The organism is Amycolatopsis sp. 3B14 (genome assembly GCF_050958625.1).
In the GTDB taxonomy this organism is placed as follows: Bacteria; Actinomycetota; Actinomycetes; order Mycobacteriales; family Pseudonocardiaceae; genus Amycolatopsis_E; species Amycolatopsis_E thermoflava.
The window spans coordinates 1-55,374 of record NZ_JBHZEN010000024.1; the positions used below are offsets into that span (position 1 = coordinate 1).

The 55,374-nt window shown below is 72.3% G+C and carries 58 protein-coding genes and 4 tRNA genes (1 of these 62 only partly in view); 14 read left to right on the forward strand and 48 right to left on the reverse strand.

The genetic code is table 11. The features are described from left to right. A partial coding sequence (locus ACCP09_RS14970; RefSeq protein ID WP_433747078.1) for a YibE/F family protein occupies positions 1-1,394 on the forward strand: 1,394 nt, incomplete at its 5' end. Positions 1,395-1,479: 85 nt separating this feature from the next. After that, the gene (locus ACCP09_RS14975; RefSeq protein ID WP_027930463.1) at positions 1,480-1,752 is read left to right on the forward strand and encodes a hypothetical protein; all 273 of its coding nucleotides are present in this window, start codon (positions 1,480-1,482) and stop codon (positions 1,750-1,752) included. On the opposite strand, the gene ACCP09_RS14980 is transcribed toward ACCP09_RS14975, so the two are convergent. After that, a complete protein-coding gene (locus ACCP09_RS14980) occupies positions 1,709-2,362 on the reverse strand; it encodes a hypothetical protein (RefSeq protein WP_027930464.1) in 654 nt (217 codons plus the stop codon). The genes ACCP09_RS14975 and ACCP09_RS14980 overlap by 44 nt on opposite strands. 10 nt (positions 2,363-2,372) lie before the next feature. Beyond that, positions 2,373-2,981: an MBL fold metallo-hydrolase gene (locus tag ACCP09_RS14985; RefSeq protein ID WP_027930465.1), complete on the reverse strand. Its 609-nt coding sequence runs from the start codon at positions 2,979-2,981 to the stop codon at positions 2,373-2,375. 145 nt (positions 2,982-3,126) lie between these two features. On the opposite strand from ACCP09_RS14985, the gene ACCP09_RS14990 reads away from it, so the two are divergent. After that, positions 3,127-3,978 carry a peptidylprolyl isomerase gene (locus ACCP09_RS14990; RefSeq protein ID WP_433747082.1) on the forward strand — a complete coding sequence of 284 codons (852 nt, stop codon included), beginning with the start codon at positions 3,127-3,129 and terminating at the stop codon, positions 3,976-3,978. A 52-nt stretch (positions 3,979-4,030) separates the two neighbouring features. Here ACCP09_RS14990 and ACCP09_RS14995 read toward each other — a convergent pair whose 3' ends face one another. The 13 genes from ACCP09_RS14995 to pdxS form a co-directional block, all read right to left on the reverse strand. Continuing rightward, positions 4,031-4,804, reverse strand: coding sequence for an enoyl-CoA hydratase-related protein (locus ACCP09_RS14995; protein ID WP_433747085.1), 774 nt, complete (start codon positions 4,802-4,804; stop codon positions 4,031-4,033). A gap of 127 nt (positions 4,805-4,931) precedes the next feature. Then, positions 4,932-7,262, reverse strand: coding sequence for a RelA/SpoT family protein (locus tag ACCP09_RS15000; RefSeq protein ID WP_020420701.1), 2,331 nt, complete (start codon positions 7,260-7,262; stop codon positions 4,932-4,934). A 106-nt stretch (positions 7,263-7,368) separates the two neighbouring features. Beyond that, positions 7,369-7,887: an adenine phosphoribosyltransferase gene (locus tag ACCP09_RS15005; protein ID WP_433747089.1), complete on the reverse strand. Its 519-nt coding sequence runs from the start codon at positions 7,885-7,887 to the stop codon at positions 7,369-7,371. Position 7,888: 1 nt separating this feature from the next. Continuing rightward, entirely contained in the window at positions 7,889-9,118 is a 1,230-nt protein-coding gene (gene secF / locus ACCP09_RS15010; protein WP_027930469.1) for a protein translocase subunit SecF, read from the reverse strand. Position 9,119: 1 nt separating this feature from the next. After that, a complete protein-coding gene (gene secD / locus ACCP09_RS15015; RefSeq protein ID WP_027930470.1) occupies positions 9,120-10,694 on the reverse strand; it encodes a protein translocase subunit SecD in 1,575 nt (524 codons plus the stop codon). 138 nt (positions 10,695-10,832) lie between these two features. Beyond that, complete coding sequence (yajC, locus tag ACCP09_RS15020) at positions 10,833-11,225, reverse strand: preprotein translocase subunit YajC (RefSeq protein ID WP_027930471.1); 393 nt, start codon at positions 11,223-11,225, stop codon at positions 10,833-10,835. A gap of 97 nt (positions 11,226-11,322) precedes the next feature. Continuing rightward, the gene (ruvB, locus tag ACCP09_RS15025) at positions 11,323-12,381 is read right to left on the reverse strand and encodes a Holliday junction branch migration DNA helicase RuvB (RefSeq protein WP_369794346.1); all 1,059 of its coding nucleotides are present in this window, start codon (positions 12,379-12,381) and stop codon (positions 11,323-11,325) included. A 12-nt stretch (positions 12,382-12,393) separates the two neighbouring features. Beyond that, positions 12,394-12,987 carry a Holliday junction branch migration protein RuvA gene (gene ruvA, locus ACCP09_RS15030; protein ID WP_433747095.1) on the reverse strand — a complete coding sequence of 198 codons (594 nt, stop codon included), beginning with the start codon at positions 12,985-12,987 and terminating at the stop codon, positions 12,394-12,396. Then, positions 12,984-13,613, reverse strand: a complete 630-nt coding sequence (gene ruvC / locus ACCP09_RS15035; protein WP_084022571.1) for a crossover junction endodeoxyribonuclease RuvC — start codon at positions 13,611-13,613, stop codon at positions 12,984-12,986. The genes ruvA and ruvC overlap by 4 nt, the downstream gene beginning before the upstream one ends. A 96-nt stretch (positions 13,614-13,709) precedes the next feature. Beyond that, a complete protein-coding gene (locus tag ACCP09_RS15040) occupies positions 13,710-14,228 on the reverse strand; it encodes a DUF4262 domain-containing protein (protein ID WP_027930474.1) in 519 nt (172 codons plus the stop codon). A 176-nt stretch (positions 14,229-14,404) separates the two neighbouring features. Then, a complete protein-coding gene (locus ACCP09_RS15045) occupies positions 14,405-15,157 on the reverse strand; it encodes a YebC/PmpR family DNA-binding transcriptional regulator (protein WP_020420710.1) in 753 nt (250 codons plus the stop codon). Then, positions 15,154-15,789, reverse strand: coding sequence for a pyridoxal 5'-phosphate synthase glutaminase subunit PdxT (gene pdxT, locus ACCP09_RS15050; RefSeq protein WP_017987958.1), 636 nt, complete (start codon positions 15,787-15,789; stop codon positions 15,154-15,156). The genes ACCP09_RS15045 and pdxT overlap by 4 nt, the downstream gene beginning before the upstream one ends. An 87-nt stretch (positions 15,790-15,876) precedes the next feature. Then, on the reverse strand, positions 15,877-16,791 hold the full coding sequence (gene pdxS / locus ACCP09_RS15055; RefSeq protein ID WP_027930475.1) for a pyridoxal 5'-phosphate synthase lyase subunit PdxS: 915 nt from the start codon (positions 16,789-16,791) through the stop codon (positions 15,877-15,879). Between the two features lie 208 nt (positions 16,792-16,999). On the opposite strand from pdxS, the gene ACCP09_RS15060 reads away from it, so the two are divergent. Beyond that, the gene (locus ACCP09_RS15060; RefSeq protein ID WP_378363810.1) at positions 17,000-19,123 is read left to right on the forward strand and encodes an elongation factor G-like protein EF-G2; all 2,124 of its coding nucleotides are present in this window, start codon (positions 17,000-17,002) and stop codon (positions 19,121-19,123) included. 43 nt (positions 19,124-19,166) lie between these two features. Next, positions 19,167-19,475 (forward strand): hypothetical protein, encoded by a 309-nt coding sequence (locus tag ACCP09_RS15065; RefSeq protein ID WP_433747102.1) that lies wholly within the window; start codon positions 19,167-19,169, stop codon positions 19,473-19,475. A gap of 60 nt (positions 19,476-19,535) precedes the next feature. On the opposite strand, the gene ACCP09_RS15070 is transcribed toward ACCP09_RS15065, so the two are convergent. From ACCP09_RS15070 to ACCP09_RS15095, 6 genes are all read right to left on the reverse strand, one after another. Continuing rightward, a complete protein-coding gene (locus ACCP09_RS15070; RefSeq protein ID WP_433747105.1) occupies positions 19,536-20,042 on the reverse strand; it encodes an XdhC family protein in 507 nt (168 codons plus the stop codon). Between the two features lie 9 nt (positions 20,043-20,051). After that, the gene (locus tag ACCP09_RS15075) at positions 20,052-20,546 is read right to left on the reverse strand and encodes a hypothetical protein (RefSeq protein ID WP_017987953.1); all 495 of its coding nucleotides are present in this window, start codon (positions 20,544-20,546) and stop codon (positions 20,052-20,054) included. Beyond that, a complete protein-coding gene (locus ACCP09_RS15080; protein ID WP_027930479.1) occupies positions 20,543-21,682 on the reverse strand; it encodes a glycosyltransferase family 4 protein in 1,140 nt (379 codons plus the stop codon). The genes ACCP09_RS15075 and ACCP09_RS15080 overlap by 4 nt, the downstream gene beginning before the upstream one ends. After that, on the reverse strand, positions 21,679-22,593 hold the full coding sequence (locus ACCP09_RS15085; protein WP_027930480.1) for a phosphatidylinositol mannoside acyltransferase: 915 nt from the start codon (positions 22,591-22,593) through the stop codon (positions 21,679-21,681). The genes ACCP09_RS15080 and ACCP09_RS15085 overlap by 4 nt, the downstream gene beginning before the upstream one ends. Then, positions 22,593-23,201: a phosphatidylinositol phosphate synthase gene (pgsA, locus tag ACCP09_RS15090; protein ID WP_433747110.1), complete on the reverse strand. Its 609-nt coding sequence runs from the start codon at positions 23,199-23,201 to the stop codon at positions 22,593-22,595. Before pgsA ends, ACCP09_RS15085 begins: the two co-directional genes overlap by 1 nt. A gap of 144 nt (positions 23,202-23,345) precedes the next feature. After that, positions 23,346-23,852 (reverse strand): MarR family winged helix-turn-helix transcriptional regulator, encoded by a 507-nt coding sequence (locus ACCP09_RS15095; protein WP_027930482.1) that lies wholly within the window; start codon positions 23,850-23,852, stop codon positions 23,346-23,348. A 94-nt stretch (positions 23,853-23,946) separates the two neighbouring features. On the opposite strand from ACCP09_RS15095, the gene ACCP09_RS15100 reads away from it, so the two are divergent. Next, positions 23,947-24,495, forward strand: coding sequence for a YceI family protein (locus ACCP09_RS15100; RefSeq protein ID WP_123682484.1), 549 nt, complete (start codon positions 23,947-23,949; stop codon positions 24,493-24,495). Between the two features lie 52 nt (positions 24,496-24,547). Here ACCP09_RS15100 and ACCP09_RS15105 read toward each other — a convergent pair whose 3' ends face one another. From ACCP09_RS15105 to ACCP09_RS15125, 5 genes are all read right to left on the reverse strand, one after another. Then, positions 24,548-25,099 carry an HIT family protein gene (locus ACCP09_RS15105; protein ID WP_433747114.1) on the reverse strand — a complete coding sequence of 184 codons (552 nt, stop codon included), beginning with the start codon at positions 25,097-25,099 and terminating at the stop codon, positions 24,548-24,550. Then, positions 25,096-27,123: a threonine--tRNA ligase gene (thrS, locus tag ACCP09_RS15110; protein ID WP_433747117.1), complete on the reverse strand. Its 2,028-nt coding sequence runs from the start codon at positions 27,121-27,123 to the stop codon at positions 25,096-25,098. The genes ACCP09_RS15105 and thrS overlap by 4 nt, the downstream gene beginning before the upstream one ends. Positions 27,124-27,197: 74 nt before the next feature. Continuing rightward, the gene (locus tag ACCP09_RS15115) at positions 27,198-27,812 is read right to left on the reverse strand and encodes a malonic semialdehyde reductase (protein WP_017987945.1); all 615 of its coding nucleotides are present in this window, start codon (positions 27,810-27,812) and stop codon (positions 27,198-27,200) included. Between the two features lie 82 nt (positions 27,813-27,894). Next, a complete protein-coding gene (locus ACCP09_RS15120; RefSeq protein WP_433747120.1) occupies positions 27,895-28,701 on the reverse strand; it encodes a glycoside hydrolase family 16 protein in 807 nt (268 codons plus the stop codon). A 36-nt stretch (positions 28,702-28,737) separates the two neighbouring features. After that, positions 28,738-29,574, reverse strand: a complete 837-nt coding sequence (locus ACCP09_RS15125; RefSeq protein WP_027930487.1) for a glycosyltransferase family 2 protein — start codon at positions 29,572-29,574, stop codon at positions 28,738-28,740. Between the two features lie 68 nt (positions 29,575-29,642). On the opposite strand from ACCP09_RS15125, the gene ACCP09_RS15130 reads away from it, so the two are divergent. After that, on the forward strand, positions 29,643-30,980 hold the full coding sequence (locus tag ACCP09_RS15130) for a hypothetical protein (protein ID WP_231960545.1): 1,338 nt from the start codon (positions 29,643-29,645) through the stop codon (positions 30,978-30,980). Positions 30,981-30,985: 5 nt separating this feature from the next. Here the strand turns inward: ACCP09_RS15130 and ACCP09_RS15135 are convergent, their stop codons facing one another. The 15 genes from ACCP09_RS15135 to ACCP09_RS15205 form a co-directional block, all read right to left on the reverse strand. Next, positions 30,986-31,216: a hypothetical protein gene (locus ACCP09_RS15135; RefSeq protein ID WP_020420727.1), complete on the reverse strand. Its 231-nt coding sequence runs from the start codon at positions 31,214-31,216 to the stop codon at positions 30,986-30,988. Beyond that, a complete protein-coding gene (locus ACCP09_RS15140) occupies positions 31,213-31,776 on the reverse strand; it encodes an acyltransferase (RefSeq protein ID WP_017987940.1) in 564 nt (187 codons plus the stop codon). Before ACCP09_RS15140 ends, ACCP09_RS15135 begins: the two co-directional genes overlap by 4 nt. Continuing rightward, complete coding sequence (locus ACCP09_RS15145) at positions 31,773-33,782, reverse strand: hypothetical protein (RefSeq protein ID WP_433747126.1); 2,010 nt, start codon at positions 33,780-33,782, stop codon at positions 31,773-31,775. Before ACCP09_RS15145 ends, ACCP09_RS15140 begins: the two co-directional genes overlap by 4 nt. Continuing rightward, positions 33,779-35,020, reverse strand: coding sequence for a lipopolysaccharide biosynthesis protein (locus ACCP09_RS15150; protein WP_433747129.1), 1,242 nt, complete (start codon positions 35,018-35,020; stop codon positions 33,779-33,781). The genes ACCP09_RS15145 and ACCP09_RS15150 overlap by 4 nt, the downstream gene beginning before the upstream one ends. Next, on the reverse strand, positions 35,017-35,376 hold the full coding sequence (locus tag ACCP09_RS15155; protein WP_017987937.1) for a hypothetical protein: 360 nt from the start codon (positions 35,374-35,376) through the stop codon (positions 35,017-35,019). The genes ACCP09_RS15150 and ACCP09_RS15155 overlap by 4 nt, the downstream gene beginning before the upstream one ends. A gap of 31 nt (positions 35,377-35,407) precedes the next feature. Next, complete coding sequence (locus ACCP09_RS15160) at positions 35,408-37,564, reverse strand: glycosyltransferase (RefSeq protein ID WP_378363802.1); 2,157 nt, start codon at positions 37,562-37,564, stop codon at positions 35,408-35,410. Beyond that, entirely contained in the window at positions 37,561-38,451 is an 891-nt protein-coding gene (locus tag ACCP09_RS15165; RefSeq protein WP_231960546.1) for a glycosyltransferase family 2 protein, read from the reverse strand. Before ACCP09_RS15165 ends, ACCP09_RS15160 begins: the two co-directional genes overlap by 4 nt. Positions 38,452-38,560: 109 nt before the next feature. After that, positions 38,561-39,586 (reverse strand): NAD-dependent epimerase/dehydratase family protein, encoded by a 1,026-nt coding sequence (locus ACCP09_RS15170; protein ID WP_433747133.1) that lies wholly within the window; start codon positions 39,584-39,586, stop codon positions 38,561-38,563. Then, a complete protein-coding gene (locus ACCP09_RS15175; RefSeq protein WP_017987933.1) occupies positions 39,586-40,389 on the reverse strand; it encodes a glucose-1-phosphate cytidylyltransferase in 804 nt (267 codons plus the stop codon). Before ACCP09_RS15175 ends, ACCP09_RS15170 begins: the two co-directional genes overlap by 1 nt. Beyond that, positions 40,390-41,664, reverse strand: coding sequence for a class I SAM-dependent methyltransferase (locus tag ACCP09_RS15180; RefSeq protein WP_378332235.1), 1,275 nt, complete (start codon positions 41,662-41,664; stop codon positions 40,390-40,392). Between the two features lie 214 nt (positions 41,665-41,878). Continuing rightward, complete coding sequence (locus ACCP09_RS15185) at positions 41,879-42,952, reverse strand: class I SAM-dependent methyltransferase (protein ID WP_123682491.1); 1,074 nt, start codon at positions 42,950-42,952, stop codon at positions 41,879-41,881. Next, positions 42,949-43,614 (reverse strand): PIG-L deacetylase family protein, encoded by a 666-nt coding sequence (locus ACCP09_RS15190; protein ID WP_017987930.1) that lies wholly within the window; start codon positions 43,612-43,614, stop codon positions 42,949-42,951. Before ACCP09_RS15190 ends, ACCP09_RS15185 begins: the two co-directional genes overlap by 4 nt. A 17-nt stretch (positions 43,615-43,631) precedes the next feature. Then, on the reverse strand, positions 43,632-45,155 hold the full coding sequence (locus ACCP09_RS15195) for a sugar transferase (RefSeq protein WP_123682493.1): 1,524 nt from the start codon (positions 45,153-45,155) through the stop codon (positions 43,632-43,634). Positions 45,156-45,724: 569 nt separating this feature from the next. Beyond that, on the reverse strand, positions 45,725-46,531 hold the full coding sequence (locus ACCP09_RS15200; RefSeq protein WP_027930498.1) for an IclR family transcriptional regulator: 807 nt from the start codon (positions 46,529-46,531) through the stop codon (positions 45,725-45,727). A 214-nt stretch (positions 46,532-46,745) separates the two neighbouring features. Then, positions 46,746-46,820: transfer RNA gene (locus ACCP09_RS15205), tRNA-Val, on the reverse strand. Between the two features lie 383 nt (positions 46,821-47,203). Here ACCP09_RS15205 and ACCP09_RS15210 point away from each other — a divergent pair. The 6 genes from ACCP09_RS15210 to ACCP09_RS15235 all read left to right on the forward strand — a co-directional run bounded on the left by ACCP09_RS15210 (position 47,204) and on the right by ACCP09_RS15235 (position 49,501). Continuing rightward, positions 47,204-47,629: an SsgA family sporulation/cell division regulator gene (locus ACCP09_RS15210; protein ID WP_017987927.1), complete on the forward strand. Its 426-nt coding sequence runs from the start codon at positions 47,204-47,206 to the stop codon at positions 47,627-47,629. Between the two features lie 113 nt (positions 47,630-47,742). Beyond that, positions 47,743-47,815 (forward strand) — tRNA-Gly (locus ACCP09_RS15215). Positions 47,816-47,840: 25 nt separating this feature from the next. After that, positions 47,841-47,911 (forward strand) — tRNA-Cys (locus tag ACCP09_RS15220). Between the two features lies 1 nt (position 47,912). After that, a tRNA-Val gene (locus tag ACCP09_RS15225) sits at positions 47,913-47,987 on the forward strand. A gap of 165 nt (positions 47,988-48,152) precedes the next feature. Then, entirely contained in the window at positions 48,153-48,671 is a 519-nt protein-coding gene (locus ACCP09_RS15230) for a hypothetical protein (protein WP_123682494.1), read from the forward strand. A 221-nt stretch (positions 48,672-48,892) separates the two neighbouring features. Further along, entirely contained in the window at positions 48,893-49,501 is a 609-nt protein-coding gene (locus tag ACCP09_RS15235; RefSeq protein ID WP_378332240.1) for a LysE family translocator, read from the forward strand. Between the two features lie 150 nt (positions 49,502-49,651). Here ACCP09_RS15235 and ACCP09_RS15240 read toward each other — a convergent pair whose 3' ends face one another. Then, positions 49,652-50,524 carry a LysR family transcriptional regulator gene (locus tag ACCP09_RS15240; protein ID WP_433747143.1) on the reverse strand — a complete coding sequence of 291 codons (873 nt, stop codon included), beginning with the start codon at positions 50,522-50,524 and terminating at the stop codon, positions 49,652-49,654. Between the two features lie 73 nt (positions 50,525-50,597). Between ACCP09_RS15240 and gabT the strand changes: the two genes are divergently transcribed. Then, positions 50,598-51,926: a 4-aminobutyrate--2-oxoglutarate transaminase gene (gabT, locus tag ACCP09_RS15245; protein ID WP_433747146.1), complete on the forward strand. Its 1,329-nt coding sequence runs from the start codon at positions 50,598-50,600 to the stop codon at positions 51,924-51,926. Between the two features lie 102 nt (positions 51,927-52,028). Here the strand turns inward: gabT and ACCP09_RS15250 are convergent, their stop codons facing one another. The 6 genes in view from ACCP09_RS15250 to ACCP09_RS15275 are tightly spaced (at most 12 nt apart) and all read right to left on the reverse strand, a layout consistent with a single transcriptional unit that may run on beyond the window. Beyond that, positions 52,029-52,304: a muconolactone Delta-isomerase gene (locus ACCP09_RS15250; RefSeq protein ID WP_433747149.1), complete on the reverse strand. Its 276-nt coding sequence runs from the start codon at positions 52,302-52,304 to the stop codon at positions 52,029-52,031. Between the two features lie 12 nt (positions 52,305-52,316). Continuing rightward, positions 52,317-53,018 carry an alpha/beta hydrolase gene (locus ACCP09_RS15255; RefSeq protein WP_433747152.1) on the reverse strand — a complete coding sequence of 234 codons (702 nt, stop codon included), beginning with the start codon at positions 53,016-53,018 and terminating at the stop codon, positions 52,317-52,319. Continuing rightward, positions 53,015-53,863, reverse strand: coding sequence for a class III extradiol dioxygenase subunit beta (locus ACCP09_RS15260; RefSeq protein WP_378332244.1), 849 nt, complete (start codon positions 53,861-53,863; stop codon positions 53,015-53,017). Before ACCP09_RS15260 ends, ACCP09_RS15255 begins: the two co-directional genes overlap by 4 nt. Further along, entirely contained in the window at positions 53,856-54,200 is a 345-nt protein-coding gene (locus ACCP09_RS15265) for a protocatechuate 3,4-dioxygenase (protein WP_123682498.1), read from the reverse strand. The genes ACCP09_RS15260 and ACCP09_RS15265 overlap by 8 nt, the downstream gene beginning before the upstream one ends. Before the next feature lie 10 nt (positions 54,201-54,210). Then, positions 54,211-55,074, reverse strand: coding sequence for a formyltetrahydrofolate deformylase (gene purU, locus ACCP09_RS15270; protein WP_433747157.1), 864 nt, complete (start codon positions 55,072-55,074; stop codon positions 54,211-54,213). After that, positions 55,071-55,374: the end of a methylenetetrahydrofolate reductase gene (locus tag ACCP09_RS15275; protein WP_433747160.1), read on the reverse strand. The gene runs 542 nt beyond the window's last position; only the last 304 of its 846 coding nucleotides appear in the window; the start codon falls outside the window, past its right edge — the gene reads right to left on this strand; it ends in the stop codon at positions 55,071-55,073. Before ACCP09_RS15275 ends, purU begins: the two co-directional genes overlap by 4 nt.

A 55,374-nucleotide genomic window follows, 5' to 3' on the forward strand; every position in this document is an offset into this window, starting at 1 on the left:
CACACCGCGCCACCACCACCCGCCGCGCCGCGGGGGCGGACGGGCACCACCCCAGCGCCGAGCCGGCAGCAGACCAGGCCGAACGCCCCCGGAGCGCGGGCCGCACCGGCGTCGCCGGCAGCACCGCCGCCCCCACCCGCCGGCGCCGGGCCGCCGCGCCGCCCGTCACCCCACCCACCGGGCACGGCCACGGGCACGGCCACTCCCCCGCGCCCCCGGCCTCCCGGCGCGTCAAGCTCCTCCTCATCTGGCTGCTCGCGCCCATCGCGGCCCTCACCGTCGCCGGGCTGCTCCTGCTCTACCCCTGGGGCCAGGACAAGCCCACCTCGGCGATCTCCCAGGGCACCCCGGTCCACGGCACCATCACCACCGCCACCTCCGGCCCCTGCCTGGCCGACGGTCAGGTGCAGGTCGGCGACCAGCCGGACGCCAAGCCCTGCCTCGCCGCCACGATCGCCCTCACCGACGGCCCGGGCAGCGGGCACAGCGTCGAGCTGACCGTGCCCATCGAGCCGAGCACGCCACGCTTCACCGCCGGGGACGACGTCGTACTGGCCTACAACGGCGGGGACGCCGCCGATCCCGCCTCCTACCAGCTGGTCGACTTCCAGCGCGGCTTCCCGCTCGCGGTGCTCGCCGCGCTGTTCGCGGTCGCCGTGGTCGTGCTCGGGCGCTGGCACGGCGTGGCCGCGCTCGGCGCGCTGGTCCTCAGCTTCGTCGTGCTCGTGGCGTTCGTGCTGCCCGCGATCCTCGCCGGGGAGAACCCGCTGCTGGTCGCGATCGTGGGCGCCGGGCTGATCATGTTCATCGCCCTGTACCTGACCCACGGCGTCTCCGCCCGCACGTCGGTCGCGGTGCTGGGCACGCTGGTGAGCCTCGCGCTGATCGGCGCGCTGTCGGCGATCTTCTCCGCGGCCGCGTCCCTGACCGGCCTGGACGACAGCACCTCCACGCTCATCGCCGCGCTCGGTCACGGCATCGACGCGCGTGGCCTGCTGCTGGCCGGCATCGTCATCGGCGCGCTCGGCGTGCTCGACGACGTCACGGTCACCCAGACCAGCGCGGTGTGGGAGCTGCGCCGCGCCAACCCGTCGCTGAGCTGGCGCGAGCTGTACTCCGCCGGGCTGCGCATCGGCCGCGACCACGTCGGCTCCGCGGTGAACACGCTGGTGATGGCGTACGCGGGCGCCGCGCTGCCGGTGATGCTGTACTCGTCGATCTCCGGCGTGGGGCTCGGCGCGATCCTCGGCTCGCAGGACATCGCGCAGGAGATCGTCCGGACGCTGGCGGGCAGCGTCGGCATCGTCGCGGCCGTGCCGGTCACCACCGTCCTGGCCGCGGTGATCGCCAGCCGGGAACCCATGAGTCACATCAGCCACACCAGCGCCCACTAGCCACAGCCGGGCACCCCGCCCCGGTCACGGCCCCCGTCATGGGGTACGAAGGCCGGGCACAGTTCCCGTCCGGCGGGGAGGGGTCATGGTCGTTCACGCACTGCCGCGGCGCCTGACGAAAGCCGTGGCCGGCACGTTCACGAGCCTGCCGCGGATCGCCACCGCCCTCACCGAGCTGCGCGACGCGGCCAAGCACCTGGAGCGGCTCGCGACCTTCGCGGCGGAGGAGCTGCCGGAGATCGTCTACCAGCTGGAAGGCATCCGCGAGCAGCTGGTCCGGATCGAGGACCGGCTCGGCGGCCGCAACGGCGAGGTCAGCCCAGCTGCGCGACGAACCGGCTCACGGCCTCCATCGTGAACCGCTGGGCGATCTTGCCCGACGGCGCCGCGGACGCCAGCTGGTAGAGCGGCCGGTCCGGCACGCCCGCGCCGCGCGCTTCGGCACGCAGCTGCGCGACCAGCAGCTCGGCAAAGACCAGCCCGTTGGCCTCGATGTTGTTCGCCACCGCGTCGGCGAGCCGCCGCAGCGTGAGGATGGGCAGCTCGCGCCCGCCGGTGCCGGCGTAGACGGCCAGGTCGATCTTGACGACCTGCCCGCGCTGCCCGGAGTTGAACAGCAGGCTGACCGTGCGCGCGCCGCGCACGTCGGTCACCAGCAGGTCGATGCGCCGCGCCTGCGCCAGGTCCACCCGGCGGGTGCGCCACGTGCGCACCAGCACGGCGGTGCCCTCCAGCCACAGCTTGCGCCGCACGTTCCACAGCACCACGTACAGCAGCGGCAGGCCGACCACCGCCGCAGCGACCAGGCCCGCGACCTGCCCGCCGATCAGGCCCGCGATCCCGCCGAACGCGGCGGCCATGATCAGCACGCCCGCCAGTCCGGAGATCAGCCTGCGGCGCGTCAGCCCCCGGTCCTCCTGGTGCAGCGGCAGCCGCTGCGGTTCCACTGGCTTCTTCGGCTCGGTCACTTCTCCCCCATCACCGCACCGGGACGACGCTGCGCGCCCCGCTCAGGAACGGATTGCCGGCCCGCTCGCGGCCGATCGTCGTGGCCGGGCCGTGCCCGGGCAGCACCACCGTGTCGTCGGGCAGCGGCAGCAGCGCGTCGCGCAGGGACTCCCCGAGCCGCCGCTGGTCGCCGCGGCCGACCGAGCCGGCGAAGAGCGTGTCGCCGGTCAGGGCGAGCCTGCCGCCCTCCGGCGTGGTCACGCGGAACACCACCGAGCCGTCGGTGTGGCCGGGCACGAGGTCGACGTCGATCGCTAGGCCGGCCAGCTCCAGCGGCGCCCCGGTCAGGTCGCGGACGTCGGCGGGCTCGGCGCCCTCGTGCAGGCCGCGGTCGGCGGGGTGGATCCACATCGGAACGTCGTGGGCCGCGGTCAACACCGGAGCGTCTCCCACGTGGTCGGGGTGGCCGTGGGTGGCCAGCACGGCCACCGGGGTGAGCCGGTGCTCGGCGAGGGCCTCGGCGACGCGGCCCGCGGAGTCCTCGCCCGGGTCGACCACCACGCAGGCGGTGTCCGGGCCGGGCGCGAGCAGGTAACAGTTGGCCCGCAACGCGCCTGCCGGAAACCCGACGACGAGCACGAAAACCCACCTCCGCGTCGACCCGTCCACCCGTGCCCGGGATGCCCGGCACCCACCCTAACCGGGGCTGTACAGGGTCCTCACAGGCTGTGCCCATAGACTGCCGCCACCCGATCGGTGACGTCGAGTGGATTCTGGAGGGCAGGTGGCGACCAACCAGCAGCGCCGTGAGGCCGCGAAGCGCAAGCTCGAGCGGCAGATGGCCCGCCGGGCGGAGCAGGCGCGACGGCGCAAGATCGTCGGCGTCGGCGCGACCGTCGGCGCGGTGGTCGTGGTCGCCGGGCTGGTGGTGTTCTTCGCTACCCGCGGCGGCGACGACGGCGACGCGGCGGCCTCCCCGACGACCTCGCCCTCGGCGACCGAGCTGAACATCCCGACGCAGCGCGCCGCGGTGCCGCACCGGCCGACGCCGCTGGCGAACCCCGTGCAGTGCGAGTACCCGGCCACGCCGAGCGAGCCCGCCGCGAAGCCGAACAACCCGCCGCAGACCAAGGACATCCCGTCGACCGGGACGGTGAACGTCACGCTGAAGACCACCGCCGGCGACATCCCGCTGACGCTGGACCGCGCGCTCGCGCCGTGCACCGTGAACAGCTTCCTGAGCCTGGCGCAGCAGGGGTACTACACCGACACCTCGTGCGCGCGGCTGGGCACCGACCCGAGCCTGATGATGCTGCAGTGCGGCGACCCGAGCGGCACCGGCAGCGGCGGTCCCGGCTACTCGTTCGCCGACGAGACGTTCCCCGAGCTGACCTACGGCCGCGGCCTGCTGGCGATGGCCAACGCGGGCCCGAACACCAACGGCAGCCAGTTCTTCATGGTGTACGGCCCGGCCGAGCTGAGCCCGGACTACACGGTGTTCGGCTCGATCGGCGACGCCGGCCTGGAGGTGCTCGACAAGGTGGCGCGCGCCGGCCACGACGGCAGCTTCGACCCGAGCCCGGGTGGCGGCAAGCCGAACATGGAGGTCAAGTTCACCGCGGTGACGATCGGCTGAGTTCTTGTCGCGGAGCGGCCTCCGTCCGGTTCGGACGGAGGCCGCTTCGTCGTCAGGAGGCGGTGAACTTCGGCGGGCGGCGGTCGAGGAAGGCCGCCACGCCCTCGGCGTAGTCCTCACCGTGGATGGCGGCCGAGCGGATCCGCTCGACCTCGCTGTCGCTTTCGGACTGTCCGTCGAGGATCTTGCCGATGATCCGGTTCATGCCGCGGACCGAGGTCTGCGACCGGGAGCAGAGGGTGGCCGCGAAGTCGGACACGCCGGCGTCGAGGTCGGTGAACACGTCGTTGAGGAGGCCGATCTCGCGGGCGCGGGCGGCGTCGATCAGCTGGCCGGAAAGCAGGAAGTACCGCGCGTGGGCCGGCCCGATGAGGGACACCAGCTGGCGCGAGGAGCGGAAGTCGTAGACGATGCCGAGTTTCGCCGGGGTGATCCCGAAGCGCGCGGTGGCGTCGGCGAAGCGGAAGTCGCAGGCGACGGAGATCTGGCAGCCGCCGCCGATGCAGTTGCCGCGGATCTTCGCCACGGTCGGCTTCGTCATCCCGGCCAGCGCGGTGACCGCGCCCTCGACGACCTGGTCGTAGGCGGCGGCGCCGTCGGCGGTGGAGCGCAGGCTGCCGAACTCGGAGATGTCCGCCCCCGCCGAGAAGTCCGGCCCGGCGCCGGTCAGGACGAGCACCTTGAGCCCCGGATCACCCTCCACCTCGGCGACGACGTCCGGAATGGCCGCCCACATGTCGTGGGAAATCGCGTTCTTCTTCTCCGGCCGCGCGAAGGTGAGGGTGCCCACTTCCCCGTCGCGCGCGAACTCCAGCCCAGCTGCCATGAGCCGACCCTAGAGGGCACGCCCGGGCGGGCGCCGTGAGCCACACCACCGCGGGGCACCCACCAGCACCGCCACGAGGTCCGAACTTGACTCAGCCGCCCCAGGCCGCACGCCAAGCCGGGCTTCGTCAGGACGCCGACGTCACGCGGTACACGTCGTAGACGCCCTCCACGCCGCGCACCACCTTGAGCACGTGCCCGAGGTGCTTGGGGTCGCCCATTTCGAACGTGAACCGGCTGACCGCGACCCGGTCGCGCGACGTCTGCACCGACGCGGACAGGATGTTCACCTTCTCGTCGGCCAGCACCTTCGTCACGTCGGACAGCAGCCGGTGCCGGTCGAGGGCCTCGACCTGGATGGACACCAGGAAGACCGAGTTCGCGGACGGCGCCCACTCCACCTCGACCAGCCGCTCGGGCTGGGCGCGCAGGTCCTCGGCGTTCGTGCAGTCCGTGCGGTGCACGCTGACACCGCCGCCGCGGGTGACGAAACCGAGGATCTCGTCGCCGGGCACCGGGGTGCAGCAGCGCGCCAGCTTGGTCCACACGTCGGTGGCGTCCTTGACCACGACACCCACGTCGTTGGCCGCCCGGCGCCGGGTGACCGTGGACGGCGTGGACCGGGCCGCGAGCTCGTCCTCGGCCTCCTCGACGCCACCGATCAGCGCCACCAGCCGCTGCACGACGTGCTTCGCGCTGACGTGGCCCTCGCCCACCGCCGCGTACAGCGAGCTGATGTCCGGGTGGTGCAGCTCGGCCGCCAGCGCGCCCATCGCCTCCGCGGACACCAGGCGCTGCAACGGGAGGCCGACCTTGCGGACCTCCTTGGTGATCGCGTCCTTGCCGGCGTCGATCGCCTCGTCGCGGCGTTCCTTGGCGAACCACTGGCGGATCTTGGCGCGCGCCTTGGGCGACTTGGCGAACGTCAGCCAGTCGCGGCTCGGCCCGGAGTTCTCCGCCTTCGAGGTGAAGATCTCGACGACGTCGCCGTTCTCCAGCTTGCGTTCCAGCGCCACCAGACGGCCGTTGACGCGCGCGCCGATGCACCGGTGCCCGACCTCGGTGTGCACGGCGTAGGCGAAGTCCACCGGCGTGCCGCCGACGGGCAGCGTCACCACGTCACCCTTGGGCGTGAACACGAAGATCTCGCGGGCGGCGAGCTCGTAGCGCAGCGAGTCGAGGAACTCGCCGGGGTCCGCGGCCTCCCGCTGCCAGTCGAGCAGCTGCCGCATCCACGCCATCTCGTCGATGTCGACGGCGGTGCCGTGGTGGGTGCCCTTGGTTTCCTTGTACCGCCAGTGCGCCGCGATGCCGTACTCGGCCGTGTGGTGCATCTCGTAGGTGCGGATCTGCACTTCGAGGGGCTTGCCGTCGGGGCCGATCACCGTGGTGTGCAGCGACTGGTACACGCCGAACCGCGGCTGCGCGATGTAGTCCTTGAACCGGCCCGGCATCGGCTGCCACAGTGCGTGCACGACACCCATGGCGGCGTAGCAGTCGCGCACGTCCTCGACCAGGATCCGCACGCCCACCAGGTCGTGGATGTCGTCGAGGTCCCGGCCGCGGACGATCATCTTCTGGTGGATCGAGTAGTAGTGCTTGGGCCGCCCCTCGACCTTCGCGGTGATGCGGGAGCCGCCGAGCGCGCCGGTCAGCTCGTCGATCACCTTGCGCAGGTAGATGTCCCGGGACGGGGCCCGGTCGGCGACCAGGCGGACGATCTCGTCGTACTTCTTGGGCTGCAGGATCGCGAACGCGAGGTCCTCCAGCTCCCACTTGACGGTGGCCATGCCCAGCCGGTGCGCCAGCGGGGCCAGCACCTCCAGGGTCTCCTTGGCCTTGCGGACCTGCTTCTCCGGCGGCAGGAACCGCATGGTGCGCATGTTGTGCAGCCGGTCGGCGAGCTTGATGACCAGCACGCGCGGGTCGCGGGCCATCGCGATGACCATCTTGCGGATGGTCTCGGCCTCGGCCGCCGTGCCGAGTTTCACCTTGTCCAGCTTGGTGACGCCGTCGACGAGCTGGGCGACCTTGTCGCCGAAGTCGGCGGTCAGCTGCTCCACCGAGTAGCCGGTGTCCTCGACCGTGTCGTGCAGCAGCGCGGCGACCAGCGTGGTGGTGTCCATGCCCAGCTCGGCGAGGATGGTCGCCACCGCGAGCGGGTGCGTGATGTACGGGTCGCCGGACTTGCGCCGCTGGTGGCGGTGCAGCTCCTCGGCGACGTCGTAGGCGCGCTGCAGGAGGCTCAGGTCGGCGTTGGGGTGCAGGTCGCGGTGAATCGCGGCGAGCGGCTCCAGCACCTGCTTGACCGGCGCGGCGCGCTGGGCGGTGATCCGCCGCGCGAGCCGGGCGCGGACGCGCCGCGTGGCGGACGGTGCCCTGGTGACGCCCTGCGGCTGCGTGCCGCGGTTGTCGGCGGTCTCCCGGGCGGGCGCCGGGCTTTCGAGCTCCTGGCTCAAGCCCACCTCCTGCTGATCGCGCGGCCTTCAGAGCACCAAGCGTAACCCCGGCGGGCCACCTCGTTGTTCCCAGCCGCGCCGACCGCCGCGCTCGCGCGCCGAACGGTCAGGTGACCAGGAGCGAGCTGACCTTCCGGCCGGTCAGCGCCGACCGCCCGTCAAGGGCGGCCAGCTCCATCACCACGGACACGCCGGTGACCGTCGCGCCGGCCTGCTCCAGCAGCTCACAGGCCGCGGCGACGGTGCCGCCGGTGGCGAGCACGTCGTCGACCACCACGGCCCGCTGCCCCGGCCGCACCACGCCAGACGGCAGCTCCAGGGTCGCGGAGCCGTACTCCAGGGCGTAGTCCACCCGCCCGGCCACGCTGGGCAGCTTGCCGGGCTTGCGCACCAGGACGACACCCATGCCGCGCGCGTAGCCGACGGCCGCGGCGAGCAGGAACCCTCGCGCCTCGACCGCGGCCAGCACGTCGGTGCCCGGGTCGACCGTCGCCGCCAGCGCGTCGATCACCGCCGCGAACCCGTCGGCGTCGGCGAACAGCGGCGACAGGTCCCGGAACAGCACACCGGGCTCCGGGAAGTCCGGCACCTCGGCGATCAGGCCGAGCGCACGCTCCAGGTCCACGTCAGCGCTTCCGCTTGCCCGACGGCCGCCCGCGCCGCGGCTGCGACTTCGGGGTGCGGGCCGGGACGCTCGCGGCCGCCGCGTACGCCTTCTCCTTGCGCAGCTCGGCGTCCAGCGCCTCGTCGTCGCTCGCGTCGAAGTCGGCCTCGCGCTCGGCGGCCTTGCGGGCCTGGTTGGCGCGGCGCGCCCGGACCCGCTCGGCCTGCTGCTTGTACCTCGGGTCGCGCATCTTGAAGTCCACCAGCAGCGGGGTCGCCAGGAACAGCGACGACAGCACGCCGGCGAGCATGCCGCTCAGCTGCACCAGCGCGAGGTCCTGCAGCGTGCCGGACCCGAGCAGGATGTAGCCGACGACCAGCAGGCCCAGCACCGGCAGCAGCGCGATGACCGAGGTGTTGATCGAGCGCATCAGCGTCTGGTTCAGCGCCAGGTTGGCGGTCTCGGCGTAGGTGCGGCGGGTCAGGCCGAGGATGCCGCGGGTGTTCTCCTTGACCTTGTCGAACACCACCACGGTGTCGTAGAGGGAGAACCCGAGGATGGTCAGCAGGCCGATCACCGTCGCCGGCGTGACCTCGAACCCGACGAGCGAGTAGATGCCCGCGGTGACGACGATGTCGTGCACCAGCGCGATGAGCGCGGTGACCGCCATCCAGCGCTCGAAGTAGACCGCGAGGAACACGGTCACCAGGACCATGAACACGGCGAGCGCGATCAGCGCCTGCTGCGAGATCTCCTGGCCCCAGGACGCGCTGACCGCGCTGTCGCTGATCGCCTGCACGCTCGGCTGGCCGTTGCCGCCGATCGGCTGGAGCTGGTCGAACAGGGTCTGCTTGACCTTGGCGACCTGGTCGGCGTCGAGGGTGTCCGACCGCAGCTCGACGGTGGCCGCGTCGCCGACGCCGACCGTCTGCGCCGAGTCGGCCTGCTCGCCGATGGCGTCGGCGAACGCCTGCTTGGCCTCGTCGGCGGTGATCGGGCCATTCGCGCCGCGCGCCGGCATCTGGATCTGGGTGCCGCCCTCGAACTCGATGCCGAGGTTGAAGCCCTTGATGCCGATCGAGGCGATGCACACCAGGACCAGGACCGCGAAGAAGATGTACCAGCGCTTGCGCTTGCCGACGATGTCGAAGGCGCCGGTGCCGACGTAGAGGCGGTGGAAGACGCTCTCCCGCCCGGCCTTCTTCGTGGCCGGCGCGGCGTCCGTGCTCTCGGTGTTCAGCTCGTCTGCCACGTCAGGACTCCTTCGCGCCCGCGCCGGCGGGCACCTTGCGCGCGGACCGGCGCTCCGCGGCCAGCGTCTGCACGCCGCCGAGGCCGGTGAGCTTCGGCTGGGACAGGAACTTCGACTTCGACGCCAGCGCGACCAGCGGGTGCGTCACGAGGAACACCACGATCAGGTCGAGCACGGTCGACATGCCGAGGGTGAACGCGAAGCCCTGGACGTCGCCGACCGCGATGGCGTACAGCACCGCGGAGGCGAGGAACATGACCGCGTCCGAGGCCAGGATCGTGCGGCGGGCGCGCACCCAGCCGCGCGGCACCGCGGAGCGGAAGCTGCGGCCGCCCTCGCGGATCTCGTCCTTGAGCCGTTCGAAGAACACCACGAACGAGTCCGCGGTGACACCGATCGCGATGATGAACCCGGCGACGCCGGCCAGGTCGAGCGTGAAGTTGATCCACCGCCCGAGCAGGACCAGCACCGCGTAGACGATCAGGCCGGACAACGCCAGCGAGACGACCGTGAGCACCCCGAGCAGGCGGTAGTAGACCAGGCAGTAGACGAACACCAGCGCGAGGCCGATGCCGCCGGCGATCAGGCCCGCCTCGAGCGAGGCGAGGCCGAGCGTCGCCGACACGGTGGTGGCGTCGGAGGAGGTGAACGACAGCGGCAGCGAGCCGTACTTCAGGACGTCGGCGAGGTCCTTGGTCTGCGCCTGCGTGAAGTTGCCGCTGATCTGGGTGTTGCCGTCGAGGATCGCGCTCTGGATGGTCGGCGCGGACACGACCTGCGTGTCGAGCACGAACGCGGCGCGCTGGCCGATGTTGGCCGTGGTGAAGTCGGCCCAGACCTGGCGGCCCTCGGACTTGAAGGTGAGGTCCACGGTCCACTGCGGCTTGTTCTGCGCCGGCGACGAGGACACCGCGTTGTCGATCTCGGTGCCCTTCAGGAACACCGGGCCGAGCAGATACTTCTCGGTGCCGGTCTGGTCGCAGGTGAGCAGCGGCAGGTTCGGATCGTCGTTGCCGCGCAGCGGGTCCTGGGTGGAGCAGGTGAACGCGGTCAGCGCGGCGGACGCGTTCGGCCCGGCGGCGAGCGAGTCGCCGGTGCCGGTGACCAGGTCGGCGGCCTGGCGGGTGGCCTTGGCCTGCTGGATCGCGGCCGGGTCGTCGGCCTGTCCCGGCGGCGGCGCGACCGGCGGGGTGGTCACCGTCTGCGCGTCGATCACCTTGCGGAAGCCGAGCTGGGCGGTCTGGCCGAGCTTCTTGGCCTGGTCGCCCTGCTCGCCGGGGACGGTGATCACGATGTTGTCGCCGTCGAGGACCACCTCGGTGCCGCTGACCCCGATCCCGTTCACGCGGGTCTCGATGATCTGGCGCGCCTGGTTGAGGGACTCGCGCGAGGGCGCGGAGCCGTCCGGGGTGCGCGCGCTCAGCGTCACCCGGGTGCCGCCCTGCAGGTCGATGCCCAGCTTCGGCGTGGGCTTCCCGCCGCCGGTGAAGAACACCAGGGCGTAGAGCACGACCACGATCAGGACGAAGAAGCCGAGATAGCGTCCCGGGCGGATCCGCCCGGCCGGTGGTGCCACGGTGGTCGTTCTCCTCGACGGTCAGCTGCGGGGTTCGTGCCGCCTACGCGGCGGTACGCAGACACTACTCGCCGCGTTGTGAACGCGGCGTTGACCCCGGCGTCACCACCGGACGCCGGGGTGTTGCCCTTCGTCGGGCTACTTCTTCTCACTCTCCAGCGAGGGAGCAGCGGCCTTCTCGCCGGCCTCGGCCTTGGGCGCCTCGACCGTCTCGGTGACCTCGGCGGTCTCGGCCACGTCGTCCTCGGTCTCGACCTCGTCGGCCACCTCGGGGGCGACCTTCTCGCGCACGGCCTGGCGCAGCCACGTCGTCACGACGCCGGGCGCGATCTCGATGTCGATCGTGGTGTCGCTGCTGGTGTCCGCCACCGTGCCGTACAGGCCGGAGGTGGTCATCACCCGGTCGCCCTCGGACAGGCTGCTCTGCAGCTTCTGCTGCTCCTGCACGGCACGCTTCTGCTTCCGGGTGCCCATCACCAGCGGGATCGCCACGACGAGCATGAGCAGCAACGGCAGGAAAAGCTGTTCCATGATTCTCCATTCGGTGTGCGACGCCCGGCCGCTCACCAATTTGTCCGGATGTGCTCTTTCGAGTGTGCCAGGCACCACTGACCAGGCCAGCACCCGGTTAGTCGAACAGGGTAGGCCCTGCCTGGTCCGGGCGGGGCGGGGGGCGCAGACCCAGGTGCTCCCAGGCACTCGCCGTCGCCACCCGGCCACGCGGGGTGCGCGCGAGCATACCCGCGCGCACCAGGTAGGGCTCGCAGACTTCCTCGACCGTCGTCGGTTCCTCACCGACCGCGACGGCGAGGGTGGACACCCCGACCGGACCGCCGCCGAAGGAGTGCACCAGCGCCGACAGCACCGCGCGGTCCAGCCGGTCCAGGCCCAGCTCGTCGACGTCGTAGACGGCCAGCGCGGCGCGGGCGACGGCCAGGGTGACCTTGCCGTCCTCGCGAACCTCGGCGTAGTCGCGGACACGGCGCAGCAGCCGGTTGGCGATGCGGGGCGTGCCGCGCGAGCGGCGGGCGATCTCCGCGCTGCCCTCGGCGTCGATCTCGATGTCCAGGATCTTCGCCGAGCGGCGGACCACCTGGTCGAGCTCGTGGTCGGCGTAGAACTCCATCTGACCGGTGAAGCCGAACCGGTCGCGCAGCGGGCCGGTCAGGGCGCCGGAGCGGGTGGTGGCGCCGACCAGGGTGAACGGCGCGATCTCCAGCGGGATGCTGGTGGCGCCCGGCCCCTTGCCGACGACCACGTCGACGCGGAAGTCCTCCATCGCCAGGTAGAGCATCTCCTCGGCGGGGCGCGCGATCCGGTGGATCTCGTCGATGAACAGCACGTCGCCCTCGGCGAGGTTGGACAGCATCGCGGCGAGGTCGCCGGCGCGTTCCAGCGCCGGGCCGGAGGTGATGCGGATCGAGGCGTCCAGCTCGGCCGCGACGATCATCGCCAGGCTCGTCTTGCCCAGGCCGGGCGGGCCGGACAGGAGGACGTGGTCCGGCGGCACGCCGCGCCGCCGGGCGCTCTCCAGCACCAGTTCCAGCTGCTCACGCACGCGCGGCTGGCCGATGAACTCGCTCAGCCTGCTCGGGCGCAGCGTCGTCTCCATCTCGCGCTCGCCCAGCTGGGGCAGCGCGGAGAGGGTCTCGTCCGCCGGGTGCTCGGTCACCTCTTCATCGTGCACGCGTCAGCAGCCTCACTTGCGCCCGAGGGTGCTCAGCGCGGCGCGCAGCACGGCCGGGGTGGTGTCGGCCGCGCCGGCGGCCAGCACCTTCTCCACGGCCTGCTCGGCCTGCTTGGCGGGGAAGCCGAGGCCGGTGAGCGCCTCGACGACCTCGGCGCGCACCGCGCCCGCCGCCGGGGCCGCGGTGGTCTCGGCGCTCCCGCCGGCCGCGGTGACCTTGTCCCGCAGTTCCAGGGTGAGCCGCTCGGCGCCCTTGCGGCCGATGCCCGGCACCTGGGTGAGCACGGTGATGTTGCCTTCGGCGAGCGCGGTGCGCAGCTTGTCCGGGTCGAGCACGGCCAGCGCGGCCAGCGCCAGCCGCGTCCCGATGCCGGAGACGGTCTGCAGCAGCCCGAACAGCTCGCGGGCCTCGGCGTCGGCGAAGCCGAACAGCGTCAGCGAGTCCTCCCGCACGACGAGCGACGTGTAGAGGCGGACCTCTTCGCCGCGCCGTAGCGTGGCCAGCGTCGACGGCGTGGCCTGCACCGCGAGACCGACCCCGCCGACCTCCACCACGACGTGGTCGAGCCCGACCGAGAGCACCTCGCCCCGGACCGAGGAGATCATCCCCGCACTCCCTTCCCTGGTGTCCGCGTGTTCGCCCGGCGGGGGGCCACCGCCGCCACGGCGCCCGCCGACTTCGCCGCCGCGGCGAGCCGGGCCTTGTGCGCGCGGGCTAGTTCCGCCGCGCGCGCCTCGGCTTCGGCGAGCCGGTCGCGCATCGGCTGGCGCCACAGGTGGCAGATGGCCAGCGCGAGCGCGTCGGCGGCGTCGGCGGGGCGCGGCGCCTGCGCGAGCCCGAGCAGCCGGGTGACCATGCCGGTGACCTGCGCCTTGTCCGCGCGGCCGCTGCCGGTGACGGCGGCCTTGACCTCGCTCGGGGTGTGGAAGACGACCGGCAGCCCGCGGCGGGCGGCGGCCAGCGCCACGACTCCCCCGGCCTGCGCGGTGCCCATCGCGGTGCGCACGTTGTGCTGGCTGAAGACGCGTTCGACGGCGACCGCCTCCGGGCGGTAGGTGTCCAGCCAGTGCTCGACGGCGTCGGAGACCGCGAGCAGGCGCCGTTCCAGCGTGTCGTCGACCGGGGTGCGGACGACGTCCACCGCGACGCAGCTGACGGTGCGGCCGGTCCCCCCGTCCACCACGCCGAGCCCGCACCGGGTCAGCCCGGGGTCCACGCCGAGCACTCGCACCGATCACCCTCCTGCCGCCGAACACGCGTTCGAGGTGAGGCTACCGCGCCGGGCGGCGCGCGCCCGGCAGGACGCGCCGGGGCCGATGATCGTCCTTTATGGACCGTCGACGCCCGGGGTCCAGCTCTCCGGCGCGCCGCTCTCGGTCAGCACCGGCTGCCAGTCGGCGAACCCCTCCGGCGCGTCCGCGCTCCACGGCCAGTGCCCGTCCGGCGTGGCGACGATGATCTGCAGCGCGGGGAAGTCGCCGTCCGGGTACACGAGGAACGCGCTGCCCAGGTACTCGAGGTAGTGCCCCTTGGCGACGCGCTCGAAGGTGACCGGCACGCCCTCGAAGAAGTCCTCGTAGACCTTGCCCGGCACGAACTCCTCGCCGTTGGCGGCGCGGTCGACGTAGGCGTCGAGCAGGATCGGCGCCATCTGCTCGGGCAACCCGACGACGACGGCCTCGGGGACCTCGTGCAGCGCCCACACGCACGCCGTGAACGCGTACCCCGCGCCGGAATCGTCGGCCGCCACGGAGATCACCGCGTTGCCGCGGGTCTCGGCCTGGTTGACGATCCACTCGAGGAGGTCGGATTCTTCGGGCGCGAGGGTCTCGGTCACGGGCGGCATTCTGCCGTACGCCGGCGGCGGCGGGACAGCCCCCGGTGGTGGAAAATTCCCCTTGCACGCCAAGGCCCTCCGGTGCGGGCGCACCGGAGGGCCTTGGGAAGTGCGGTGTTACGCGCCGACCTCTTCGAGTACCTCGTCGGAGACATGGAATCCGACGCAGGGCGGACACGTTCCCGTCACGCGCCGACCTCTTCGAGCACCTCGTCGGAGACATCGAAGTTGGCGTACACGTTCTGGACGTCGTCGCAGTCCTCCAGCGCGTCGATCAGCCGGAAGACCTTCTTGGCGCCCTCGGCGTCCAGCGGGACGCTGACCGACGGCAGGAACGTCGGGTCGGCCGACTCGTAGTCGTAACCGGCGTCCTGCAGCGCCTTGCGGACGTTGATCAGGTCGGTGGCCTCGGAGACGATCTCGAAGTTGTCGCCGAGGTCGTTGACCTCCTCCGCGCCCGCGTCGAGGACGGCCATCAGGACGTCGTCCTCGGACAGGTCGTTCTTGGGCATGATCACCACGCCCTTGCGGTTGAACAGGTACGACACCGAGCCCGGGTCGGCGAGCGAGCCGCCGTTGCGGGTCAGCGCGGTGCGCACCTCGCCCGCCGCGCGGTTGCGGTTGTCGGTCAGGCACTCGATCAGCACGGCGACGCCGTTGGGGCCGTAGCCCTCGTAGTTGATCGTCTGCCAGTCCGCGCCGCCCGCTTCCTCACCGGCGCCGCGCTTGCGGGCGCGCTCGATGTTGTCCTGCGGGACCGAGTTCTTCTTCGCCTTCTGGATGGCGTCGTAGAGGGTCGGGTTGCCCTCGGGATCGCCCCCGCCGGTCCGCGCGGCGACCTCGATGTTCTTGATGAGTCTCGCGAACAGCTTGCCACGCTTGGCGTCGAGGGCGGCCTTCTTGTGCTTCGTGGTGGCCCACTTGGAGTGGCCGCTCATCTCTCCTCCGTCTCGCTCGTCGTCGCCGCGTCCCGCACCATCTCCACGAACAGGCGATGGACCCGATCGTCACCGGTCAGCTCCGGGTGGAAGGCCGTGGCGAGCACCGGCCCCTGCCGGACCGCGACGATCCTAGCGCCGGTGCCGTCGGCGCCGGGCACCGTGGCCAGCACCTCGACCCCGTCGCCTGCTTTTTCCACCCACGGGGCGCGGATGAAGACCGCGTGCAGGGGTCCGCCGGGGAGCGCCGCGAAGGCCAGGTCCTCCTCGAAGGAGTCCACCTGGCGGCCGAAGGCGTTGCGCCGGACGATCACGTCGAGCGCGCCGAGCTGGTGCTGGTCGGGGCGGCCGTCCAGGGCCTGTTTGGCGAGCAGGATCATGCCCGCGCACGAGCCGAAGGCGGGCAGCCCCGCCGCGAGCCGCTCGCGGAGCGGGCCGAGCAGCTCGAACGTCTCGAGCAGGCGCGACATGGTGGTGGACTCGCCGCCGGGCAGGACGAGACCGTCGACGGCGGCCAGTTCGGACTCGCGCCGGACGGCGACGGCGCGCCCGCCCGCGCTCTCGACCATGGCGGCGTGCTCCCGCACGTCGCCCTGCAGCGCGAGAACGCCGATCACCGGTACCGCGGACACCTGACCTCCTGGAACACGTCGGAAACCACTGTACGACCGCGCGACGGGGGCCGGTCGCGTCCGCGCGACCGGCCCCCGCGCGGAGGACTACCAGCCGCGCTCGGCGAGCCGGTGCGGCTCCGGCACGTCGTCCACGTTGATGCCGACCATCGCCTCGCCGAGGCCGCGCGACACCTTCGCGATCACGTCCGGGTCGTCGTGGAAGGTGGTGGCCTTGACGATCGCCTCGGCGCGCTTCGCGGGGTCGCCGGACTTGAAGATGCCGGAGCCGACGAACACGCCCTCGGCGCCGAGCTGCATCATCATCGCCGCGTCGGCCGGGGTCGCGATGCCGCCCGCGGTGAACAGCACGACCGGCAGCTTGCCCTTCTGCGCCACCTCGCGCACCAGCTCGTAGGGCGCCTGCAGCTCCTTGGCCGCCACGTACAGCTCGTCCTCCGGCAGCGACGTGAGGCGCCGGATCTCCGCGCGGATCTTGCGCATGTGGGTGGTCGCGTTGGACACGTCGCCGGTGCCCGCCTCGCCCTTGGAGCGGATCATCGCCGCGCCCTCGTTGATGCGGCGCAGCGCCTCGCCCAGGTTCGTCGCCCCGCACACGAACGGCACGGTGAAGGCCCATTTGTCGATGTGGTTGGCGTAGTCGGCGGGGGTGAGCACCTCGGACTCGTCGATGTAGTCGACGCCGAGCGACTGGAGCACCTGCGCCTCGACGAAGTGGCCGATCCGCGCCTTGGCCATCACCGGGATGGAGACCGTGTCGATGATGCCCTCGATGAGGTCCGGGTCGCTCATCCGCGCCACCCCGCCCTGCGCGCGGATGTCGGCGGGCACGCGCTCGAGCGCCATCACGGCCACCGCGCCGGCGTCCTCGGCGATCTTGGCCTGCTCGGGGGTGACGACGTCCATGATCACGCCGCCCTTGAGCATCTCGGCCATGCCGCGCTTGACGCGCGCGGTGCCCGTTTCGGGCGTGGCGGAACTGCTGGACTGAACTTCGGACACGACAGAACGCCTTTCACGAAACACAGAGGGGGTTCGGTGTCCAGTCTAGGTTTCGGTGGACCGCTCCCCCAGGCCAGTTCGCCGCGATTTCAGCAGTCCACTTTCGCTCCGCAGGCGCAACCTGTCCGCGCGGGGTTGCCGGACCATGCTCGCCGGGTGTGTGATCGAGGACACACCTTTCGACAGCGTCGTCCCCGGGGAGCCCGCCATGGCCGACAAACAAGCCCGCACCGTCGATGCCGGAGCCGCGGTCGCTGTGGACGACCCGGTCAAGGTTCGCAACGTGGTCCTGGTCGGTCCGTCCGGCTCCGGCAAGACCACCCTCACCGAGGCCCTGCTCACGGTGTCCGGCACCGTGACCAGGGCCGGTTCCGTTGTGGAGGGCACCACGGTCTGCGACCACGACCCCGCGGCCGTGCGCCAGCAGCGCTCGGTCGGGCTCTCCGTCGCGCCGGTGATGCACGACGGGCACAAGATCAACCTGATCGACACCCCCGGCTACGCCGACTTCGTGGGCGAGCTGCGGGCCGGGCTGCGTGCGGCCGACGCCGCGTTGTTCGTGGTGTGCTCGGCCGAAGGCGTCGACCCGGCGACGGTCGCCATCTGGGAGGAGTGCGCCGCGGTGGGCATGCCGCGCGCCGTGATCGTCTCCCGCCTCGACCACCACCGCGCCGACCCGGAGGGCGAGATCGCCGCGTGCCAGGACGCGTTCGGCGCCGGCGTGCTGCCGCTGTACCTGCCGGCGAGCGGCCCGGAGCCGGGCCTGGTCGGGCTGATCACGCGCCGGCTGTACGACTACTCGGACGGCTTCCCGCCGCGCCTGGGCGAACCGTCGCCCGCGGACCTGGATCGGCTGACCGAGGCGCGCAACGAGCTCATCGAGGGCATCATCGCCGAGAGCGAGGACGAGACCCTGATGGACCGCTACCTCGCGGGCGAGGAGATCAGCGAGGACACGCTGATCTCGGACCTGGAGACGGCCGTGGCCCGCGGGTCCTTCCACCCGGTGATCCCGGTGTGCGCGGCCACCGGCGTGGGGCTGGCCGAGGTGCTCGACGGCATCGTCCGCGCCTTCCCGTCGCCGCTGGAGCACAAGCTGCCGCCGGTCACCACGCCCGAGGGCGCCCCGCACCCCGAGCTGAGCACCGATCCGGACGGGCCGCTGGCCGCCGAGGTGGTGCGCACCGCCGTCGACTCCTACGTCGGGCGGGTGTCGCTTGTCCGGGTGTTCTCCGGAACGCTGCGGCCCGAGCGGCCGGTGCACGTGTCCGGGCACGGCATGGCCGAACGCGGCCACGAGGACCACGACACCGACGAGCGCGTGGCGCACCTGTACTCGCCGCTGGGCGCGAACCTGCGCGAGGTGCCCTACTGCGTCGCCGGTGACCTGTGCGCGCTGACGAAGGTCGGGTCGGCCGAAACCGGCGACACCGTCTCCTCGCCCGAGCACCCGCTGCTGATGCGCCCGTGGCCGATGCCGGAGCCGCTGCTGCCGGTGGCCGTCGTGGCCCGCAACCGCAGCGACGAGGACGCCTTGGCACGCAACCTGTCCCGCCTGGTGGCCGGCGACCCGACGCTGCGGCTGGAGCGCAACGCCGAGACGGCGCAACTGGTCCTGTGGTGCATGGGCGAGGCGCACGCCGACGTCGTGCTGTCCCGGCTGCGGGCAGGCGGGGCCGAAGTGGACACCGAGCCGGTGAAGACGAGCCTGCGCGAGACGTTCGCCGGGCCGGCGAAGGGGCACGGGCGGCACGTGAAGCAGTCCGGCGGGCACGGCCAGTACGCGGTGTGCGACATCGAGGTCGAACCGCTGCCGCGGGGCGCCGGGTTCGAGTTCGTGGACCGGATCGTCGGCGGGGCCGTGCCCCACCAGTTCATCCCGAGCGTGGAGAAGGGGGTGCGGGCGCAGCTGCAACGCGGGCTGGTGGCCGGCTACCCGGTGGTCGACGTGCGCGTGACGCTCGTCGACGGCAAGGCGCACAGCGTCGACTCCTCGGACGCGGCGTTCCAGACCGCGGGCGCGCTGGCACTGAAGGAGGCCGCCGCGAACGGGCGGGTCGTGCTGCTCGAACCACTGGACGAGGTCGACGTCCGGGTGCCGGACGAGTACCTGGGCGCGGTGCTCGGCGACCTGTCCTCGCGGCGCGGCCGGGTGCTGGGGACGGAGTCGGTGAGCGGCGGGCGGAGCATCGTGCGCGCCGAGGTGCCCGCGACCGAGCTGCTGCGGTACACCACGGAGCTGCGGTCGCTGAGCTCCGGCACGGCGACGTTCACCCGGCGGCACGCGCGCTACGACCCGATGCCGGACAACCTGGTGGCGGCGCACGCCTGAAATTCACGAGCGCGGGCCGCGGCGGGTTGCCTATTCTCGCCGCATGACCGGCAAGCGCTACCACGAGGACGCGGAGGTGCTGGTGGCGATCGGCACGGCGATCGGCGAGCACCGGATCACCGTCCGGCTGCCGCGTGCGCTCGCCGAGGCCGCCGTGGCCGCCTGGCAGCGCGACGAGACCGGGCCCGTGGAGCCGGAGACGCCGGAGCAGTGGGTGCTGCGCGACCGGGCGGCCGAGCTGGCGCTGATCGGGCTCGCGGTGTCCGAGCGGGGCCGGCCGGACGGCGAGTTCGTGGTGGTGGACCTGGACGTGGCCGCCGCCGGCGCCGCGGTGCGAGCCGCCCGGGAGTGAGCCGGCACTCGCGCCCACCAGCGCCGCGCACGCGGTCTGCGGAGGGAACCGGCGGAGGCCTCAGCGGCCGAAGAAGCCACCCGGCCGGCCGTTGCGGTCCGCGATCAACCCCGCCAGCGTGGCGATCGCGATCTCCACCGGGCGGCGCGAACCGATGTCCAGGCCGATCGGCCGGTGCACCCGGGCGATGTCGGCCTCGGCCACGCCCAGCGACCGCAGCGCCGCCACGTGCGGGCCCTCGTGCCGCGGGTTGCCCATCACCCCGGCCCAGCGCACCGGGCGCGCGAGCACGTCCCGCAGCGCGGCGCCCAGCTCGGGCCGGTGGTGGTCGGTCACCACGACGTCGGTGTCCTCGTCCAGGTCCGGCAACTCGGCCGCCACCTTCACGCCCGGGACCGCTCGGGACGGGTCCGGCTCGAACAGCAGCGTCCGGTAGCCAAGGTCCTCGCCGTAGCGCAGCAGGAACTCCGCGACCGGCGAGGCGAACACCGCGACCAGCGTCCGCGTGCCCGCCTGCGAATCATCCGCGCCGTGCGCCACCGCGCACGCCGAGTCTTCCGTAGCCATACGCGGATCCTAAGCGCCCGGCACCGGTGGTTCCGCGATCTCGAAGTACTCCGGCTGCCGCGCGGTGCCCGCCAGCTTGAAGTACCGCACCTTCCGCCGCCGTCGCAGCGCCAGCGTGTCCCGCACCGCGTCGTTGTGCACACGCCGCGCGATCACCACCCGGTGCTCGGCGTCGGCCAGTTCCTCCGCCAGCGAAGCGGGCAGCCGGGCGCGGTCGACCGACTCCAGCAGCCGGGTCAGCTCGTTCTCCGCGACCTCCCGCTCGGCGCGCGGCGCCTTCTCCGCGATGTCCGCCGCCTCGCGCAGGCCCGGCGCCGCCCCGTCGACGGCCGCCACCGCGCGCGCCACCACCGCCCGCCGCGCCAGCGCCGCGTCCAGCGCCGCCCACCCGGCGTCCAGCCGCACGTGCAGCCGGTCCAGCCGGTTGGCGGTGGCGACCAGGAACAACCCGCCGAGCACGACGATCGCCGCGACGATCGCGACGACCAGCACGAACCAGTTCACAGCGGCGCGTCCTCCGCACTGACCCGCCGCGGGTCGGCGGCGATCGCCGTCTCGTAGACCCGCAGCACCTGCGTCACCACGACCGGCCAGTCGTAGATCGCGACCCGCTCCCCCGCCGCCGCGGCCAGCGACGTCCGCCGCGCCGGATCGCCGAGCAGGTCACGCAGGCAGCCGGCCAGCGCCGCGCTGTCGCCGGTGGTGAACAGCGCCCCGGCGCGCCCGTCGTCCAGCACCCGGCGGAACGAGTCGAGGTTGCTCGCCGCCACCGCCGTCCCGGCCGCCATCGCCTCGGTCAGGATCATCCCGAAGCTCTCGCCGCCGGTGTTGGGCGCGCAGTAGACGTCCACGCTGCGCAGCGCGCGCGCCTTGGTGGCGTCGTCGACCTGCCCGAGCAGCTCCAGGTGGGGCGCCAGCTCCGGGCCCGCCATCCGGCGCAGCGCGTCGGCCTCGCCGCGCCCCACCACCAGCAGCCGCAGCTCCGGGAACTCCGGCAGCAGGCGGCGGGCTGCCTCCAGGAGCACGTCCATGCCCTTGCGCGGCTCGGTGAACCGGCCGACGAACCCGATCGTGCCGCCGGCCCGCGGATACCCCTCCAGCGGCTCGGCCCGGGAGAAGAACTCGACGTCGACGCCGTTCGGGATCTCCACCGCGTCGCCGCCGGCGTGCTCGACCTGCACCCGCCGCGCCAGCGCGGACACCGCGATGCGCGCGGTGATCTTCTCCAGCAGCGGCCGCAGCACCGGCTGGAACGCCGACAACGTCCGGGACCGCGGCGTGGAGGTGTGGAACGTCGCGACGATCGGCCCGTCGGCGACCTTCAGCGCCAGCAGCGACAGGCTAGGCGCGGCAGGCTCGTGCAGGTGCAGCACGTCGAACCCGCCCTCACGCAGCCACCGCCGCACCCGCGCGTAGGACACCGGGCCGAACTGCAGCCGGGCCACCGAGCCGTTGTACGGGATGCCGAGCGCCTTCCCCGCGGGGTGCACGAAGTCGGGCAGGTCCGCGTCGTCGTCCGCGGGCGCCAGCACCGACACCTCGTGCCCGCGGTCGCGCAGCGCGCGCGCCAGGTCCGTGACGTGCCCCTGGACGCCGCCGGGCACGTCGAAGGAATACGGGCAGACGATCCCGACCTTCACGCCGCTTCCTCCGCCGAAAAGGTCGCCTCCTCGAAATCGGCGGCCCACAGCTTCTGCATCATGTGCCAGTCCGCCGGGTGCGCGGCGATGTCGCCTGCGAAGACGTCGGCCAGCGCCTGGGTCGCGGCCGGCACCTCGGTGCGGTGCGCGACGCGGATGCGCGGGTGGATGCGGATGCCCCAGCCGTCCTCGGTGAACCAGCTGCCCACCGGCAGCAGCGCGGCGCCCGTGCTGGCGGCCAGCCGGGCGGGGCCGGCCGGCATGCTCGTCTTCTCGCCGAAGAACGACACCGGCACCCCGCTGCCGGACAGGTCGCGGTCGGCGATCAGGCACACCACCCGGTTCTCCCGCAACCGCTGCAGCAGCAACCGGAACGAACCGGTGCCGCCGTCCGCGGACAGGATCTCGAACCCCAGCGACTCGCGGTAGGCGACGAACCGCTGGAACAGCGACTCCGGCTTGAGCCGTTCGACCACCGTGGTGAACGGGCCGTACCGGCCGACGGCCCAGATGCCGGGCACGTCCCAGTTCCCGCTGTGCGGCAACGCGACCACCGCGCCGTTGCCCTCGGCGAGCGCGGCGTCGAGGTTCTCCACGCCGCTGATCGTCAGGTCCACCCGGGACCGGATGCCGTCCGCGTCCATCGTGGGCAGCCGGAACGCCTCGTGCCAGTAGCGCGCGTAGGACCGCACGGCCTGCCGGGTCAGCTCGTCGAGTTCGGTCTCGTCCGCCTGCGGCACGACGCGGGCCAGGTTGCGGCGCAACTGCCGCACCCCGGGGCCCTTGCGCCAGGCCGCGAAGTCCGCGGCCAATCCGAAACCGGCCTTCGCCAGCGGCACCGGCAGGCGGCGCACCACGTTCCAGCCGGCCGCGTAGCCGAGGTCGGCCATCCGCTCGCCGAACCGGCCCATCAGCCCGCCTCCCTGGCGGAGGCGGCGACGGCCAGCATCCGCTGGACCGTGGTGACGATCGAGCCGGCCGCGAGCAGCCACAGCGTGCCCTCGACGGCGAACGGCACGCCGAGGCCCTCCAGCCCGGTGCCGACGAGCGCGATGATCAGCCGCTCGGCGCGTTCGACCAGGCCGCCGTCGGCCTTGAGGCCCTCCGCCTCGGCGCGGGCCTTGATGTAGGAGATCACCTGCGCCAGCACGAGGCAGATCAGGCAGGCCGCCGCGGCGCGCGGGTTGTGCTCGACCGCGAAGCACCACCACGCGATGCCGGCGAACAGGGCGCCGTCGGCGAGCCGGTCGCAGGTCGCGTCCAGCGTCGCGCCGAACGGGGTGCCGTAGCCGCGGGCCCGGGCCATCGCGCCGTCGAGCAGGTCGAGCATCGCGAAGCCCCACACTGTGAACGTGCCGGCGAGCAGCATCCCGTTCGGGAAGAACACCAGGGCACAGGCGATCGCGCCGGCCGTGCCGATCATGGTCATCGCGTTCGGGGTCAGCCCGGCCCGCACCAGAGCGTGGCCGAGCGGGTCCAGGGCTCGCGAGACGGACGCTCGCGCGAAGATGTTCAGCATCAGATCGTCGGGGTGGCGGTATCGGCGGGCATGTCCATCGCTCTCGGCGTTCCACCTGGGGCTGCGGGGTCGGTTTGCTGACCGCAGCCTATCCACCCGCTACGACGATCCGGTGACGCGGCGCGCCCAAGGCGCCGGGCGCGCTCAGGCGAGGCGGTCCAGCCGGGCTTCCTCGGCCGCGACGGCCTCGGCGCAGCGGGGCGTGAGCTTGTCGCGGATCGCGTCGGAGATCTCCCCCAGCGCGCGCACCTGGTCCGGGGTGAGCGCGTCGAACAGGGCCTCGCGGACGGCCTCGACATGCCCGGGAGCTGCGGCTTCGAGTGCGGCGAAGCCACGGTCGGTCAGCTTCGCGAACGAGCCGCGCTTGTCGGTGCCGCAGCTGTCCCGGCGCACCCAGCCGTTGGCCTCGAGGCGGGCGACCGCGTGGGAAAGCCGGCTGCGTGACGAATGGCACTTCTCGGCCAGTTCGCTCATCCGCAGTGTGCGGCCGGGGGCCTCGGACAGCACGACGAGGACCTCGTAGTAGGTGTGCGGCATGCGGGCGTCGCGCTGGAGCTGGGAATCCACGTGGCCGCGCAGCATGGTGACGGCGACCGAGAACGAGCGCCACACACGCTGTTCGTCTTCGCTGAGCCATCGCGGTTCGGACATGTCTCACATAGTAGCCCTAGTTGAGCCCTCAACCATTCCTTCGCTAAGGTGTGGTTGAGGGCTCAACCAAGCTTCGTTGTGAGGAGACAAGCACATGACCGCTTCGACGACCGAGATCCCCGGCTACATCGCGGGCACCTGGACCATCGACTCGGTGCACTCCGACGTCGACTTCGTCGTCCGCCACCTGGGCGTGTCCAAGGTCCGCGGCCGCTTCGCCGAGGTCGAGGGCGAGATCGTGACCGGCGCCGACCTCGCGGACTCGAAGGTGACCGCCACCATCAAGGCCGACAGCATCGACACGAAGAACGCCGACCGCGACGCGCACGTCAAGGGCGCCGACTTCCTGGACGTCGAGCAGTTCCCGACGCTGAAGTTCGTGTCGACGGGCGTGCGCGCCGAGGACGGCGAGTACTTCATCGACGGCGAGCTGACCCTGCACGGCGTCACCAAGCCGGTCACCCTGACCGCCGAGGTCGGTGGCTTCGCCGACGGCATGGCCGAGGGCACCAAGGTTTTCGGTATCTCCGCCACCACCGAGATCAAGCGCAGCGACTTCGGCGTCGGCGCCACCATCCCGGCCGCCGTGGTGAGCGACAAGGTGAAGATCGAGCTGAACATCGAGGCCGGCCTGCAGGCCTGAGAACCTCGCCGGAAAAGGGTCCGGACGGGCACTCCGTCCGGACCCTTTCGCGCTACTGGACCCGTTTCCAGGCGTCCGAGAGCAGCTCGCGCGTCTCGCCGAGCAGCTGGGGCAGCACCTTCGTCTGGCCGATCACCGGCATGAAGTTCGCGTCCCCGCCCCAGCGGGGCACCAGGTGCTGGTGCAGGTGCGCCGCGATGCCGGCGCCCGCGATCACGCCCTGGTTCATCCCGATGTTGAACCCGTGCGCCCCGGACACCGACCGCACCACCTTCATCGCGTGCTGGGTGAACTCCGCCAGCTCCCGCGTCTCCTCCGCCGTCAGGTCCGGGTAGTCCGCCACGTGCCGGTACGGCAGCACCATCAGGTGCCCGGGGTTGTAGGGGTACAGGTTCAGCACCGCCCACACGTGCTCACCCCGCGCGATGATCAGCGCGTCGGCGTCGTCCATGCCGACCAGGCGGCAGAACGGGCACCCCTCGGGCTCGTCGCCCTCCGGCTTGTCCTGCCCCTGCACGTAAGCGAGCCGGTGCGGGGTCCACAGGCGCTGCAGCGCGTCCGGCACCCCGACGCCGTCCTGGCCCACCAGCTCCGGCTCGGTCAAGGCAGGACCGCCTTCAGCGCCTCGGCCGTCGGCGAGCTGTTCTCCCTCCGCTCGACCCAGCTCGTGATGGCCTCCACCGCGTCGGCCACCGGCACCCCGTTGATCTGGCTGCCGTCCCGGAACCGGAACGACACCGCGCCCGCCTCGACGTCCTTGGCGCCGGCCAGCACCATGAACGGCACCTTCTGCGTGGTGTGGGTGCGGATCTTCTTCTGCATCCGGTCGTCGCTGGTGTCCACCTCGACGCGGATCCCCTTGGCGCGCAACGCCTTCTCCACACCGCGCAGGTGTTCGGCGTGCTCGTCGGCGATCGGGATGCCGACCACCTGCACCGGCGCCAGCCACGCCGGGAACGCGCCGGCGTAGTGCTCGGTGAGCACGCCGAAGAACCGCTCGATCGAGCCGAACAGCGCGCGGTGGATGACGACCGGCTGCTTGCGGCTGCCGTCGGCGGCGGTGTAGGTCAGCTCGAACCGCTTGGGGTGGTTGAAGTCCAGCTGGATGGTCGACATCTGCCAGGACCGGCCGATGGCGTCCTTGGCCTGCACCGAGATCTTCGGGCCGTAGTAGGCCGCGCCGCCCGGGTCCGGCACCAGTTCCAGGCCGGAGTCGACGGCGGCCTGCCGCAGCGTTTCGGTGGCCTCCTCCCACTCCTCGTCCGAGCCGATGAACTTGTCCGAGTCGCCGCGGGTGGACAGCTCCAGGTAGAAGTCGGACAGGCCGTAGTCGGCCAGCAGGTCGAGCACGAACCGCAGCAGCGACCGCAGCTCGCCCGGCATCTGCTCCTGGGTGCAGTAGATGTGCGAGTCGTCCATGGTCAGCCCGCGCACGCGGGTCAGGCCGTGCACCACACCGGACTTCTCGTACCGGTACACCGTGCCGAACTCGAACAGCCGCAGCGGCAGCTCCCGGTAGGACCGCCCGCGCGACTTGAAGATCAGGTGGTGCATCGGGCAGTTCATCGCCTTGAGGTAGTACTCCTCGCCCTCCAGGGGCAGCGGCGGGAACATCGTGTCGGCGTAGTAGGGCAGGTGGCCCGAGGTGTAGAACAGCCCGCTCTTGGTGATGTGCGGGGTGTTGACGAACTCGTAGCCGGACTCCTCGTGGCGGCGGCGCGAGTAGTTCTCCAGCTCGCGGCGGATGATGCCGCCCTTCGGGTGGAACACCGGCAGGCCGGAGCCGATCTCCTCGGGGAAGGAGAACAGGTCCAGCTCCGCGCCGAGACGGCGGTGGTCGCGGCGCTCCGCCTCGGCCAGCCGCTCCAGGTAGGCGTCCTGCGCCTCGGCCGACTCCCACGCGGTGCCGTAGATGCGCTGCAGCTGCGGGTTCTTCTCGCTGCCGCGCCAGTAGGCGGCGGCCACGCGGGTCAGCTTGAACGCCGGGATGAACTTCGTGGTGGGCACGTGCGGCCCGCGGCACAGGTCGCTCCACACGCGCTCCTTGGTGCGCGGGTCGAGGTTGTCGTAGATCGTCAGCTCGCCGCCGCCGACCTCCATCACCTCGGAGGTGTCCACATCGGACTTCAGGTCGATCAATTCGAGCTTGAACGGCTCGTCGGCCAGCTCTTCGCGCGCCTGGTCGACCGAGTCGAAGCGGCGGCGCGAGAACTGCTGCGCCCCCTTGATGATCTGCTTCATGCGCTTCTCCAGCGCCTGCAGGTCCTCCGGGGTGAACGGCTTGTCGACGAGGAAGTCGTAGTAGAAGCCGTCCTTCACGGGCGGGCCGATGCCGAGCTTGGCCTCCGGGAACTGCTGCTGCACGGCCTGGGCGAGCACGTGCGCCGCGGAGTGGCGGATGACGCTGCGGCCGTCCTCGGTGTTCGCCGCGACGGGCTCCACGGAGGCGTCCGCTTCGGGCGCCCACGCCAGGTCGCGCAGGCGCCCGTCGGCGTCGCGGACGACGACGATCGCGTCCGACCCCTTGGTCGGCAGGCCCGCCTCGCGGATCGCGGCTCCGGCCGTGGTCCCGGCCGGCACCACCACGCTGGCGGCGGGTGCGGCTGCGGCGGACGACGGCTGGTTCACGATGGGCTCCTTCGAACGAAGTGATGTCCCACCGATGCTATCCGCCGCCCGCCCGCGGCCTTCCGCGAGGGACTTCAGACGGTCTCGACGACCTCGTCGTAGTCCAGGCGGGGCAGCCGGTCGAACCACGGGTTCTCGCCCGGCTTGCCGACGTTCACCACGACCAGGGACTTCCAGTTGCGGTCGGCGAAGAACTCCTTGTCGACCCCGGCGGCGTCGAAGCCGGTCATCGGGCCGGCGGCCAGCCCGGCGGCGCGCACGCCGATGATGAAGTAGCCGACCTGCAGCAGGGAGTTCAGGCGGGCGAAGCCCTCGCGGCCGGTCTCGTCGGCGAAGAGGTCCTTCGCGTCCGGCTTGTGCGGGAAGGTCTTGGGCAGGTTCTCGTGGAAGTCGGTGTCGGCGGCCAGCACGACGGTCACCGGGGCGCTCGCGGTCTTGGCGCGGTTGCCCTCGGACATGTGCGGCAGCAGCCGCTGCTTGCCCTCCTCGGTGCGGATCACCAGCGCGCGCAGCGGCTGGGTGTTCATCGACGTCGGCGCCCACTTCACCAGGTCGTAGATCGCCTGGATCTGCTCCTCGCTGACCGGCTCGTCGGAGAACGAGTTCGCGGTGCGCGCTTCGCGGAACAGCAGGTCCTGCACGTCCTGCGGGACGTGGAGGGCGTCGGCGAGACTGGCGGTCGAAGTCATGGGTACTCCCGGGGGACGGATCTTGTGCCTTCGCTCCCTCACAACCTAGTTGAGCGCTTGACTATTTCTCGTGTGCGGATGGTCACTCGTAGATGCGCACCCAGTCGACCTCGGCCGTGCTCCGGATCGGCGGCTCGGCCTTGTGCTTGTTGTGGTTCTGCTGGATGGCCAGGTGCATCGGCACGCTCGGGATGGTGCCGGGCGCGCCGTAGGTCGCCCACGCGACGCCGTCGATGTAGCAGGTGACGTGGTCGGGCTGCCACTCCACGGCGTAGTTGTGCCACTGGGTGATGTCGAGGTCCTTGCGCGTGTGGCCGGCGTCGACGTTGCCCGGCCCGTGCAGCCAGCTCTCCACGTACTGGCGCGCGGGGTCGTAGATCTCGGCGAAGTCGATCTCGCCGTCGGTGTTGGTGTCGCTCTCCGGCCACAGCAGCAGCACCGGGTTGAAGTCGTGGTCGGCAGGCGCCGGGAAGCGCGCCCGCACCTCCCACCGGCCGTAGGTCTGGTCCTCGCGCCACGCGATGCCGCAGGTGGCGGCGGTGGCGTCGCCGTCACCGACGAGGGTGAGCGTGCCGCCCTTCACCACGCACTGGCTCTCGCTCAGCGTCTCGCCGGAGACCGGGTTGAACCCGTCGTAGATGTTCCACTTGGTCCGGTCGACCCGGCGGCCGTCGAAGTCGTCCTGCGCGGTCAGCCGCCAGCCGTAGTTGGCCGCGGCCTCGCCGGACCGCTCCGGGGTGATCACGGCGGTGCTCGGCGCCGCGGTGATCCCGGTCGGCGAGGCCTGCTCGTCCGAGTCGTCGAAGCGCTCGGATGTCACCCGTACGGCGAGGATCGCGACACCCACGAGTACTACGCAGGCGACCAGGATGATTACGCGACGCACCACGGCGACAACTTATCGTCCCCCGTACGGGTGGTTGATCTAGCCCCGCTCGCCCTGCCGCCTCGCGACCAGGAACAGCGCCTGCCGCCGCAGCCGCGCGCCCGGCGCCATCGCCGCGCCGACGAGCCGGTCGACCGGGCGCACGCCCCACACCGGATCGCTGGCCAGCCCCTCGGACAGCGCGCGCTGCTCGGCGTACTCCGCGCGCTGCGCCCGCGCCGACAGGGAGTCCCGCCCGATCCGGAACGCCGCCAGGGACTCCCGCTGGCCGAAGAAGTCGCCGTGGCCCAGCAGTCCGATCCACAGCGCCAGGTCCATCGGGAACTTCCAGCGCGCGTCCCACCCGCCGACCGCGTCGAACTGGGCGCGCCGGAACAGCGCGCCGCCGGGCTCCCCGAGCGGGTTGCCGCCGTGCCGGACGATCTTGCGGATCACCGTGCTCGCCTCGTGGCGGCCGATCAGTCCGCGCAGCCCCCGGTTCGCGGCGAGCACCTCGCCGGTCTCGTTGATCATGTCGCGGCGCGAGCACACCAGCGCGATCGCCGGGTCGGTCGCCAGCACCTCGTACTGGCGGCGCAGGCAGTCGGGGTGCAGCAGGTCGTCAGCGCACACCAGCTTCACGAAACGGCCGCTAGATTCGGCCACCACGCGGTTCCAGTTCTCCGCCAGCGGCAGCACACGGTCGTTGCGGAGCACCTTGAGCCGCGGATCGGTGAAGCCCCGCAGGACGTCCGGGGTCTCGTCGGTCGAGGCGTTGTCCAGTACGACGAGCTCGAAGTCGTCGAAGGTCTGGGAAAGGACGCTGGAGACGGTGTCGGCGATGTACCGGCCGGACTGGTAGGCGGGGACGCACACGGAGACCGCGGCCGCGCTCACTGCTTTTCCCCCTTCCGGGTGTAGCTCTGAACAGGCAAAACGGTGATGGGTCACGCATGCTGGCACGCGTGGGGATCTTGGCGATGGTGGCCCTGCTCGTGGCGGGGCTGTTCGGCGGCTGGCCTCCGGCTGATCGGGACGACCCCCCGGCGCCACCGGCCGTGACGCTGCTGCCCGGCGCCGGGGATGGGCTCGTACTCGGCGTGACGCACGCACAGTACAGCCTCGACTCGTGGCTCACACCCGGGCAGCGCACGAGCGGGGAACAGATCCTCGGCGCCACCCCGATGCTGCAGAACCAGCACATCATGGGCTTCGGCGTGGGCAACCCCGAGCCGGCGCCCGGCAGCTTCGACTGGTCCCGCCTGGACGAGCGGATGGACCTGATCGAGCGCACCGGCGGCACCCCGGTGATCACCCTGTGCTGCGCGCCCGACTGGATGAAGGGCGGCGCGCCCGGCACGACCGACTGGGACGACCTGGCCGCCGCCCCGCTGCCCGCGCACTTCGACGACTTCGCACGCCTGTCCGCGACGGTCGCGAAGCGCTACCCGCAGGTCAGGTACTTCCAGGTGTGGAACGAGCTCAAGGGGTTCTGGGACGCAGAGGCCGGCACCTGGGACGCGAAGGGCTACACCGACCTGTACAACCAGGTCTACGACGCGGTGAAGGCGGTGCGGCCGGACGCGCTGATCGGCGGCCCGTACGTCGTGCTGAACACCTGGTCCTCGGCCGCGGCCACGACTCACCCGTCCGAGATGCGCGGCCCCTACGGCGTGGTCGACCAGCGGTCGCTGGACGTCGTGGAGTACTGGAACCAGCACAAGCACGGCGCCGACTTCGTCGCGCTGGACGCCTCCACCGGCACCCGCGACAAGGGCCTGATCACCACGCCGGACAAGGCGAGCCAGCTCTACGCCGACGCGACCCGCTGGGCGCGCAGCCTCACCGGGCTGCCGGTGTGGTGGTCGGAGTTCTACCCGGAGACCGCTCCCCCGCCCACCGGGACCCGGACCACCGCCGAGAGTGCTGAGAACCCCGTGCCGCTGGACCAGGCGCGGGCGGTGGCCACGCTGGACGCCGTGGCCCGCGCCGCCGAGGCGGGTGCGGCCGCGATGCTGCTGTGGCAACCGGAAGCCAGCGACGACCTGCCCTACGCCGCGCTGTGGTCGGCGGCGCGGCCCGGCGCGGAGGTGCTGCGGCCGACGAGCCTGACCGCCGCCTGGACGTGGCTGGCGCCGCGGCTGCGCGAGGGGCTGGTCGACGTGCAGCGCCCCGCGGACGTGCTCCAGTTCAGCGCGCCGGGCGGCGAGGTCGTGGTCAACCCACGGGCCGAGACCGGGCTGGTCCGGTCGGGCGGGCTCAGCGTGCGGGTGCCCCCGCTGACGATCCGGTTGCCGGGCTGAGCCGGTCACAACGTCAGGCCCACCACGATCCGCCAGATCGCGCCGATCGCGGTGAGCACGGTGAGCCCCACCGCCACCAGGTCCAGGGTGCGGATCCGCTCGGTGCGCGCGGAGGCGGTGTCGGTCGACCGGCGGCCGACGGCCATCTCCTTGAGCACCGTCCGCACCACGAGCACGACGAGCAACGCCACCCCGAACAGCGCCGTGACCAGGGTGAGGAAGTCGGCCTGGCTCACGCCGGCTCCGCCACGACGGACGTCTGCCGCACCAGGCGAGCCGGCACCCCGGCGTAGACGCCGGGCACCGGGCAGTCCCGCGCCACCACCGCGCCGGCGGCGATCACCGCGTCGTCGGCGATGCGCACGCCGGGCAGGATCTGCGCCCGCGCGCCGACCCACACCCGGTCGCCGATCACGACCGGCCTGGCCTCGGCGACGCGGGACACCGTGCCGTCGGGCAGCGTCGGGTGGTGCGAGGTGATGATCATGACCTGGGGGCCGAACTGGCAGGCCGCGCCGATCGTGATCGGCCCGACCGACTCCAGGTAGCACTCGGCGTTGAGGAACGTGCGGCGGCCGATCTCGACGTTGCGCAGCGCGCCGTGGATCCGCAGCCCCGGGAAGATGTTCCCGGAGTGGATGCGCGCGCCGAACGCGCGGTAGCCCAGCAGCCGCAGCGGCCGCGGCACCAGCGCGCTGCCGAGCAGGCCGTTCACGATCGCGCCGACGGTCATCGACCACAGCTCGATGTGCACCTGGTCCTTCAGCCGCCGTCCCAGGGACCGGGTCTGGTTCACGTGTTCCCTCCGCCACTGCCCTGCACGAACTTGTCGGCGGGCGTCGTCCGGCCGAGCACCAGCGAACCCTGGTCGTCGAACACCAGGCGGTACAGCCCGGTGGCCTCGAGCTCGCGCACGAGGTCGGCGCCGTAGGTGTCGGGCACCTGCTCGAAGATCTTCAGGTAGGCCCACTGTGGCTCGGTGAGCACAAGATAATCGGGGCCCTTCAGGCGCAGGCAGGCGACCAGCGCGGGGATGTCGTCCATGACGTCTTCGCAGTAGCCGTCGACCTCGAACTGGGACACCTCGCCCACCCGCGCGAACGACAACGGCACCGAGTTGACCAGCGAGTCCACCCGCTGCCCCGGCTGCGCCTCGTGCACCGCCCAGCTCGCCGCGGCGATGTCGCTGGCGTGGAAGCTGATGTAGGCATCGTTGCCGCCGCGCGCGGTGACCGTCGAGGCGAGCAGGCCGGTGAGCACGACCCACGGCACCCCCGCGGCGAGGACCGTGTGCCCTGGCCGGTTGCGCCAGCGCAGCCTGCGGGCCGCGGTGACGGCCTTCTCCAGCGCGAGCGACGCGGGCAGGGCCATCACCGGCAGCGAGAAGAGGAAGCAGCGCATGAACACCTCGCCGCCGTAGGGCTGGGCCACGGCGAGCCCGAACGGCGCGACGCACAGGGCGGGCAGCAGCCACGACTTCAGCGAGTCGCGGCGCATCAGCCAGATGCCGTAGGCCGCCATGCCCGCGACGAACAGCGTGATCCCGATGCGCACGGTCAGCACCACGAGCCTGCCGGGGCTGCCCGCGAACCGCGCCACGATGCCCTCGTCCACCGAGGACCCCACGTCGCCGAGCGGGCTGAGGATCATCTGGACCAGCTGGCCGCTCCAGAACTCCGACGCGCCCAGCGAGAACCACACCACCGCGCCGCCCAGGACCACGAACGGCATCCACGCGGGCCACAACCGCCCGAACACCAGCAGGAGCAGCAGCAGGACCCCGAGCACGTACGGGGTCAGCTGGTGGGTGGGCGCGAGCGCGAGCCCGATGAGCACGACCGCGCCCTGCGCGACCAGCCGCGCCTTCGGGCTGGACCGCGGCGCGAGCCGGGCCCGCAGCCGCGCCTTGACCGGTTCGGTGAGGCGGGGCCGCACGAGGTGCCGGAAGGTCAGCGTCAGCGCGGCGAGCATCAGGATCATCGCCGTGCCCTGCGGCGAGAAGTAGTCCTGCTCGGTCCAGTTCGCCACGAGGTAGAGCCACGGCGCGATCCACGCCGCGCGCCGGTTGCCCAGCGCGGACACGGCCAGCGCGCGCACGCCGAGCACCGCGAGCCCGGACAGCAGCACCGGCGCCCAGTTCAGGAACGGGATCGCGTCGGGCAGCCCGGCCGCGCGGGTGATCATCGCGACCATGGCGAAGAACCCGGCCCAGGAGAACCGCGCGTCGTAGTCGTGCAGGATGTCGCCGTGCGTGGCGATGTAGTCGGCGAACCCGGCGTGCAGCCAGGCCACCGGCAGCCGCGCGACCTCCTCGACCGCGGGCTGCAGCCCGTACACGCCGAGCACGCCGACGAGCGTGTAGAGGGAGAGCAGCCAGGTGCGCGGCCGGTACCGCAGCAGCTCCAGCACCACCGCGGCGACCAGCAGCGGGTAGGACAGCAGCGTGGGCACCGACAGTTCGGCGACGAGCCCGAGCCCGCCGATCGACTCGGGCGGGATCGGGTGCAGCCCGATGATCCACAGCACCACCGCGACCCCGGCGAGGCCGGGACCGAAGAACGGGTCGGCGAGGAAGGCGGGCCGTCCGGCGCCGGTGCCCAGGCGGGGCCGGGACTCGACCGCGCGCGACGGCGGTTCCGGTTTCGGCTGCGGCGCCAGCCTGCCGGAGGCCGGGATGTAGCGGGTGGGCGTGCCCAGGGGCGGCGGCTGGGTGAACCGCATCGGCTCCCGCGGCCGGGGCGAGGGGCGGCTGGTGCGGTTCGGGCGCACCGGGCGCAGGAAGCGGGTGGGCGGTTCGGTCACGGACGCGCCCCGAACACCCGGCGCCGCAGGTCGGCCAGCACCGCGGCGGCGATCACCGCCTGCGCCACGAGCATGCCCACCCCGAAGCCGAACTCGGTTGGCACCAGCAGGGCGAGCACGACGGCGGAGGCGGCGGTCACGGCCTGCAGCACCGCGACGCCGGCGCCCCGGCCCGCGGCCAGGTGCACGGCCACGCCGAGCACCACGACCAGCCGCGGCACCTGGGCCGCGAGCAGCACCCGCAGCAGGTCGGTGCCCGCGGTGTACTCCGCGCCGAAGATCGCCAGCATGACCCAGGCCAGCGCGGCGCCGACGGCGAGCAGCGGCACGAACACCAGCACCAGCCGCTTGCCCGCGTCGGCGACCAGCGACCGGGCGTGCCCCGGCTCGGCGGACAGGCGCACCACGAGCGGGTTCACGAACGCGGTCGCGGCGACGTCGAGCGCGTTGATCGCGGTCCAGACCACGAAGAAGACGGCGTTGGCCTCGGCGCCGAAGCGGTGCAGCACGATCAGCGGCACCAGGTTGTACAGCACGACCACGCAGACCATCGCCGGGTACGACGGCGCGAGCAGCCGCACGATCTCCCGGCGGCCGGGCAGCACACCCGGCGCGAGCGCGGGCGAGGTGCGGCGCACCGAGCGCCAGATCAGGATGGTCACGACCACCACCCCGATCAACGTCGGCACCGCCCAGGACAGCACCAGCCCGAGCGCGCCCGCCACCGGCCCCAGCCCGGCGAGCAGTCCCAGCCGGGCCACGGAGAACGCGGTGTTCTCCACCGGCACCCAGCGGGCCAGGCCGAGGCCGGTGAGCACCTCGTCCTGGAACTGGAACAGGGTCCAGCCGATCCCGGCGACGAGGAACCAGGCGACCCCGGCGGGCACCCGGTGCACCACCTCGGCCCCGGCGGGCACGAGCACGAACACGACCGAGCCGACCACGCCGCCGGCCAGGACCGCGAGGTAGGTGCGCAGCAGCAGCCGCGGCTGCCGCGCGCCGGCGCGCGGCAGCCAGCGCAGGACCGCCGGCCCCAGGCCGAGTTCGGCGATCCCGGCGACGAGCAGGAACCCGGACACGAACGCGGAGGTGTCGCCGACCGCGGCGGGCGGCAGCAGCCGCGCGGCCAGCACCCAGCCGATCATCCCGGCGAGCGCGGTGATCGCGGCCGAGGCCGACAGCGCGAGCCCGTCGGCCACCATGCCCTTGCCCGCGGCGGTTTTCCGGTCCACCGTCATCGGGCCTCACCCGGGCGGCTGCGCAGCACGTGGTGCGCCAGCGGGACGGCGGTGACGAACGCGAGCGCCACGACCGCCGCCTCCGGGTGCCAGAAACGGGTCAGCACCAGCACCTGCGCCACGATCAGGGTGATCGCCAGCGAGATGCCGACCGCGCTCACCCAGGTCACCGACAGGTGCCGCACGTTGACGTAGGAGATCAGGGCCCAGCCGGGCGCGGTGAGCACGAACACCAGGACCGCCAGCGGCCGCAGGAAGAAGTCCAAACCGGACCAGACGAGCACGATCGTGACGAGGCAGACAGCAAGCAGCCCGTAGGCGGTGTACCGCCGGATCCTCAGCTGCTGCTCGACCACACGCGCCCTTCCTGCCCGTCGCCGTCCATCTTCACCGGCGGCCGGATCCGGCCTCACCCCGGGCCCGCATCAGCGCCGCCGCGCCGCCCAGCAGCCCGAGACGCTCGTCGCGGCGCAGCTGCCGCAACCGCGACCGGGCGGCGCGGTCGGACAGCGGGAGCTCCGGGGTGCGGGACGCGAGCCGGGCCGCCCCGCGGGGCACCCGGCGCAGGATCGAGAACGCCGAAACCGGGCGGCGCCGCACGGACAGCACGAGCATCGCGGCCAGGCCGACGCCGTAGCCGCGCATCCGCTCCCGCAGTTCGAGCCAGTCGGCGCGGTGGATGTGCCGGGCCACGGCGTGCGGGGTGTGGACCACCGCGCCGCCGGCGTAGGCCAGCCGCACGAACAGGTCCAGGTCCTCCCCGGCCATCGTCGGGGTGCCCGCGCCGAGCAGCGGGTCGAAACCGCCGAGCTCCTCGAAGACCTCCCGCCGCCAGGTCGCGCAGCTGCCCGGGCCGTAGCGCGCCATGGACAGTGGGTAGAGCGGGTCCTCGCGCGCGGTGTCCCGGTCGATCCGCTGCCACCGCACCGAATTGCTGTAGCCCTTGAGCCGTTCGAACAGGACCTCGGCGTCGGTCTCCAGGCTGGCCGGCAGCACGAGCGAGGTCACGCACCCGACCGCGGGGTCGGCGGCGAACTCCTCGGTGACGGCGTCGAACCAGCCGGGTTCGACGGTGATGTTCTCGTCGACGAACGCGATCAGGCCGTGGCTCGCGACGCGGGCGCCGGTGTTGCGGGCGATGCTGACGCCCTTGCGCGGCTCCACGACGTACCGCGCGCCCAGCGCCTCCACCTCGGCGCGCAGCCAGTCGTCGCCCTCGGGCAGCCGCGGCAGGTTGTCGACCACGATCACCTCGAGGTCCGGGTACCCGGCCGCCAGCGCGGCGCGGGCGCTGGCCACGGCCTGCCGCTTGCGGTACGCGGTCGGGATCACGACGCTGACCGGCGGCCGGGTGAACTCCGGCCGTCGCCGCGGGGCGGGCGCGGTCGCCAGCTTCGGCAGCCGCACGACGCCGCGTTCCACCGGGAGCAGCAGGACGTCGAGGGTGCGGTCGCCGTCGCGGACGAGCACCTGCGCCGCGCGGTAGTGGCCGACCGGCCGGTGCGGCACGGGCAGTTCCTCGGGCGCGGTGCGGGCGTCCACGGTGGCGATGTGGATCGGGCCGTGCACCAGCGACGACGACGGGCGCGGCCGCGCCGGGCGGATCTGCGCCTTGCCGCGCAGGTACCCGGCCGCGGTCGAGGACACCACGGTCACCAGCCCGAGCACGCCGGCCGCGCCGGACGTGCGGAACAACGCGAGCCGCCCGAATTCGCGCACCACCGCGGCCGGGATGGTCCGGCTCAGGTAGTCGCGCTCGGTGGACAGCGCCGCCTCGCTGCCGACCAGGCGCGAGACGTAGGCCTTGGACAGCCCTTCACCCCAGCCGCGGCGGCGCAGGTACGCCCAGGTGGTGCGCTCCGGGGTGACGCGGTGGCGCACCACCGCCTGCGGCCGGAACACGATCCGCGCGCCGGGCGAGGCCTGGCGCAGCCGGATGCACAGCTCGGTCTCCTCGCAGCCGAGCGGCGTGCGCCCGATGCGGCCGAGGTCCTCGGAGAACAACCCGGCGAGCGTGAACGCCTCGCGGCGGAAGGACATGTTGCAGCCCATCAGGTTGCGCACCGGCGCCTCCGCGGTGGGCTGCCCGGTGTAGGTGCAGCCGACGACCCAATCCAGTTCGCCGTGCACCGATCCGCGGCCGGCCGGGAGCTTGGCCGGCCGCTGCCCGCCGGGCCAGCGCGGGCGGGCCGAGCCGCCGACGGCCAGCACGTCCCGGTCGCGGTAGCCGGCCAGCAGCTGCTCCAGCCAGTCCGGCGCGGCTTCGGCGTCGTCGTCGAGGAACGCGATCACGTCGCCCTTGGCGAGCCCGACCGCGGTGTTGCGGGCGCCGGACAGGCCGCGCCGCCCGGCGTTGGGCACCACCGTCACGCCGACGAACTCCGCGGCGGCCCGCCGCTCCAGCTCCGGGTTGTGGTCGATGACCACGATGATCTCGCGCGGCGGCGCGGACTGGTCACGGGCGGAGGCGACCGCCGCGGTCAGGTCGTCCCAGCGCTCTTCGGTGTAGGCGCAGATCACCACGGTGGTGTCGAACGAGGTCATGCTTCGGGGGCTCCCGTGTCCAGCGCGAGCGGCGCCGGGGTGTCCACGACCGGCTCCGGGGTGAACAGGCCGAACCGGCGGCTGCGGCGCTGGCGGCCGACCCGCTGCCATTCGGCGACCAGCGTGCGCAGCACCCGGCCGCCGTCGGAGAAGGTACGCAGGTTGGTCTCGCCGTGCAGGCGCGCCCGCTCGACGCTGGGGACCTCGGTGATCCACAGTCCCAGCGCGGCCATCCGGCAGTTGATCACGGTCTCGATCTCGAAACCGTCGCCCCACAGCATCTCCTCGCCCGCGGGCGCGAACACCGGCGGCAGGTTCAGCAAGGCAACCAAATCGCGCCAGAACGCGTTGTAGCCGTAACAGAGATCGGTGAACCCGGCGCTGAAGAGCGTGTTGGACAGGCGGTTGAGCCCGGAGTTGCCCGCGGCGCGGAGGTGTGTGATGTCGTGGCTGCCGCCACCCGGGGCGAACCGGGTGCCCTTGGCGAAGTCCGCGCCGTCGGTGAGCGCTTCCACGAACCGCGGGATCTCCGCGGGGTCGGCCGAGCCGTCGGCGTCGAACATCACGATCACGTCGCCGGACGCGGCGAGGAATCCGCAGGCGAGCGCGTTGCCCTTGCCACGCCGGGTCTGTTTGATGACCCGCACGCCCGGCCGCGCCGCACGCGCGACCTCCGGTGTGCCGTCCCCGGTGTCGGCGTCGACGACCAGCACCTCGTGCACGGGCGGCAGCTCGGGCAGGATCTCACGCAGGTTCGCCGCCTCGTTCTTCGCCGGCACCACGACGGTGACGCGCGGGTCGGGCCCGCGGCGGGGCGGGTGCGCGGCGGCGAAGGCGAACGCGTCGCCCAGGTTCTCGTAGTCGGTGACGGGACTGGGGGAATCCATGATCGTCAACGCCGTGCTGTCCTTGCTGGCGGGCACACCGGGTCGGGCTGGTGCGCGGGTCGGGGAAGTGCGGGGCTGGTGCTCGATCGTGTGACGCGCGGCCCTGCGGTCAGGTTCGGTGTCTTCGCAGATCTTCCGCGAGACGGCCGCCTGCCTGCTCGGACTTCAGCCACGCGAGACGGGTGTAGCGCTGCGTGAACGCGTCCATGGTCAGGCCGTGGCGGGTGTAGTGCCCGGCCAGCTCGCGGGCGCCGTCCTCGACGGACCAGACGGCCGCGTACCCGGGAAGCGCTTCCCGGATGCGGGAGAAGTCCACCCGGTAGGAGCGGGGGTCGGGGCCCGCCTCGCCGGTGATGAGCAGTTCCGAGCCCGGCACGGCGGTGACCACGGACTCGGCGATCTGGCGCACCGTGAGGTTGTTGGCCTCGGTGCCCACGTTGAACGCCCGGTCGTGCACGGCTTCGGCGGGCGCGGTCAGCGCCGCCGCGAAAGCCGTGGCGATGTCGTGCGCGTGCACCAGCGGCCGCCACGGCGTGCCGTCGGAGAGCACCCGCACCTGGCCGGTGAGCACGGCGTGGCCCACCAGGTTGTTCAGCACGATGTCCGCGCGCAGCCGCGGGGAGAACCCGAAGGCGGTCGCGTTGCGCAGGTACACCGGGCTGAACCCGGAGTCGGCGAGGTCGTGCAGGTCGTCCTCGACACGCACCTTGGACTCCGCGTACGGGGTGACCGGGCGCAGCGGCGCGTCCTCGGTGACCAGGTCGTCCCCCGCCGCGCCGTACACCGAGCAGGTGGAGGCGTAGAGGAAGCGGCGCACGCCGGCGTCCTTGGCCAGCTTGGCCAGCTGCACCGACGCGGTGTGGTTGATCTCGTAGGTCAGCTCCGGCGCGAGCGCGCCGAGCGGGTCGTTGGACAGCGCGGCCAGGTGGATCACGGCGTCCACACCGGACAGCCGGCCGGCGGTGACGTCGCGCAGGTCCACCGGATCGCCCGGCGGGTCGTCCGGGGCGGGCCCGAGCACGCACGCGGCGAACAGGCCGGAGTCCAGGCCCAGCACCTCGTGCCCCGCCTCGCGCAGCACCGGCGCCATCACCGATCCCAGGTAGCCCTGGTGTCCGGTCAGCAGGACCCGCATCAGCGCACCTCCGCCGGGATCGGGGCCGGGCGCTCCCACAGCATCCACGGCCGCGCGCCGCTTTCGTAGGCCGCGTCGAGCGCGGCGCGTTCCTTGAACGTGTCGGCGGGCTGCCAGAAGCCGCGGTAGGGGTAGGCGATCAGCCGGTCCTTCTCGGCCAGCGCCGCGCAGCCGTCCTCGACCAGGTCGCCGTTCTCCGGGAGGTGGTCGAAGATCTCCTGCCGCAGCACGAAGTAGCCGGCGTTCTCCCACAGCGGCAGGCGGCTCGCCGAGCTGATCCCGGACACGCGGTTGGTGCCGTCCCGGAACTCCACGCAGTGGAACGAGGACTGCGGCGGCACCACCATCATCGACGCGCCGGCGTCGGAGGCGGCGAGGTTGTCGACCATGACGTCGAGCGGGGCGTCGGTGAGCACGTCGGCGTAGTTGGCGAGGAACATCTCCTCGCCCTCGACGTGCTTGCGGACCCGGCGCAGCCGCTCGCCGATCGGCGACTCGACGCCGGTGTGCACGAACGTGATCGACCAGTCGCTGATGTCGGTGGACAGCAGCTCGACCTCACCGCCGCGCAGCACGAAGTCGTTGGACGCGGTCTCGGTGTAGGTCAGGAAGAAGTCCGTGATGTGCCGCGCGCCGTAGCCGAGGCACAGGATGAAGTCGGTGTGCCCGAAGTGCGCGTAGTACCGCATCACGTGCCACAGCAGCGGCCGGGGGCCGACCATCTGCATCGGCTTGGGCACGTCGTCCGCGGGGCCGTTGCGCATGCGCATTCCGTAGCCGCCGCAGAAGAGCACCACCTTCATTCAGTTCACCTCGACAGCGTGCAGCGCGGGATTCTTCGGGGAGACGATCTCCAGTTCCGGGATCGCGAACACCAGGCGGCCGCCCCAGTCCGCGACATACGCCAGCTGCTCGGTCAGCTCGGCGCGCAGGTTCCAGGGCAGCACGAGCACGTAGTCCGGCCGGTCCGCCGCGATCCGCTCGGGCTCGTGGATCGGGATCCGCGTGCCGGGGGTGAACCGGCCGTGCTTGTACGGGTTGCGGTCCACTGTGTACTCGAGCAGGTCGGGCCGGATCCCGCAGTGGTTGAGCAGGGTGTTGCCCTTGCCCGGCGCGCCGTAGCCGACGACCCGCTCGCCGCGGCGCTTCGCGCCGATCAGGAACTCCAGCAGCGACAGCCGGATCTCCTCGACGCGGCGCGCGAAACCGGCGTAGCCGGACAGGTCGTGCAGCCCGGCGGCGCGCTCGGTGTCCAGCACCTCGGCGACCCGCGGGGACGGCTCGCCCGCGGCTTCGGCGGGCCGCGCCCACACGCGGATCGAGCCGCCGTGCGTGTCCAGCAGTTCGACGTCGGTCACGGCCAGGCCGCCGGTCGCGAGCGCCCGCTGCGCCGAGGCGAGCGTGTAGTACTGGAAGTGCTCGTGGTAGATCGTGTCGTACTGGGTCAGCTCGACGAGGCTGAGCAGGTGCTGCACCTCGATCGAGACCCAGCCGTCGTCGGCGACGAGCGCGCGCAGGCCCTTCGTGAAGCCGAGGACGTCCGGGATGTGCGCGTAGACGTTGTTGGCCACCACCAGGTCCGCTGGCCCGTGCTCGGCGCGGACCGCGGCGCCGGTCTCCGGCGTCAGGAACGCGGTCAGGGTCGGCACCCCCGCCTCGCGCGCGGCCGCGCCGACGTTGACCGACGGCTCGATGCCCAGGCAGCGCAGGCCGCGGCCGACGACGTTGCGCAGCAGGTAGCCGTCGTTGCTGGCGACCTCGACGACGAAGGAGTCCGGGCCGAGCCCGAGGCGGCTCACCGCGGAGTCGACGAACTTCTCGGCGTGCGCCAGCCAGGAGTGGGAAAACGACGAGAAGTAAGCGTATTCGGTGAACGTCTCGGCGGGATCGATCAGGGGCGGCAGCTGGGCCAGCAGGCACTCCGGGCAGATCCGCAGGTGCAGCGGGTACGCCGGCTCCGGCGCGTCGAGGTCCGCCGCGGCGAGGAACGACTCGCAGGGCGGGCTCGCGCCGAGGTCGACCACGCTGCGCAGACCCGGCGAACCGCACAGGCGGCAGGACAGCGTCTGGGCTGACATGGTGCGGCGTGCTCCCCGGTGATCGATCCTCCCGCCCCGGAAGGGGCCTATGTCAACGTGACTATAGGGATGGCAGTGGTCAGCGTTACGAGCAACCGGGTGATCAGTTCACCCCGATCGGGTGATCACTGCCACTCGCCGTAGTGCCCGACCCCACGAGAAGTCACTGGGAAGAGATCATCTTCGCGTTTTGACCGGATTGACCGGCCACGATTCACGCCACGATCCACTCGCAGTGGTCGCCGTCGAGCTGCGGGAAGGCGGCGCGCACCTCGGGCTCGAGATCGGGGACGAACAGCAGGACGGCGCGCGGGATCGGGTGGGTGAGGACTTCCGTTGATACCACTGGAATCCGGGTACCGGGCATCCGCCGACCGTGCTTCGCGGGCGAGACGTCCGCGATCTCCGGCAACAGATCGATATCGATTCCGGCGCGGCGCAGCAACACCACCGCCCGGGACGCGGCGCCGTAGCCGACGACGCGCTTCCCCGCGTGCTCCCGCAAGCGCGCCCGGACGCGGTCGCAGCCCGCTTCGACGGCCCGGCCGAGCCCGGCGACGACGGGAATCCGGTCGGCCCCGGCGGCTCGTTCCCCGGCCACCAGGCCGGCGGTCTCCGCCGCCGGGCTCGCGTCACGGGCGAGTTCGAGGAGCACGGTGCCGCCGTAGAGGTCGAAGGTCCAGCTGCGGCCGGGCCGCAGGCCCGCGGAGGCGGCCAGGGTGACCGCGGCCGGGGTGGAGTAGTAGGCGAAGTGCCCGTGCCGCAAGGCGTTCCACTGCCCCTGCCGGACGATCGAGGCCAGCGAGTGGAACTGCATCAGCAGGGCGCCGCCGGGCGCGAGCCGCGCGGCGCGGCGGGCCATGGCCGCGCGCTGGTCCGGTTCGTGCATCAGCCCGAAGCAGTCGACCACGACGTCCGCGGGCTCGCCCTCGGCCACCTCCCGCATGCCCGCGGCGCGCAGCAGCGGCAGCCACGAGCCGCCGTGCGGGCTGCCGAACTCCGCCACGGTCGCGCCCGGCCGCACCAGCCCGGCGCCCGTGAGCCGGGCGACCGCGGCGGCGGCCTGGTCGGTCAGCGCCTTCGGCTCCACCCCGGCGGGTTCCTCGGCCGTGCCCGGATCCTCGGCCAGCTGGGCCAGCGCGCACCGCGCGCACATCCACATCCGCAGCGGCCACACCGGATCCGGGCCGGGGTCGGCCGCGGGCGGGAACAGGTCGCACGGCGGCTGCTCCCCCAGGTCCAGCACGACCTCGCCGTCGGTGGCGCCGCACGCCCGGCAGGTGATCACCGCGCCCCCTCGCCGAGCGCCAGCGCGAGCTTGTCCACGTAGAAGGCCTCGGCGTAGCGGGTGTGCTGCTGCACCCCGCGTAGCCGGGCCAGGCCGAGGAACGCGTCGCGGGTGTACCAGTCCCGGCCGTGCTGCGAGGGGTAGTGCTTGGCCAGCAGGTCGGCCTTCGCCTCGGCGACCTCCTCGGTGAGCGGCTGGTAGACCGTCGGCTGGCCGAGGTCGCCGTCCCACTTGAGGATCTCGTAGCCGAGCACGGGCTGGTCGCGGAACACGGTGGGCACGATTTCGGCCAGCAACCGGTGGTCCTGGTGGCGGTCGGCCGGCTGCGGCGCGAACACCAGGTCCGGCGTGACCCGGCCGCGCAGTGCGGTGACCGCGTCCTTGACCGCGTTCCAGTGCGCCGGCATCCGCCCGTCGGGCAGGTCCAGCACGGTCAGCTCGACGCGCGCCGGCGCGCAGAACTCGGTGAGCGCGGCCTGTTCCTCGGCGGCGCGCTCGGTGCCGCCGCCGGACAGGACGAGCGCGTGCACCTCGAGGTCCGGGCGGTGCGCGCAGAGCGTGAGCAGCGCGCCGCCGGCGCCGATGGCGAGGTCGTCGCAGTGGGCGCCGAGCAGCGCGACCGAGCGGAGACGGGGGAAGGTGAGAGCCTGCACGTCCGGCAAGGGTGCCAGAGTCGGCGTCAGTACGCGCCCCGGCCTCCGGTGACCGCGCGGAACGTCTTCCACAGGATCGCCATGTCCAGCGCCAGCGACCAGTCCTCGACGTAGCGCAGGTCGAGGCGGACGCTCTCCTCCCAGGACAGGTCGCTGCGGCCGCTGACCTGCCACAGCCCGGTCATGCCCGGCTTGACGAGCAGCTTGCGGCGCGCGGCGCGTTCGTAGTTCTCGGTCTCGCCGGGCAGCGGCGGGCGCGGGCCGACGAGCGACATGGTGCCGCCGAGGACGTTGAACAGTTGCGGCAGCTCGTCGAGGGAGTACCGGCGCAGCACCGCGCCGACCCGGGTGATGCGCGGGTCGCGGCGGAGCTTGAACAGCGGGCCGGAGCCCTCGTTGTCGCCGAGCAGGCCGTGCCGCAGGCGGTCGGCGTCGATGACCATGGTGCGGAACTTGACCATGGTGAACGTGCGGCCGTCGCGGCCGACGCGCAGCTGGCGGTAGAACACCGGGCCGCGGTCGTTGAGCTTGATCAGCGCCGCGATGCCGAGCAGGAGCGGCGCGGCCAGCACGATCAGCGCGGCGGCGCCCATGCGGTCGACGATGTCCTTGACGACGCGGCGGCCGCCGGTGAACGTGGGCGCCGAAACCCGCAGCAGCGGCATGCCGAGCACCCCGGACACGTTGAGCCGCGGCCCGGCGATCTCCATCAGGACCGGGGCGACGACCAGTTCCGCGCCCGTGCCCTCGAGGTCCCACGCCAGCTGTTGCAGCCGCTCCGGGGTCCAATGCGGATCGGAGGTGACCGCCACGACCCGGTAGCCGCCGCGGCGGACCTGGTCGGCGAGCTCGTCGAGGCGGCCGGCCACCGCGATGCCGCCGATCTCGCCGGTGGCGCGCTCGCCCTGCCCGGTCGCGGTGCACACCGCCGACACCTGCCACCCCACGTGCGATTCGGTGCGGGTGCGCTCGATCAGGTCGCGCAGCGTGTCCGGCGACCCGGCCGCGATCACCGAGTGCATGCACTCGCCGGCGCGCCGCTTGCGGTGCAGCACCTGCCGCAGCCCGTACCGCAGCGGGAACGCGATCACCGCGACGGCCGGCACCGCGTAGAAGACCCACGGCTGCACGTCGAGCGCGCCGAAGAGCAGCCCGGCGAGCGCGACGACCACGGCGGCGATCACGAGGCTGCGCCCGAGGCGGCGGAACTCCTCGGTGCCTTCGCCGAGCACGTGCTGGCTCCAGGCATGGTTGAGCGGCAGCGAGCAGAGGATCGCGAGCGCGGTGCCCGACGCGTGCAGGAAGTAGGGCCGCCCGGTGATGTCGAGGATCAGCAGCGCGCCGGTCACGATGACCACCAGCGTGGCGACCACGTCCGCGGTGATCACGTAGGCGCGGTACCGGTTCTCCCACGGCTGGGCGGCCGCGCGTGGAGTGGCCTTCTCGCCCGGGCCGACGGCGTGCAGCCGGGCGTGGCCCGCGGGGCCTCGCGTCTCGGAACCCAGGACCGCCTCCCCCAGCGGCATGGGCTTCCGCACCGGCTCTTCCATCCGACCTCCCGCGACGTCCGGCTGGGTGCCGGCGCGCCCCGATCACGCCGACGATTACGCAAAGTAATCGTGCTCTTTGCTCCGCCAACCCCGGCTGGGGTGGCATCTGCCCTGGAATCGGTGACGTTCAGAGTGGTGTTACAAGCCACTCCAAGGAATTTGCCCAGTGATCCGGCAGCTCTCCGGCCACGGTTCGATCACAGCCAGGTGACGGACCGCGGTCGTTGCTCACCCGCAAACAACTACTCCTGGTAGCCGGTTAATTGACCACTTCCGCATGTGTTTCATCTAGTAAAACGTAGAAGCTGAAATTGCCCCGTTCGGGGCCTTGCCGGAGGGCCGCCCGGCGGCGAGGATTGCTCCCGCCGCACGGTTGTTCCTCACCGGCGCGGCGGCCAGCTGTAGTGCCACAGCCATTGACACCCCGGCCGCGGCTGGTTGGCGAGGGAACCTCGGCGCACTTGCGTCTTTCCGCCCTCCCCGGTGCACCGGGGTTCCCTTTCCACCAAAGAATCTCCACGGCGCGCGGCGACCTCGGGCCAGAATCACGGACCGCATCCGGTGGATGCCTACGCCACCTCGCCGGAGGGCCGGGTGGAAATCTGCTCCGCGATGCGCCGCAACGCCTTCGCCGCCCCGGCCACGTCCCGCTGCGGGAACCGCGCCGCCGGCGCGCTCAGCGAGATCGCCGCGGGCAGGTTGGTCCCCAGCAACGGCACGGCGACGCACCGCCCGTCGGCCTCGTTCTCGCCGTCGTCCACCGCGTACCCCTGAGCCCGGACCTTGTCCAGCTCGGCGAAGTAGTCCTCGATCGTGACGATGGTCCGCTCGGTGCGCGCCGGCATCCCGGACCGCTCCAGCAGCTCGCGCACCCGCGCCTCGGGCAGGTGCGCCGTGATCGCCTTGCCCAGGGCCGTGGAGTGCAGCGGGTCGCGGTCGCCGCGCGAGGCGGCCAGCCGGACGCCCCGGCGGCTCTCGATGATGTCGATGTAGATGATGTGGTCGCTGTCCAGCAGGCCGAGGTTCGCGGTCTCGCCGAACTCGTCCCGCACGCCCTCGAGCCACGGCCGCACCCGCTCGCGCAGCAGCTCGAGGTGCCGGGACTGCATGCCGAGGAAGCCCAGACCCAGCCGGCACAGGCCGGTCGCCTCGTCACGCTCGACGTAGCGGTGGGTCTCCAGCGTCCAGAGGTAGCGGTAGGCCGAGGACTTCGGCATCCCCGTGGCCTCGACCACCTCGTTGAGGGTGATGCCGTCCACGGACTCCTGCAGCAGGTTGAGGATGGCGCACACCCGGTCGACGGCGCGCAGGGAGTAGTCGCGATCTTCGGCGGGGGGAGGCTCGTCGGAGTTCCGGTGCGGCGACAGCGAACTCACCTCGTTTCAGCAGCAGGAGCGAGCGTTTCATGTTACCGCGACCACACCGCTTCACGCAGCCGTCAGGCCGGATCCAGGGGACGAACAGGGTGAGGTGACGGCGGTCTCCCGCGCCAGAGTGACGTGGAACCAGTGCCGGAATGAAACAAAACAGCCCCAGGTTGGAAGCCTTGGGACTGGACGTCAGAGTGGCTTCACCTGGGGCCGGTTTCGGTGGTGGGCGATACTGGGATCGAACCAGTGACCTCTTCGGTGTGAACGAAGCGCTCTCCCGCTGAGCTAATCGCCCCCGTCCGTACGAGAGGGAACTCTAGCGGATAGCCTGCCGGGCACTGCAAACGGGTGGTCTTTGGACCACACGCTGCGGATATGACCCGACACGCTGCGGAGAAGCCCGAGGTGATCGAGGTGGGTCCCGGCCGTGGAGCGATCCAGGTCACGTGCCGGGCGGCGAAGCCACGCTGTCGTGCCCGCGTCAAACCGAGCAGTATGTGGGTAGACGATCAGCGAGGCCGGTCCCGCAGGCCGGTACCGCGCGAGCGCGAGTGCGAGAGGTGCCGCGAACCCGTCCGGGTGAAGCCCGGGGATTTCGCGAAGCGAGACGGCGGGTACGTGCGTCTCACACTCGAAGCTCGGCCGAGCGGGCCGTGAAGGGAGACGAAAGGTAAGACGATGCGCAACGACCACGTGACGCTCCGCTCCACAGCGGTGTTCGACCTCCTCGCGCCGCGTGCCCCGGCCGTGCCGGTGAAGGTGGAGCTGCGGTACGACACCCGCGACCCGTACGCGGTCGTGGCGGCGTTCCGCACCGGCCGTGCCGGCTGGGTCGAATGGGTGTACGCCCGCGACCTGCTCGCCGACGGCCTGCTGGCCGAGGCCGGGGACGGCGACGTCCGCATCCGCCCGTCGGTCGAGGACCCCGAGTCCGTGATGATCGAGCTGAACTCGCCGTCCGGGCACGCCGTGTTCGAGGCGTCCGCCCAGGAGCTCGCCGACTTCCTGGACCGCACCTACGACGTGGTGCTGCCGGGCAACGAGCACCTGTGGATCGACATGGACGACGCCCTCACGCACCTGATCCCAAACGATCTTGGATAGCACCCGCGCGGGGGGCGCGGAACACCCACCCCCCTGTTTTCGCGGGTTGCCGGGTCGGATATTGTTCTCTCACACCACGACGACGGGGCCTTCGGAACCCGGAGTCACGGTAGGCGGACGTAGCGCAGCTGGTAGCGCATCACCTTGCCAAGGTGAGGGTCGCGGGTTCGAATCCCGTCGTCCGCTCGGAGGAGCCCACTCGGGCCCGCACGGTGGAGTGGCCGAGAGGCGAGGCAACGGCCTGCAAAGCCGTGTACACGGGTTCGAATCCCGTCTCCACCTCGCGCGATTAGCTCAGCGGGAGAGCGCTACCTTGACACGGTAGAGGTCACTGGTTCAATCCCAGTATCGCGCACCACCTGTGCAAAACGCGGCGATCGGCTGATCGCCGCGTTTTTTGCGTTCCGGGCTGCTCGCATGATTGCGGTCACGACGGCTGTGACGTGCGGCAAAAGTGCGCCGGAAGGGCCGCGGCGAGCTGTTAGCGTGCTCGGACCCCCACGTTTCCGGAAGGTGTTCGGAAGTGTCCGCCGACCTGTCGTCCGTCATCGCGGCCACCGCGCAGTGGCTGTTGCGCGCGTACCCGCCCGAGCGCGGCGCGCTGAGCGCCGCACTGGCGGAGGCGCAGTGCCGCCAGGCCGCGACGGTCGCCGCGTGGCTGCGGTACCCCACGGCGCTGGACGCGGGGCTCCTCGGGGTCGTCGGCCCCGGCGGGTCCGGGCGGCTGGACTGGGTGGCGGGCGTCGACGTGGTGCCGGGCGAGGACACCGCGTGGCGCACGTGGGTGGACGAGGTGGTGGCCAGCTGGGCGGCGTGCCTGCTGGCGGACCGTTCGCTGGCGGTGGCCGCGGCCGCCACGGTCAGCGGCTCGGTCCACGCGGCGGGCCTCGCACCGGACTTCCGGCGCCTCACCGACCCCGATGTGCGCGACCGGCAGGCCGCTGTCCTGCTGCGGCACCCCGATCTGCTGTCCCCGGTGGCCGACCTGCACCGGGACGACCTGCTGAACCGCCTCAGCGGCGGCGCGGCGCGCGCCGCCTGACGATTCGTTCCGGGGGCGACCGGCGCCAGAGTGCCCGACCGGCCACCCCGACTCGCGTAGGCGGAGCCGCCCACTCACACCACGGCGAGCTGCCCACCGGCGGGCGCCCCACTGACCGTCGAGCGACCGGCGCCGGCAGGACCGCGCCCGTCTCCCAGGTCCACTGTGGACCTTGCCGGAAAACCGCGTGCGGGCGGCGGCCCTGCCGGTATCGTCGGCTGATGACCATGACCCAGCTCGTGGCGCTTGGGGGCGTCATCGTGCTCGCCGCGATGGCTCCGGGGCCGGATTTCCTGATCGTCAGCAAGAACGCACTGGTGTCCGGGCGGCGGGCCGGCATGGCCTGCGCGGCGGGGATCACCACGGGCGTGTTCTGCTGGGCGATCGTCACCGCGCTCGGGCTGGCCGGGTTGCTCGCCGCGTCCGCGGTCGCGTTCACCGTCGTCAAGCTCGCCGGCGCCGCGTACCTGCTGGTGCTGGGCGTGCGGACCCTGCTCACCGCCCGCCGCGGCCGGTACACCGCGCCCGGATCGGCCGCGGGCACCGGCAGCGCGTTCCGCCAGGGGCTGGTGTGCAACCTGCTCAACCCCAAGGTGGCGGCGTTCTTCCTGGCGCTCCTGCCGCAGTTCGTGCCCGAGGGCGCCGGGGCCGGTGACCACCTGCTGCTGGCCGCCGTGGCGTCCGGGGTGACCCTCGTCTGGTTCCTGGTGCTCGCGAACGTGGTCGGCGCGCTGCGGCGGGTGCTGTCCGCGACGCGGGTGCGGCGCGCGATCGACGCCGTGATGGGAACGTTGCTGGTCGGGCTCGGAGTGCGCATCGCGCTGCCCTGACCGCGGACGAAGGGACTCCACCGCATGCCATGGACGCGCGCGTGGTGGCGGGCGATCACCTGAGCCCCCTGCGCGACAATGGCTGACGCTCACACCGGTAGGGCTCGCGGTTGCGTCCTCAACGACCCCCGCGCGTTCCGCAACGACTGCTCACCCGTACCGCTCCCCCACGAAATCACTCAAGCGCCCGGCGAACGCCGCCAGCGTCGCGGCCGCCTCGTGGCGCGAGTCCCACGCCGCGGTCAGCTTGATCTCCAGCCGGCGCTCCCCCGTGCGCACCCGCAACGGCACCAGCCCGAACCGCGGATCGTCCGACACCAGCGCCACGCCCCGGCCCGCCGCGGCGTGCGCCTGCGCGACCGTGCCGTTCGCGGCCTCGATCACCCGCGCGTAGGTCGTGCCCAGCTCCAGCAGCGCCGCGTCGAGCGACTGCCGCGCGGTGAACGCCGGCGGCAGGACGATCACCTGCTCTTCGAGCACCTCCGAGAGCGGCACGCTCCCCCGGCCGCTCCACGGGTGCCGCTCCGGCACGTACGCCCACACCGGCAGCACCGCCAGCCGCCGCGACCGGTAGGGCGCGCGCGGCGCGGCCGTGGCGATCGCGAGGTCGGCGCCGCGGGCCAGGGTCTCCACCGCGGACAGGCCGTCCGCGCCCAGCACGTCGATCGTCGGGTCCTCGGGGGCCAGCGTCGCGATGAACGGGGCCACCACGTCGGTCAGGGTCACCGTCGGCGCGCCGATCGTGAGGCGGTCGATGCGGCCGTGCGCGTGGAAGGTCGCCGCCGTCTTCAGCGCCGCGGCCCGCTCCAGCACGTCCCGCGCGTTCGCCAGCAGGGCCCGGCCGACCCGCGACGGCGTCATCCGCCGCCCGGCGCGGTCGAACAGCTCGGCGCCCAGCTCGTCCTCCAGCTGGCGCAGCTGCCGCGACAGGCTCGGCTGGGTGATGTGCAGCAGCTCGGCCGCCCGGCTGACCGTGCCTGCCTCGCAGGTCACCACGAAGTACCGGAGGTGCCGCAACTCCATTATGCCTCCCGGGCATCAAAAATCTGCCGACCAAGTATTGGACAGCATGACGGATCGCTCCCGAAACTGGGGCATGACCACGAGCACGGGCACAGAAATCCGCCAGCGGCGGCGGCTGGAGACGGCGATCCCGGGACCGCGATCCCGCGAACTCATGACGCGCAAGGGCGCCGCGGTCGCCGCGGGGGTCGGCACCACGATGCCGGTCTTCGCGGCGGCGGCAGGCGGCGGCATCGTGGTCGACGTCGACGGCAACCACCTGATCGACCTCGGCTCGGGAATCGCGGTCACCACGGTCGGCGCGAGCAACCCGCGGGTCGCGCGCGCGGTGCGGGAACAGGTGGAGGCGTTCACCCACACGTGCTTCATGGTCACGCCGTACGAGGGGTACGTGGCCGTCGCCGAGGCGCTCGGCCGGCTGACGCCCGGCGATCACGAGAAGCGCACGGCGCTGTTCAACTCGGGCGCGGAGGCCGTCGAGAACGCGGTCAAGATCGCGCGGGCGCACACCGGCCGCGGCGCGGTGGCCGTGTTCGACCACGCCTACCACGGCCGCACCAACCTGACGATGGCGATGACGGCGAAGTCCATGCCCTACAAGCACGGGTTCGGCCCGTTCGCGCCCGAGGTCTACCGGGCGCCACTGTCCTACCCGTTCCGCGACGGCGGACTGTCCGGGGCCGAGGCCGCGAGCCGGGCGCTGGACGTGATCGAGAAGCAGGTCGGCGCGGCGAACCTGGCGGCGGTGGTGATCGAGCCGATCCAGGGCGAGGGCGGGTTCGTCGAGCCCGCGCCCGGTTTCCTGCCCGCGCTGGCGTCGTGGTGCCGGGCGAACGGCGTGGTGTTCGTCGCCGACGAGGTCCAGACCGGGTTCGCCCGCACCGGCGACTGGTTCGCGTGCGACCACGAGGGCGTGGTGCCGGACCTGATCGTGACGGCGAAGGGCATCGCGGGCGGGCTGCCGCTGTCGGCGGTGACCGGGCGCGCGGAGATCATGGACGCCGTGCACGCCGGCGGGCTGGGCGGCACCTACGGCGGCAACCCGCTGGCGTGCGCGGCCGCGCTGGCCGCCATCGAGACCATCGAGCAGGACGGGCTCGTGGCCCGCGCGCGGGAGATCGGCTCGCTGCTGAAGTCCCGGCTGCGCGGGCTGGACGACCCGCGGATCGGCGACGTGCGCGGCCGCGGCGGGATGATCGCGGTCGAGCTGGTGCGGCCGGGCACGACCGAGCCCGACGCGGCGCTGGCGAAGGCGGCCGCGGCAGCGGCCCACGAGCGGGGCGTGATCGTGCTGACCTGCGGCACGCACGGCAACGTCCTGCGGTTCCTGCCACCACTGACGATCAGCGACGACCTCCTGCACGACGCGATGGACGTGCTCGGCGAGGCACTGCGCGCGTAGCGCACGGCGCTCCTGCGGGCGGTGCTCAGGCAGGCGCCTGCGCGCCGAGCGCCCCCGGCGGGCGTTGGGGACGCCAAGCTCTCCCCGGGAGGCGCTCGAACCTCAGCGCTCTTGCGGGTGCGTGGCCAGCGGCTCCACCGTCACGTCCATCCACGGCCACATCGGCAGGGACGTCAGCGCGTCGTGCAGGGCGGCGGGGTCCTCGGCTTCGTAGAGGCCGATCGTGGCGTTGCGGCCGGGGACCCGCCACAGCCGCTTCAGCACGCCCTCCGCCCGCAGCTCCATCGCCCGCTCCCGCTCCGCCTTGCACAGCTGGTCGCGGGTCTGGCCGGGCGTGTCGGCGGGCAGCCGGTTCTCGGTGCGGACCAGGAACTCCACGAAGACTCCTCCTCAGACCAGGGACAACAACAGGCCGGCTAGTTCCTTGGGCGCGGTGACCATCGCCTCGTGGCCGGTGGCGATCGTGTGCACCGGCCAGCCCCGCGCGGCGGCCCGCTCCGCGTGCGGCTGGAAGACCCGCATCCAGTCGGTGCACTCGGCGAACGCCGCGGGCACCCGCTCCACCGCGCCGCTCAGGCGCAGCGGTTCGGTGTAGCTCAGCCACGGGTGCGGGGTCAGCCGGGCGCTCAGCCAGTCCACATCGGACTGCTCGGTCACGCCGAGCACCTGCAGCGACCGCACCGGGATCAGCCACCCGAAGCCCGCCGTGGCGACGGACTCGCGGTAGTGCCCGGCGATCGTCTCCGGCTGCAGGTCGACCGCGGCATCCCCGTCGTCGCCGACGAACGCGTCCAGGTACACCCGCCGCGCCACCCGGTCCGGCACCCGGTCGGCCACGCCGGTGATCACCTGCCCGGCGTAGCTGTGCCCGACCAGCACCACGTCGTCCAGGTCCCACGCCCGGATCAGCGCCACGACGTCCTCGACGTGCGTGCGCAGCCCGACGGACGGGCTCAGGAGGTGCGCCCGGTCGCTCACCCCAGTCAGCGTCGGCGTGTGCACCTCGTGCCCGGCGGCGCGCAGCAGCGGCGCCACCCGCTGCCACACCCAGCCGCCGTGCCACGCGCCGTGCACCAGCACGAAGGTGCTCATGCGCCCAGCTCCTCGAACAGCGCCAGCCCGGCGGCGGTGTTGGACGCCGGCACGTGGTAGGTCTCGTGCACCCGCCGGATGTTCTCGCTCAGCGCGCCGCGCATCACCAGCCACATGATCAGCTCGATCCCCTCCGTCCCGGCCAGCCGGATGTACTCCTCGCGGCTCAGCGCGGCCAGCTTCGCCGGCTCGGTCTCGATCGCCGTCAGGTACATCCGGTCGAACTCGCTGTTGATCAGCCCGGCACGCGCGCCGGCCAGCTGGTGCGACATCCCGCCGGTGCCGAACACCGCGACTTTCTCCGCGCCGGGGAACGACCGGATCGCCCGCCCCAGCGCCTGGCCGAGCGCGAAGCAGCGGGCCGCGGTCGGCTGCGGGTACTGGATCACGTTGACCAGCAACGGGATCACGCGGCACGGCCACGCCTCCCCCGGTTCCGGGCAGTACACCGACAGCGGCACGGTGAGCCCGTGGTCGACGTCGAGGCGGTGGAAGGTGGCCAGGTCGAACCCCTCGTCCACCAGCTCGCGCACCAGGTGCTCGCTCAGCTCCGGCGCGCCCCGCACCACCGGCACCGGGCGGCGGCCCCAGCCCTCGTCGGCCACCTGGTAGGACTCGGCGGTGCCGATGCCGAAGGTGGGCACCAGGTCCAGATCGACCGCGTTGGCGTGGTCGTTGTAGACCACGATCGCCACGTCCGGCGTGTGCTCGGCCATCCACTCCCGGGCCGGGGCGTAGCCGTCGAACAACGGCTTCCAGTACTCGTCGCCGGTCTTGCGGTTGTCCATCGCCGCGCCGATCGAGGGCACGTGCGAGGTCGCCAGACCCCAGATCACCTCAGCCAAACTTCCGCCCTCCCGAGCGCAGCGCCGCCGCGAACTCCTCCGCGGTCATGCCGGTGAACACGCCACCGAGGTACTGCATCGACTTCTGGTCCATCATGGCCAGCTTGTAGGTGTAGAAAATGGACGCTCCCAGGTCGAGCATCCCGGTCCAGTCCCGTTCCAGGACCGCCTTCTTCTGCTCCGGCGACAGCCCGTAGGCATCGCAGTAGGCGGCCTCGTCGGCGCTGAACCGCTCGCGGTTGGCCGCGTCCTTCAGCGACAGGCACATCCGGTTCAGGGCGTAGCCCCGCCTGCTGGCCGTCAGATCCAGGACGTAGTCGTCGCGTGCCTGGCCCATGTCCCCTCCTTCAGAAGACGACGGTGGTGTTCCCGTCGCGGATGACGCGGTCGTCGCAGTGCCAGGACACCGCGCGGGACAGCACGAGCCGTTCCACGTCGGCGCCGCGGCGCTGCAGGTCGCGGGCGGAGTCGCGGTGCGACACGCGGATGACGTCCTGCTCGATGATCGGCCCCTCGTCGAGGTCCTCGGTGACGTAGTGGGCGGTCGCGCCGACCAGCTTCACGCCGCGTTCCTTCGCCCGCTGGTACGGGCCCGCGCCCATGAACGCGGGCAGGAACGAGTGGTGGATGTTGATCACCGGCACGCCGAGGTCGTCCAGGAACCCGCCGGACAGGATCTGCATGTACCGGGCCAGCACCACGAGGTCGACGTTGCCCTTGAGGAGGTTCAGCTGTTCCTTCTCCGCCTCGGCCTTGCGCTCCTTCTCCACCGGCACGTGGAAGAACGGGATGCCGAACTGCCGGACGTCGTCGCCGAGGTCGGGGTGGTTGGAGATCACCATCGGCACGGTCATGCGCAGCTCGCCGCGCCGCTGCCGCCACAGCAGGTCCAGCAGGCAGTGGTCCATCTTGGACACCAGGATCGCGACGCGCTTGTGCCGCCGCGCCTCGACCAGCCGGTAGGTCAGGCCGAGCTCGTCCACCAGCCTCGCGTCCAGCGCCTCGCCCAGCGCGGGCAGCTTCGACGGCAGGTCCGGCAGGTGGAAGACGGTGCGCTGGAAGAACCGGCCGCCGGCGGGGTCGCTGGTGGACTGGTCGAGCGCGACGACGTTGGCGCCGTGCCCGGCCAGGATCGCCGACACGCTCGACACTATGCCGGGCCGGTCGGCGCCCTGCACGATGAGCCTGCCGTAGTCCTCGGCGACGATCATGACCGGCCGTCCCGGGTGCCGAGCGAGGCCAGCAGGCCCTGCCGCCACCGTTCGGTTCCTTCGAGCTCGTTGAAGGTGAAGATGTGCAGACCGTGGATGTTCCCGGCGGGCCGGGACGCGAGCCGCCGCGCCAGTTTGCCGGGCTGGTAGGCGCCGGGCAGCAGGAACCGCCACAACAGGTTTTGCTGCTTGCGCAGGAACCGCGCGGACTGGCCGAGACCGAGGCCGGCCGAGATGCGGATCAGCTTTTGCCGGTTGACCGGTCCGGGGATGCCGACGTGGACGGGCAGGTCGATGCCG

What these genes read in the sequence shown, in the direction of transcription:
- ACCP09_RS15165 (WP_231960546.1), bottom strand. Translation starts at nt 38,451, where the DNA reads ATGGATTCCCCCAGTCCCGTCACCGACTACGAGAACCTGGGCGACGCG.
- ACCP09_RS15065 (WP_433747102.1), top strand. Translation starts at nt 19,167, where the DNA reads ATGACCGGCAAGCGCTACCACGAGGACGCGGAGGTGCTGGTGGCGATC.
- ACCP09_RS15175 (WP_017987933.1), bottom strand. Translation starts at nt 40,389, where the DNA reads ATGAAGGTGGTGCTCTTCTGCGGCGGCTACGGAATGCGCATGCGCAAC.
- ACCP09_RS15045 (WP_020420710.1), bottom strand. Translation starts at nt 15,157, where the DNA reads ATGAGCGGCCACTCCAAGTGGGCCACCACGAAGCACAAGAAGGCCGCC.
- ACCP09_RS15240 (WP_433747143.1), bottom strand. Translation starts at nt 50,524, where the DNA reads ATGGAGTTGCGGCACCTCCGGTACTTCGTGGTGACCTGCGAGGCAGGC.
- ACCP09_RS15060 (WP_378363810.1), top strand. Translation starts at nt 17,000, where the DNA reads ATGGCCGACAAACAAGCCCGCACCGTCGATGCCGGAGCCGCGGTCGCT.
- ACCP09_RS15265 (WP_123682498.1), bottom strand. Translation starts at nt 54,200, where the DNA reads ATGGGCCAGGCACGCGACGACTACGTCCTGGATCTGACGGCCAGCAGG.
- ACCP09_RS15255 (WP_433747152.1), bottom strand. Translation starts at nt 53,018, where the DNA reads ATGAGCACCTTCGTGCTGGTGCACGGCGCGTGGCACGGCGGCTGGGTG.
- ACCP09_RS15180 (WP_378332235.1), bottom strand. Translation starts at nt 41,664, where the DNA reads ATGTCAGCCCAGACGCTGTCCTGCCGCCTGTGCGGTTCGCCGGGTCTG.
- ACCP09_RS15100 (WP_123682484.1), top strand. Translation starts at nt 23,947, where the DNA reads ATGACCGCTTCGACGACCGAGATCCCCGGCTACATCGCGGGCACCTGG.
- ACCP09_RS15040 (WP_027930474.1), bottom strand. Translation starts at nt 14,228, where the DNA reads ATGCCGCCCGTGACCGAGACCCTCGCGCCCGAAGAATCCGACCTCCTC.
- ruvA (WP_433747095.1), bottom strand. Translation starts at nt 12,987, where the DNA reads ATGATCTCCTCGGTCCGGGGCGAGGTGCTCTCGGTCGGGCTCGACCAC.
- purU (WP_433747157.1), bottom strand. Translation starts at nt 55,074, where the DNA reads ATGATCGTCGCCGAGGACTACGGCAGGCTCATCGTGCAGGGCGCCGAC.
- pgsA (WP_433747110.1), bottom strand. Translation starts at nt 23,201, where the DNA reads ATGCTGAACATCTTCGCGCGAGCGTCCGTCTCGCGAGCCCTGGACCCG.
- ACCP09_RS15070 (WP_433747105.1), bottom strand. Translation starts at nt 20,042, where the DNA reads ATGGCTACGGAAGACTCGGCGTGCGCGGTGGCGCACGGCGCGGATGAT.
- ACCP09_RS15195 (WP_123682493.1), bottom strand. Translation starts at nt 45,155, where the DNA reads ATGGAAGAGCCGGTGCGGAAGCCCATGCCGCTGGGGGAGGCGGTCCTG.
- ACCP09_RS15115 (WP_017987945.1), bottom strand. Translation starts at nt 27,812, where the DNA reads ATGACTTCGACCGCCAGTCTCGCCGACGCCCTCCACGTCCCGCAGGAC.
- ACCP09_RS14975 (WP_027930463.1), top strand. Translation starts at nt 1,480, where the DNA reads ATGGTCGTTCACGCACTGCCGCGGCGCCTGACGAAAGCCGTGGCCGGC.
- ACCP09_RS15235 (WP_378332240.1), top strand. Translation starts at nt 48,893, where the DNA reads ATGACCATGACCCAGCTCGTGGCGCTTGGGGGCGTCATCGTGCTCGCC.
- ACCP09_RS15170 (WP_433747133.1), bottom strand. Translation starts at nt 39,586, where the DNA reads ATGCGGGTCCTGCTGACCGGACACCAGGGCTACCTGGGATCGGTGATG.
- yajC (WP_027930471.1), bottom strand. Translation starts at nt 11,225, where the DNA reads ATGGAACAGCTTTTCCTGCCGTTGCTGCTCATGCTCGTCGTGGCGATC.
- ACCP09_RS15150 (WP_433747129.1), bottom strand. Translation starts at nt 35,020, where the DNA reads ATGACGGTGGACCGGAAAACCGCCGCGGGCAAGGGCATGGTGGCCGAC.
- gabT (WP_433747146.1), top strand. Translation starts at nt 50,598, where the DNA reads ATGACCACGAGCACGGGCACAGAAATCCGCCAGCGGCGGCGGCTGGAG.
- ACCP09_RS15085 (WP_027930480.1), bottom strand. Translation starts at nt 22,593, where the DNA reads ATGGGCCGGTTCGGCGAGCGGATGGCCGACCTCGGCTACGCGGCCGGC.
- ACCP09_RS15160 (WP_378363802.1), bottom strand. Translation starts at nt 37,564, where the DNA reads ATGACCTCGTTCGACACCACCGTGGTGATCTGCGCCTACACCGAAGAG.
- ACCP09_RS15210 (WP_017987927.1), top strand. Translation starts at nt 47,204, where the DNA reads ATGCGCAACGACCACGTGACGCTCCGCTCCACAGCGGTGTTCGACCTC.
- ACCP09_RS14995 (WP_433747085.1), bottom strand. Translation starts at nt 4,804, where the DNA reads ATGGCAGCTGGGCTGGAGTTCGCGCGCGACGGGGAAGTGGGCACCCTC.
- ACCP09_RS15095 (WP_027930482.1), bottom strand. Translation starts at nt 23,852, where the DNA reads ATGTCCGAACCGCGATGGCTCAGCGAAGACGAACAGCGTGTGTGGCGC.